At 57.5% G+C, this 45720-nt stretch carries 38 protein-coding genes and 1 riboswitch (1 of these 39 cut by a window edge); of the genes, 27 read left to right on the plus strand and 11 right to left on the minus strand.

Going from position 1 to position 45720, the window contains the following annotated elements; all coding sequences use genetic code 11:
* The 4 genes from E5Q11_RS12880 to E5Q11_RS12895 all read left to right on the plus strand — a co-directional run.
* Nucleotides 1–1168, plus strand: the 3' portion of a protein-coding gene (locus E5Q11_RS12880; RefSeq protein WP_135803815.1) for an MFS transporter. The gene continues 38 nt to the left of window position 1, outside the view; 1168 of the gene's 1206 nt are visible here — the last part of the coding sequence; its start codon lies off the left edge, out of view; it ends in the stop codon at nt 1166–1168.
* Between the two features lie 2 nt (nt 1169–1170).
* On the plus strand, nt 1171–1737 hold the full coding sequence (gene phnN, locus E5Q11_RS12885; protein WP_225315036.1) for a phosphonate metabolism protein/1,5-bisphosphokinase (PRPP-forming) PhnN: 567 nt from the start codon (nt 1171–1173) through the stop codon (nt 1735–1737).
* Nucleotides 1728–2483 carry a phosphonate metabolism protein PhnP gene (phnP, locus tag E5Q11_RS12890; protein WP_135803816.1) on the plus strand — a complete coding sequence of 252 codons (756 nt, stop codon included), beginning with the start codon at nt 1728–1730 and terminating at the stop codon, nt 2481–2483. Before phnN ends, phnP begins: the two co-directional genes overlap by 10 nt.
* A 146-nt stretch (nt 2484–2629) precedes the next feature.
* Nucleotides 2630–3733, plus strand: coding sequence for an ADP-ribosylglycohydrolase family protein (locus E5Q11_RS12895; protein ID WP_135803817.1), 1104 nt, complete (start codon nt 2630–2632; stop codon nt 3731–3733).
* On the opposite strand, the gene ovoA is transcribed toward E5Q11_RS12895, so the two are convergent.
* Both ovoA and E5Q11_RS12905 read right to left on the minus strand, forming a co-directional pair.
* Nucleotides 3708–5870, minus strand: coding sequence for a 5-histidylcysteine sulfoxide synthase (gene ovoA / locus E5Q11_RS12900; RefSeq protein ID WP_135803818.1), 2163 nt, complete (start codon nt 5868–5870; stop codon nt 3708–3710). The two genes, E5Q11_RS12895 and ovoA, sit on opposite strands and share 26 nt — an antisense overlap.
* 61 nt (nt 5871–5931) lie before the next feature.
* Entirely contained in the window at nt 5932–7119 is a 1188-nt protein-coding gene (locus E5Q11_RS12905) for a multidrug effflux MFS transporter (protein WP_135803819.1), read from the minus strand.
* 104 nt (nt 7120–7223) lie between these two features.
* Between E5Q11_RS12905 and E5Q11_RS12910 the strand changes: the two genes are divergently transcribed.
* Complete coding sequence (locus tag E5Q11_RS12910) at nt 7224–7607, plus strand: DUF2750 domain-containing protein (protein ID WP_135803820.1); 384 nt, start codon at nt 7224–7226, stop codon at nt 7605–7607.
* Here E5Q11_RS12910 and E5Q11_RS12915 read toward each other — a convergent pair.
* The 5 genes from E5Q11_RS12915 to E5Q11_RS12935 form a co-directional block, all read right to left on the minus strand.
* A complete protein-coding gene (locus E5Q11_RS12915) occupies nt 7604–8230 on the minus strand; it encodes a hypothetical protein (RefSeq protein WP_135803821.1) in 627 nt (208 codons plus the stop codon). The two genes, E5Q11_RS12910 and E5Q11_RS12915, sit on opposite strands and share 4 nt — an antisense overlap.
* Nucleotides 8231–8240: 10 nt before the next feature.
* Nucleotides 8241–9173 (minus strand): archaetidylserine decarboxylase, encoded by a 933-nt coding sequence (asd, locus tag E5Q11_RS12920; protein WP_168215654.1) that lies wholly within the window; start codon nt 9171–9173, stop codon nt 8241–8243.
* Nucleotides 9173–11881, minus strand: a complete 2709-nt coding sequence (locus E5Q11_RS12925; RefSeq protein WP_135803822.1) for a glycosyltransferase — start codon at nt 11879–11881, stop codon at nt 9173–9175. Before E5Q11_RS12925 ends, asd begins: the two co-directional genes overlap by 1 nt.
* A gap of 2 nt (nt 11882–11883) precedes the next feature.
* Nucleotides 11884–13635: an aminotransferase class III-fold pyridoxal phosphate-dependent enzyme gene (locus E5Q11_RS12930; RefSeq protein ID WP_135803823.1), complete on the minus strand. Its 1752-nt coding sequence runs from the start codon at nt 13633–13635 to the stop codon at nt 11884–11886.
* A gap of 123 nt (nt 13636–13758) precedes the next feature.
* Nucleotides 13759–14514, minus strand: coding sequence for a DUF3047 domain-containing protein (locus tag E5Q11_RS12935; protein ID WP_135803824.1), 756 nt, complete (start codon nt 14512–14514; stop codon nt 13759–13761).
* 234 nt (nt 14515–14748) lie between these two features.
* Between E5Q11_RS12935 and E5Q11_RS12940 the strand changes: the two genes are divergently transcribed.
* From E5Q11_RS12940 to ahpF, 6 genes are all read left to right on the plus strand, one after another.
* Complete coding sequence (locus E5Q11_RS12940; RefSeq protein ID WP_168215655.1) at nt 14749–15504, plus strand: TSUP family transporter; 756 nt, start codon at nt 14749–14751, stop codon at nt 15502–15504.
* Nucleotides 15505–15638: 134 nt separating this feature from the next.
* Nucleotides 15639–16556 carry a LysR family transcriptional regulator gene (locus E5Q11_RS12945; protein WP_135803826.1) on the plus strand — a complete coding sequence of 306 codons (918 nt, stop codon included), beginning with the start codon at nt 15639–15641 and terminating at the stop codon, nt 16554–16556.
* A gap of 76 nt (nt 16557–16632) precedes the next feature.
* Complete coding sequence (locus E5Q11_RS12950) at nt 16633–17034, plus strand: DUF7352 domain-containing protein (RefSeq protein ID WP_225315037.1); 402 nt, start codon at nt 16633–16635, stop codon at nt 17032–17034.
* Entirely contained in the window at nt 17027–18265 is a 1239-nt protein-coding gene (locus tag E5Q11_RS12955) for an ABC transporter substrate-binding protein (protein ID WP_168215656.1), read from the plus strand. The genes E5Q11_RS12950 and E5Q11_RS12955 overlap by 8 nt, the downstream gene beginning before the upstream one ends.
* 130 nt (nt 18266–18395) lie before the next feature.
* A complete protein-coding gene (ahpC, locus tag E5Q11_RS12960; protein ID WP_135803828.1) occupies nt 18396–18959 on the plus strand; it encodes an alkyl hydroperoxide reductase subunit C in 564 nt (187 codons plus the stop codon).
* A 10-nt stretch (nt 18960–18969) separates the two neighbouring features.
* A complete protein-coding gene (gene ahpF / locus E5Q11_RS12965; RefSeq protein WP_135803829.1) occupies nt 18970–20541 on the plus strand; it encodes an alkyl hydroperoxide reductase subunit F in 1572 nt (523 codons plus the stop codon).
* A gap of 4 nt (nt 20542–20545) precedes the next feature.
* Here ahpF and E5Q11_RS12970 read toward each other — a convergent pair whose 3' ends face one another.
* Nucleotides 20546–22120 (minus strand): sensor domain-containing diguanylate cyclase, encoded by a 1575-nt coding sequence (locus tag E5Q11_RS12970; protein ID WP_135803830.1) that lies wholly within the window; start codon nt 22118–22120, stop codon nt 20546–20548.
* A 254-nt stretch (nt 22121–22374) separates the two neighbouring features.
* Between E5Q11_RS12970 and E5Q11_RS12975 the strand changes: the two genes are divergently transcribed.
* From E5Q11_RS12975 to E5Q11_RS12985, 3 genes are all read left to right on the plus strand, one after another.
* On the plus strand, nt 22375–22935 hold the full coding sequence (locus tag E5Q11_RS12975) for an LOG family protein (RefSeq protein ID WP_135803831.1): 561 nt from the start codon (nt 22375–22377) through the stop codon (nt 22933–22935).
* Between the two features lie 61 nt (nt 22936–22996).
* On the plus strand, nt 22997–24652 hold the full coding sequence (locus E5Q11_RS12980) for a L,D-transpeptidase family protein (RefSeq protein ID WP_135803832.1): 1656 nt from the start codon (nt 22997–22999) through the stop codon (nt 24650–24652).
* 35 nt (nt 24653–24687) lie between these two features.
* Nucleotides 24688–25662 (plus strand): D-Ala-D-Ala carboxypeptidase family metallohydrolase, encoded by a 975-nt coding sequence (locus E5Q11_RS12985; RefSeq protein ID WP_191964479.1) that lies wholly within the window; start codon nt 24688–24690, stop codon nt 25660–25662.
* 1 nt (nt 25663) lies between these two features.
* Here the strand turns inward: E5Q11_RS12985 and E5Q11_RS12990 are convergent, their stop codons facing one another.
* Both E5Q11_RS12990 and E5Q11_RS12995 read right to left on the minus strand, forming a co-directional pair.
* Nucleotides 25664–26578 carry a response regulator transcription factor gene (locus tag E5Q11_RS12990; protein WP_135803834.1) on the minus strand — a complete coding sequence of 305 codons (915 nt, stop codon included), beginning with the start codon at nt 26576–26578 and terminating at the stop codon, nt 25664–25666.
* The gene (locus tag E5Q11_RS12995) at nt 26565–29942 is read right to left on the minus strand and encodes a hybrid sensor histidine kinase/response regulator (RefSeq protein ID WP_135803835.1); all 3378 of its coding nucleotides are present in this window, start codon (nt 29940–29942) and stop codon (nt 26565–26567) included. Before E5Q11_RS12995 ends, E5Q11_RS12990 begins: the two co-directional genes overlap by 14 nt.
* Nucleotides 29943–30255: 313 nt before the next feature.
* Here E5Q11_RS12995 and urtA point away from each other — a divergent pair, with 313 nt between their 5' ends.
* From urtA to E5Q11_RS13045, 10 genes are all read left to right on the plus strand, one after another.
* A complete protein-coding gene (gene urtA / locus E5Q11_RS13000) occupies nt 30256–31440 on the plus strand; it encodes an urea ABC transporter substrate-binding protein (protein ID WP_225315047.1) in 1185 nt (394 codons plus the stop codon).
* 101 nt (nt 31441–31541) lie between these two features.
* The gene (gene urtB, locus E5Q11_RS13005; RefSeq protein ID WP_135803836.1) at nt 31542–32468 is read left to right on the plus strand and encodes an urea ABC transporter permease subunit UrtB; all 927 of its coding nucleotides are present in this window, start codon (nt 31542–31544) and stop codon (nt 32466–32468) included.
* Between the two features lie 10 nt (nt 32469–32478).
* Entirely contained in the window at nt 32479–33636 is a 1158-nt protein-coding gene (gene urtC / locus E5Q11_RS13010) for an urea ABC transporter permease subunit UrtC (RefSeq protein ID WP_135803837.1), read from the plus strand.
* A gap of 29 nt (nt 33637–33665) precedes the next feature.
* On the plus strand, nt 33666–34430 hold the full coding sequence (urtD, locus tag E5Q11_RS13015; protein ID WP_135803838.1) for an urea ABC transporter ATP-binding protein UrtD: 765 nt from the start codon (nt 33666–33668) through the stop codon (nt 34428–34430).
* A gap of 24 nt (nt 34431–34454) precedes the next feature.
* Complete coding sequence (urtE, locus tag E5Q11_RS13020) at nt 34455–35144, plus strand: urea ABC transporter ATP-binding subunit UrtE (RefSeq protein WP_135803839.1); 690 nt, start codon at nt 34455–34457, stop codon at nt 35142–35144.
* Between the two features lie 143 nt (nt 35145–35287).
* On the plus strand, nt 35288–36520 hold the full coding sequence (gene fmdA, locus E5Q11_RS13025) for a formamidase (RefSeq protein ID WP_135803840.1): 1233 nt from the start codon (nt 35288–35290) through the stop codon (nt 36518–36520).
* Between the two features lie 5 nt (nt 36521–36525).
* Nucleotides 36526–36885: a zinc ribbon domain-containing protein gene (locus E5Q11_RS13030; protein ID WP_135803841.1), complete on the plus strand. Its 360-nt coding sequence runs from the start codon at nt 36526–36528 to the stop codon at nt 36883–36885.
* A gap of 89 nt (nt 36886–36974) precedes the next feature.
* Nucleotides 36975–37196: riboswitch (cobalamin riboswitch) on the plus strand.
* A gap of 213 nt (nt 37197–37409) precedes the next feature.
* Nucleotides 37410–40181 carry a ribonucleoside-diphosphate reductase subunit alpha gene (locus E5Q11_RS13035; protein ID WP_135803842.1) on the plus strand — a complete coding sequence of 924 codons (2772 nt, stop codon included), beginning with the start codon at nt 37410–37412 and terminating at the stop codon, nt 40179–40181.
* 282 nt (nt 40182–40463) lie between these two features.
* Nucleotides 40464–41522 (plus strand): ribonucleotide-diphosphate reductase subunit beta, encoded by a 1059-nt coding sequence (locus E5Q11_RS13040; protein WP_135803843.1) that lies wholly within the window; start codon nt 40464–40466, stop codon nt 41520–41522.
* 49 nt (nt 41523–41571) lie between these two features.
* The gene (locus E5Q11_RS13045; RefSeq protein ID WP_135803844.1) at nt 41572–42636 is read left to right on the plus strand and encodes a hypothetical protein; all 1065 of its coding nucleotides are present in this window, start codon (nt 41572–41574) and stop codon (nt 42634–42636) included.
* Between the two features lie 4 nt (nt 42637–42640).
* On the opposite strand, the gene E5Q11_RS13050 is transcribed toward E5Q11_RS13045, so the two are convergent.
* Nucleotides 42641–43600, minus strand: a complete 960-nt coding sequence (locus E5Q11_RS13050; RefSeq protein ID WP_135803845.1) for an integron integrase — start codon at nt 43598–43600, stop codon at nt 42641–42643.
* Between the two features lie 226 nt (nt 43601–43826).
* On the opposite strand from E5Q11_RS13050, the gene E5Q11_RS13055 reads away from it, so the two are divergent.
* From E5Q11_RS13055 to E5Q11_RS13065, 3 genes are all read left to right on the plus strand, one after another.
* Entirely contained in the window at nt 43827–44459 is a 633-nt protein-coding gene (locus E5Q11_RS13055; RefSeq protein WP_225315048.1) for an FMN-binding negative transcriptional regulator, read from the plus strand.
* Between the two features lie 34 nt (nt 44460–44493).
* Nucleotides 44494–44919: a DUF4304 domain-containing protein gene (locus E5Q11_RS13060; protein ID WP_135803847.1), complete on the plus strand. Its 426-nt coding sequence runs from the start codon at nt 44494–44496 to the stop codon at nt 44917–44919.
* Between the two features lie 92 nt (nt 44920–45011).
* Nucleotides 45012–45509, plus strand: a complete 498-nt coding sequence (locus E5Q11_RS13065) for a hypothetical protein (RefSeq protein WP_135803848.1) — start codon at nt 45012–45014, stop codon at nt 45507–45509.
* Nucleotides 45510–45720 lie beyond the last annotated feature (211 nt).

Here is a 45720-nt window from a genome sequence, read left to right on the forward strand (position 1 = left end):
CATTGCGCAAACGCTGACCTGGGCTTCGCTCTACTACAGTTTCCCGGCGCTGCTGCCGACCTGGCAGGGGGCGCTGGGCTGGTCGAAATCAGAGTTGTCCGGAGCGTTTACGCTGGCACTAGTGCTCTCGTCTGTCGCGGCGCCGCTGGCGGGCACACTGATTGATCGTGGCTATGGCCGGGTTGTTCTGGCGGGGGGCATGATCCTGGGGGCATTGCTGCTTATGGCATTGCCTGCGATCAGGGAGGTTTGGCAATTCTATCTGCTGTGGGCGGGTATCGGTCTGGCCATGTCCGCATGCCTGTATGAAGCCTGTTTCACGGTGATAACCCGGATCATTGGCGGCCAGGCGCGGGAGGCTATTACGGTAGTCACCCTGCTCGGCGGTTTTGCCGGCACCCTGGCCTTTCCGGCAGCACATCTGATGGCAGAGGCCTATGACTGGCAGACCGCCGTGCGACTATTTGCAGGGGTGGTGCTGTTTATCAGTGTGCCGTTCGTGATTTATGGGGTGACCTGCCTGGGTCCCTTCGCAGAGACGTCGGCAGCCAGCAAGTCCGGCACATCTGGCAGAATCATGGCCCAGCCAACCTTCTGGATGCTTGGCATGGCCTTCTGCGCCATCGGGTTGGCCCATGGCGCGATCCTGACGCACCTGTTATTCATCCTTCAGGAAAACGGCTTACCGGCATGGCTTGCGGTGCTAGTGGTGTCGATGATTGGCCCGATGCAGGTCGTCGGTCGGGTATTCATGATGTTAACAGCGGGCCGGGTCAGTACCTTTGGTGTGGCGGTTGCCTGCTACAGCCTGATGATTGTCGCCACGGCTGCTCTCTTGGCAACCCGATTGAACATCTGGATGGCCTTTGTTTTTGTGGCGCTACACGGCGCCGGATACGGTGTCGCCAGTATTGTCCGGCCGGTCATGACGGCGGAGTTGCTGGGTCGGCAGAGCTTCGGCACGGTTTTTGGAATGTTGGCCATTCCTTTCATGATGGGGTTTGCCATAGGCCCCACCGCAGCGGCACTGACCTCGGAGCTTGCCGGATATGAAACGGTGATTGTTGGCGCTGGCGTCATTCTCGCCTGCGGCCTGGTCGCCGTGTTTGCGGCCCGACGTATGGCGCCCGTAAGCATCAAGAACCACGCCATACAGGGAGCAGGGTAACCGTGGGAAGGTTGATCTACGTCATGGGGGCCTCCGGAAGTGGCAAGGACACCCTGATCAAGGCTGCGGCGGCTGCTCTTGTCGATAGGCCTGATATCCGGTTCGCACGGCGCTGTATAACCCGTCCGGCGGACCCTGATGGAGAGAATCATCGACCCATAACACCGCATGTCTTTAACGCTCTCGTACAACAGGGTCGTTTCGCCATGCACTGGTCAGGCAACGGGCATCACTATGGCATTGGCGTGGAGATCAACGACTGGTTAGGCACAGGACAAACGGTGGTGGTGAACGGTTCCAGAAAATGGTTTGCCGAAGCCCGTTTCCAGTATCCGGACCTGGTTCCGGTGATGATCGAGGTTTCTCCTCCGATACTGCGCGAACGCTTGCAGCGACGTGGGCGGGAATCGGCTGAAGAAATTGCGGCCCGGTTGCATCGCCACCAACAAATGCAACCACAAAACGAAGGCTGCATTGTGATTAATAATGATGGCCCTCTGGCCCAGGCATCACATGCATTGACCGATGCAATCTGTCACCCGGTCAGGTGCGAGGCACTATGCAGATAACCTTCACAGGAACGGGCGGCGCAGGTGGGGTCCCACGTTACGGTTGCGAGTGTGTGGCCTGCATTCGCGCCAGGCTGCAAACGCAATATCAGCGTCGGCCCTGTTCTGCATTGATCGAAACGGATCAGGTGCGGTTATTGCTGGATGCGGGCCTGATGGATATTCACGAACGGTTTCCCGCGGGTAGCCTGGATGCCATCATTCTGACCCATTTCCATGCAGACCATGTTCAGGGGCTTTTTCATTTGCGATGGGGCAAAGGTGCGCAGCTCCCCGTGCTCTGTCCGCCAGATCCCGACGGGTGTGCCGATCTGTATAAAAACTCCGGAATACTCGATTTTTGTCAGCTCGAGCCGTTCAAGCCTTTTGAAGTCGGTGATCTGACTCTGACGCCCCTGCCGTTGAACCACTCGAAAGTCACCCACGGCTACGCTATCGAAACCTCAACAGGGCAGCGGTTTGCCTATTTGACCGATACAGTCGGGCTGCCGGAAGCGACCACTCGGTTTCTTCAGTCCTGGGGGGCATTCAGCATGGCGCTTGATTGCAGTCACAGACCACAGGCCAGGCCTCCTGCAAATCACAATGACTTTAACCTGGCGCTGGAGATCATTAACCAGGTCTCCCCCAGTCAGGCCTGGTTTACCCACCTCAGCCATGAGGTGGATTGCTGGAGGCTGGAAGAAGGCTTTCGACTGCACGATAACCTTGCCTGGGCGTCAGACGACTTGATCATAAAAATCTGACGCTGATATTCGGGGGCTTACGTACAGTCACTCAAGCCTTGATAGTGAGGATTCGTTTTCTCTCTCTGGTCTGCCCATAATTTCCGGTCAGAAAAGCGTAGAGGAGTTTTACAAGTCCTCCGACACTCACTCCCGAGGCAGTCCCTATGTCCCAAAGCCCAGATCGCCAGCTCCGTGCCACCAGTGCTCTCAAAACACAGTTTATTGCCGACGCCCTGGCCATGCCGGTGCACTGGTACTACAACCCCATGGATATCGAGCGGGCGTTTCCCGGTGGGCTGCAGGGTTTTGAGGCGGCGCCGGAATTCCATCCCTCGTCGATCATGTCGCTGCACTCTACCAGCAGCGGTGGCCGTCGTAGCGCCAGCGCGCCGGCGCCAGAAGTCGTGGGCAATGTGATTCTCAAGGGCCGGGCCGGATACTGGAACCGGCCCAACGTGCATTACCACCAGGGCATGAAGGCCGGGGAGAATACCCTGAACGCCCAGTGTGCCCGGGTGCTGATGCGCACTCTGGCTGACAATCACGGCCACTATGATCCAAAGGCTTTCCTGGAGGCCTATATCGGTTTCATGACCGCCGATCCGCCCGCCCATGCCGACACCTATGCCGAGTCCTATCACCGGGGATTTTTTGCCAATTACCAACGAGGTTTGCCTCCAGAGCAATGCGCGATGGTTACCCACGATACGCCTTCGGTCGGCGGTCTGGTCACCGTGGCACCCTTGGCCCTGTCCCAGCGTTTGAAAGGAGAGACCGTGGCAGACATTCAAGCGGTGTGTCGCAATCACGTGGCCCTGACCCATCCGGATGAAACCCTGCTGAAGGTCTGCGACCGATATGTGGCGCTGCTGTGTGCCCTGATGGAAGGCCCTGACGACGATGAGGTCAGGTCGCTGCTGGCGGAAGCGGGCAGGGGCGTGCCCGGGCAGGACGTGGAAGCCTTGGTGAAAAGAAACCTGCCGGACCTGCAGGTGGTAGGGCGGGTCTATTCACCGGCCTGTTACATCTCGGATTCCTGGCCGGCCGTTCTTTATCTGGCTTACAAGTATCGGCAGGATCCCTGGATGGCGCTGCGGGTAAACACCGCTCTTGGCGGCGACAATGTCCATCGCGGTGCCGTCCTGGGGGCGATTCTGGGGTTGCTGGATGGCGGTGTGGCCACCCGCTGGTTCAACCAGCTGGTGGCCCACCGAGAGCTTGATCGGGAGATGACCGCGCTGGTCAGCGCGGCAGCCGCTCCCAGATAGTCACCTCGGACAGGGTATGCTGGAATTTGTGCTCGGTTTCGCGGATCACGAACGGCACTTTGGTGGGTTCGCCGACCAGCCGGAAGTGCTTTCCAAGATACTCTTTAAGGCCATCCAGGGTGGTGTGGTTCTCGCCATCCTTCTTGAAACCGCCGATCCATTCTTCCCTGGGGGTGTGTTCCTCAAGCCAGGTGTAGGGTGAAGCAATTACCAGTACCCCGCCATCATTGATGCGTTCGTGGATGATTTCCAGGAACAGTCTCGGTTTGTAGAGCCGATCGATCAGGTTGGCGGCCAGTACCAGGTCATAGCCGTCATACTGGGGTTTGAGATTACAGGCGTCACCCTGATGGAAGGAGACCCGGTCTGTCACCGTTTCCAGGGCCAGTTCCTTCAGGGACCGGTTGTGGTAGCTGACCAGTTCGGCCTCTTCGACCCGTTCATAGCGGACGGCGCCCTGTTCGGCCATTTCCACGCCCAGACGGATGAAGTTGGCGGAAAAGTCGACCCCTTCAACCCTGTCAAAGACACGCGCCAGTTCAAAACTCGAACGCCCACAGGCGCACCCGAGATCCAGGGCCTTGCCGGTGTTTCTACCTTCCATCGCTTTCAGTGAGATATCGGCGACGGCTTTCGGAAAGTTGTCCACGCCAAACCAGTTGTCGCCAAAGTGGAACTCGGCGTATTCGGCGAGCAATCGGTCGCTTTCGTAGTAGGCGTTGGGCTGGGCCGCTTCTGCGTCGGAGGCGATGTATCGGAAACCGGCGTGCTGGAAAAAGTGCCTGCGGAAGGCATAGCGCGCGGCCAGACGGGCCTCGTCACCGCAGGAAATCCAGGACCCGCCCTTGATCAGGTTATGCTGTCCGTCAAAGGTGGGTGTGGTGAAATCGTCATACAGTGGGTGAACCTTGAAATCGTCGAAGGGATAAGTGGGCGTTTCCATCCACTGCCAGACGTTACCCACTACATCAAACCACTGGCCGTGACGGAACCGGGTTACCGCGCAGGATGAAGCCCCGTGATCCAGGTGCAGGTTGGCGTTGGCGGGGTTTTCATCCACTTCCTTCACGCCGGCTTCATCACACAGCCGGTACCACTCATCTTCCGTGGGCAGGCGAATGGGCTGGCCGGTTTCTTCCCGTTTCCATTCACAGAACGCCTTGGCTTCGTGGTAATTGACTTCCACCGGCCAGTCCCAGGGCATTTCCACTTCTTCGGTCATTAACCGCAGGTGCCAGCTATTCTGCCAGCGCCAGAAGGTGGGATGCCGTGCCCCGGCGAATTCCCGCCATGACGCGCCTTCCTCACTCCAGTAGCGGTCGGTCTGATAGCCCCCGGCCTCAACAAAGGCCAGAAATTCCTGGTTGCTGACCAGAAACTGGCTGGCTTTGAATTCAGCGACGTCAGCCTGGTGGCTGCCGTACTCGTTGTCCCAGCCATAGTAGGCGTCGTCGTAATCCTTGCCGATACGAACCGTGCCGGCGGGAACGGTGATCAGCTCGTTTTCCGGGGCTTCACCGGTCTCCCGGATCGGCGCCCAGGCCGGCTGCGGTTTGACCCGGGCAAGCTCGTGTTGGCGAATGAGAACTGAGGAAGTTTCCAGATGAATGCGTTCATGCTCGATGCCCATCACGATAGGCCACCAGGAACTTTCCCAGTTGATGGGCAGGTTCAGCGGCAGTGATTCGATGAGTTCGAGAACTGCAGTTCGAACTTTGCGGCGATAGTCCATCACGGCGGAAACACTGGGCCACTCGTAGTGATCGTCATTAAGATCATCCCAGCTCATTTCATCCACACCCACGGCAAAGACCGATTCCATATGAGGATCGATTCGCTCTGGCAAAAGCTTCGCCAGTACCAGTTTGTTGACAAAAAATGTCGCCGTATGGCCCAGATAGAAAATCAGCGGATGCCTCAGGGGAATGGATTTCCTGAAATAACCCTCATCATCGGCCAGACAGTCAAACAGGCTGGTGTAAGTATCAAAGGTGTTGACGAAATACGAGGCGATCTCTTCGCGCTTTGAGTCAGTATCACCCCCGTCAAGCCTCGGCGTCCTGAGGAGCGCGGGTCGGGCGTGAGCGGACTCGGAGTTGATAGCGGAAACGGTGGCTTCAGGGCTCGATGATGTCATGACCAGGAACATTCCTTATTTATCGGTTGCCAGACAATACGATTGGCCTGACCTTAATGGTTCACAAACTCTTGGCGCGGTTGACGGCCCCCGGGGCGCCCAACGCCAGGGCAGCAGCGCCCAATGAGCAGGTAAGCATGCCTGCAGCGATTGTCATCAGGCTAAGATCACCGAATGAGGACGACAGGGTGCTGACGGCGCCAGCGATGGTGAACTGTGACGCCCCCAGCAGGGCCGAAGCGGTGCCACTGAGCCTGGGAAAGAACTCCATGGCGTTGGCCATGTTGTTGGGAACGATGCCACCCTGGCTGCCCACGGCCAGAATGATGCAGGTGGCAACCATCCAGAGAGCCCCGCCAAACCAGACGGCGGTCACCAACGCCACCAGTGCGATGCACTGTAAAATAACGTAGGCGCGCACAAGAACGGCAGACTGAAATCGTTTCAGCAAGGGACGATTACCGAGGTTGAGTACCGCCATCAGGCCGATGTTCGCGGCAAACAGAATAGAGAAATGGCTGTTGGATAGGCCGTACCATTCCTGATAAATGAACGACGAGTGGGTGATGAACAGCAGCATCATGCTGAAACACAGCACCTGGATACCGATAAAGCGCATGGTGGTTCCGTGCTTCAGTACGAGCAGGTAATTGGTCACCAGTGTTCGGACGGGCGTTTTTGCAAGTGACTGTGGCGCCAGTTTCGGGAACAGTGCCAGGTTGAGTGCCACCATCAGGCAACCGGCGTAGGCCGCCAGAACCAGGAATATCCAGTGCCAATCGCCAAGCGCAAGCATCAGCGTTCCCAGTGAAGGTGCAGCCGCCGGTGCGATGAACATGATCAGGCCAATCAGGCTGAAAAGCCTCGCGGCGTCCTGGCCGCTGACCTGATCCCGAACAATTGCCGGTACGGATACCGCGCAGAAGGCGCCACCAACCGCCTGGGACATCCGCCACAACACCATTTCTGAGAGTGTGTCCGCCAGTGATACCATGACGCCTCCGGCGGCAAACATTAAAAGCCCACCGAAAAGGATGGGTCGGCGACCATAGCGGTCAGACAGCGGCCCACCGATGAGTTGGCCCAGGCCAAGGGTCATTATGTAGGCGCTCAGGGTCAAACCGACCTGGCTATGGGAAATATCCAGATCGTTGGCAATACTGGGAAACGCTGGGAGATAGGCATCAATCGCCAGTGGCGCCAGGGCTACGGTCATACCCAGCAACAGCGCTAGTCGCAGATGAGACAAAAGTTTTTCCTTGGAAGATAGAATGCTAACGATACGTCCTTTCTTTCCAACGGACCACGTTTTGACCGGAAACGGACACCGACATTCACTGAGAGAATCACACCATGACCAACGAAGCCCTCGCCGAAGTCCTCGGCCTTGACGGTGAAGAACGCTACGACTTTTTCCTCAGCCAGGTAGCTGAGGAGCGGGAAGTCTGGATTCTGGTCAATGCCGACAACCGCTTCCTGAAAATTGCGTCAGAAGATGATGGCGTGGAGTATCTGCCGGTATGGCCCGCGTCTGACTATGCAGTGAACTACGCCAACGGCACCGATGGCCTGGTGCCGTTGAGCCTTTCGCTGCCGGATTTCTTCCGCAAATGGGTGCCGGGGCTGACCAAAGACGGCCTGGAAGTGGGGGTCTTCCCAGGTCTGGACAAAACCCTGTGGATCACCGAGCCGGAAGAGTTCAAGCGTGATCTGCAGGATGCCATGTCGGCCTTTTAGGCGCGTTGGTCGGCAGGCACTTCTTCGTACCAGTCGTCCATGGTGTCGTACATCTCGCCTTTGAGAATGTAGTAGGGGGATTTCTGGTAGATCTTGATGTCGTGGAAGGGGTCGGTGAGGATCTTGGTCATCCATACCAGCCCCGATTGCACGCCCATCAGCTTGAACAGGTGGACGGTTCTGAAGATCACGGCGCCAAAGCCAATAAACAGCCAGACCAGTGCCGTATTGCTGATGAACCCGGCCAGGCTTTGTGCCGGTGTCAGCAGGCCGAACAAGGTGGGCTCCAGATAGATCGCCACCGGGCTCAGGGCCCAGATCGACAGCAGCACCACTTTGCGGTTCAGGTTGTAGCCCACCTTCACGCTTTCCTTGTAGTCGTGGCTGGCCTTGTTCACCTCGTCGTAGGTTTTGGGCTCGAAGAAGAAATGCCCGGTCTGGCGCAGGGTCATGGCTAACAGCCAGGCGACCAGGGCCGCCGCTGCGGGGTGGAAAAACACCAGACCATAGCTGATCACGAAGCAGCTTGCGCTGAGCAGGTGCAGGAACTGGTTGATCCGGTTGTGGTGATAGTACCGGTGATCGTCCCATCGTTGTTTTTGTAATTCCTCAAGAAATGTCATCTTTGCTTCCTTAAATGTCGGGTGTTGGAGTGGTTTCTGTAGAGGTTTTGGTGCCGGTAACCGGATGGCCTGACAGTAGTGCTTCGCCCATTTTTATCGAGTGACCTTCGGCGATGCCGGGGCAGAGATGATACTGCTCCGAGGCAAAAGCGATGATGGTGGAACCGTGCTGGAAGTACCCCATCTCCTCGCCCTTTTGCAGCCTGGCGTCGCAGGGAATGCGATTGGCGCCCTGGTAGGTCAGGTCCAGCGGCTCTGGCAGAAAGTGGAACTTCATGCTGGCCACCAGAATGGCAGCGACCGGCACCAGCGTCAGGCAGTAATCCGGGTGGCCGCACTCCAGTTCCAGCACTGCCCGTTCGTTCTTGCAGAACAGTTTTTCCACTTTCTTCAGGGCAATCGGGTTCACGTTCCAGGTATCCCCGGAGATGTAGTTCACCTGCCTCACCCGGCAGTCCACCGGCGCATGAAACCGGTGATACATGCTGGATTTCAGCCGCAGGGTCACGAACTGGCCGTTGCGATAGCGCGCCGCGACTCGCTCATCCGGTATCAGGTCCTCCAGGGTGTAGGGAAAGCCCTTGGCCTGGAACAACTGGTTGCCCTGAATCCGGCCACAGGCGCCGATAAGGGCGTCGCAGGGGCTGCTGACGATCTCTGGCCGGGCATCCACCGGGCGCAGGCCGGGCTTGAGCTGGCGGGTGAAACATTCCTGCAGGCTGCGAAACTGCTGTGTTTGTGCATCCTGCAGCCGCAGATCGTCCGCAAACTGCTGCCAGACGGCGATGGAAAGCCGAGTCAGCGCCGGGCTTTCGATCCTGCTGAACCGACCCATGAAAAGGGTCAGCCAGCGCCGTGGCAGGCGGTTGGTCAGTAGGAAATTCAGCTGCTCACTGGCACTCAGGTGGGCCTTTGCAGCAGGCAGAGTATCGACAGAATCCACTAGGCCACCGTCACTTCAGCGCGAAGCTGTTCCGGGTAGTCCAGCCCCAGGTCAGCCAGGAACTGTCGCATGATGGGCTCGGCCTGGAAGCGCGCCGCCCGTTTGCGGGCATTGTCGGCCATGGTCTTGCGCGCCGCCGGATCCTGGAAGTGACGCACAATCGCTTCGGCCATGGTGTTTGTGTCTTCTACCAGATAACCGCTGACCTCGTGTTCGATGATGTCTTTTGGGCCCTTGCAGTTGTAAGCCAGTGCGGGCATGCCGTGGGTCAGTGCTTCCAGTAAAACATTGCCAAAGGTATCGAAGCGGGACGGGAACACGAACAGGTCCAGCCCCAGGTAGAGTGACGCCAACTGCTCCCGGGTCTGCCAGCCAACAAAGACGGCATCCGGCATGGCCCGTTGCAGGTCAGCGCTGGCGGGGCCTGACCCGGCGACCACAATTTTCAGGCCGGGAACGGAAAGCCGTGCTTCCCGGACGATCTCGGGCAGGTCGAAAATGCCTTTTTCCCGACTCAGCCGACAGGCGATGAACAGCACGGGCGTGTTTTCGTTGGCACCGGGAATCAGGTCAGCCTTGCGCACGGGCTGTACCCGAAGATCCCTGGGCGCGGTGTGGTGAGCGGTCAGGAAGATTTTTTCCTGTGGCAGCTGCATCTCATAGCCGGTGAGCCAGTCCCGGTGCTCGCGGTTGAGCACGAAGACCCCGTCAAACCGGCTGTAGAGCGCCCGCATCAGGCGGCGTACCCGGTCCCGCTCATGCTGGTTCAGGTTGGTGGTGTGGGTGATGAAGTCGATCCAGTCGGTGTGCATGAAGAAGTAGCTGGGCACGTTGAACATCTGCTGCAGGAACAGCGCCACCAGCGCCATGGGGCCTTCGGTGGAGCAGACAATCCGGTCATAGCCGCCTTCGTAGAAAATGCGGGCGATTTCCATCACATCCGGGACTTGCAGGGTCTGTTCGCCGAAGGGATGCAGATCGATATCGGCGATGGGTTTCACCACATGCAGGTGGGGTTCCGGCTCGGCCTCCGGGTGACAGATCAGGAAATCAATGGGCATATCCGTGCGCTTGATCTCTTTCAGCTTGCCGCTCAGGGAGGTGGATACGCCGTTCTTGTCCAGCAGGGTGTCGGTCAAATAGAGGGCGCGCTTTGAATGTTCATTCCTGCCCAGCTCCCGGGCGAAGCGGTTGAGCAGGTCACGGTTCTGATAGAGCACCCGGGTCGACGCCAGGGTGGACCCCGCCAGCACCGTGCTGATCAGCACCGGGAACGACAGGCTGTCCAGGGCTTCGGCCAGGTTGAGGTTGCTCATATTGTCCTGGCGCTTGCCGTCGCCCAGAAACAGCGCGGTCAGCTGGCTGGGAATTTCCAGCTTGCGAGTCAGTTCTTCCGTGGAGAAATCCTTCAGGCTGGCGCCTTCATGCTTTTCCAGTGCCTTACGGAATCGTTTGGCAATCAGCAGGTTCAGATGGTTGAACAGCTCGCCAATGCTGTCGTTCACCGTATCCACAAAGCGTTCAGGGTGATTGCGTCGGCTGTCGGCAATCTTCTCAAGCTGGGTGATGCAGAATTTGTAGTCTTTGCTTGCCTGCCATTTCAGGAAACGCTGGGGTTTCTTACCCTGGAGCGCGTCATGAATGAACGAGAAGAACTTCATGGTTTTCTTGTGTTTTTGCATCTCCAGAAACAGGTTGGCCAGCACGAAGCAGCCCATCTTGTCCCAGGCCGACCCGCGGTGCAGCAGAATGCGCAGCAGGCCCGGGTCCTTGAGTTTGGTCGCCACCTGGGAGAAGTAGTCCAGCAGGGCGATATTGAGCTTCTGGTTCTCGCCCACCGTGCCGAAAGGCGCAATGTTACCTTTGCGCAGCGCTTCCAACGCCAGCGTGGAGGCGGATTCGGTTTTCAGGCGTTCCTGCAGATCCGGCACGTAAAGTTGCGAGCCACAAAGCCCGGCAAAAATCCCGGTGTGGTCGTCGGAGCCGCCGGTCACAACCTTGGGCTGATCCGGGTCGACCCCGAATTCTGCCGGGTCCAGATTATGCTTTTTGGCGTAGGCGCGAATGCGTTCTGGGGTCAGGCTTTGCACCCAGTTCAGGGTCAGCACGCTTTGCCACAGGTCCCGCTGGCCGTTCAACACTTCGAAGCGCCAGAACATGACCGCCAGCTTTTCGAACAGGCACAGGTCGATCTTGTCATTGCGGCTGTAGAGGTAAAGCGGGTGCGGCTGGATAACCGGAATATCGTTCTGGGCGGCGTACCGCAGGAAGTCGTAGATGTTCTGACGCTTCTGGTTGAGGATGACCTCCTGTTCCCGGGTAAAGCCGTAGGTGAGCACGTGAAGGAACAGATCGTACTCGGGGAAGAAGCAGGTGAACTCGCAGCCCACCAGCACATCCTCGCCTTTTTCCTGCAGTTCCCAGCAGGATCGGGCGTTGTTGTGGTTGGTGACGGTGACCACTGAACTGCCGTTCTGCTTCAGCACCTTCACCAGCTTTTTGGTTTTCAGCCAGGTTTCTGGCAGGCGCAGGATCCGGCCCCAGAGTTCATCGGGTATGTCGCTGTTGTGGTCGTGGCAGTGAAAGTCGATCCGCAGGCAGTTTTCCGGGTCGAAACGCCGGCCCTGCTGGCTAAGGAAGTCATCAAATTCCGATCTCAGACCGCTACGGAAACGGGGTTCGCCGTTGCTTTGCCATTGCATCGTCATACCTAACCCACCTTTCTTGAGTATTGGTCCTGGTCCGCCATCGGGCCAGAACGGGTGTCGTGTCTGGTTGTTGCAAGCGGGCCAGACAGCCTGCCTTTCAGAATCGGGAAGCGGGCGGACACCATATCCACCAGAAACTGGCGTCTGATGGCCTTGTTGGTCAGCGCCGGGCTCTGCCACCACCAGCCGTCTGCGTCCATTTGGCGGGCGGCCTCAACAAACCGTTCAATTACGTGGTTGAAGTCCTCATCGGTGAAGCTGTAGCTCATGATCAGCCGACCGGTGCCGGTCCAGCTCAGCTCCAGCCCGGCCTGGCGCAGGTAGAACTGGAACATCCAGTTGTAACGGCTGGGCCGGGTGTAGAGCACCGACAGAATGGAATGGAGGTTGGTGATTCGCAGGGGCAGGCCTTCGCTTTCCAGGCGCTGGTTGAAGCGGGCGACACGCTGGTTCCACAGGGTTTCAGACGTCCGGTACTGCTGCTGGATATGCGCCTGCCGGATGCGGTTCAGGAACACGTTCATCGCCCCCATCACATAGGGGTGGGAATTAAAGGTGCCACGGGCGAAAGACACGTTCACCGGCTGATCGTCCTTGAAGCGCCGCATCAGCCGGTGGGTGCCGGCCAGCACGCCAATAGGCAGGCCGCCGCCCAGAGTTTTGCCATAGGTCACCAGATCCGCCTGAATGCCGTAGAATTCCTGGGCGCCGCGGTAAGCCAGCCGGAAGCCGGTAAACACCTCGTCGAAAATCAGCACAATGCCGCGTTCGGTGCAGACGTCCCGTACCTGGCTCAGCCAGTCGGTGTAGCTTTGCTTGTCGAAAACGTTGTTGCGGTCGCTGGCGACCAGCGCGGTATCGGAAGGTGCATCACTGTTAGGGTGAAACGCCTGCAGCGGGTTGATCAGCACGCAGGCTATGTCCTTGCGGGAGCGCAGAATGTGAAGGGTCTGTTGGCTCTGATCCGCCAGGGTGTAGACGTCCCGGGCCTTGCGGGTGTTGCCGATGCCCGGCTGAACCCCATCCCACCAGCCATGATAGGCGCCGCAGAATCGCACCAGGTGGGTCCTGCCGGTGTGGTAGCGGGCCAGGCGCACCGCCTGCATCACCGCCTCGGTGCCGGACATGTGGAAGGACACCTCATCCAGCCCGGACACTTCGCAGATCATCTCCACGTTTTCCGCAATCAGCGGATGGTAGGCGCCGAGCACCGGCCCCAGGCCCCTGGTATGGGCAATGCCTTCATCCATGCACTGCTTGTAGAAGTCGTAGCCAAATACGTTGACGCCGTAAGAACCGGACAGGTCGTAGCGCCAGTTGCCATCCAGGTCCCGCACCTGGGAGCCCTTGCTTTCATCGGCCATAGAGCCCAGCCGGAAACATTCAGGCAACTGGTCGCTGTAAGGAAAAGGCACCCGGTAGCGGCTGGTAAAACGCACATCGGAAACACTGTCCCGGATGGCCCGCAAGTAGGCCAGTGTCCTGTGGCAATGCTGCTCGGCGTTGTTCTGCAGGGTGCGGATTGCCTTGCGGCGCTGCTGCTGCACCGGTTCCGGCGCGCCATCGCTGGCGAAGAATGCGTTGTCGTCGTAGCTGAAGAAAGGCACCAGACGTGCAACGCGGCGGGACCAGTTGCTGTGACCCCGCAGCGAGGGATGCTTGGCCCTGGAAAGCTGCAGCCTGACTGCAAGCCTGTAGATGCAGTAAAGACCGGCAACCGCGGTGAGGGCGTAAATACTAAAGGTAGACGTCATGGACCCTGTTCCTGCTGGTTTGGTTAAAAACTAGCAAGACAAGGTGAAGTCTTTGTGTCAGTTCAGAGGCAGTTGGATGACAGCGCTCAATGGCACATCCGCCAGTGGGAGACCCTCGGCCCGTTAAGGAGCCTTCAGTAGTTCTACGTCGCCATACCAGGCTTTGGCGCTTTCGCCAGTGTTGTCAGAGTCTGACATGATCGCAACGCCCACCAGTGCTGGCGGTTCGGCACCAAATGCCTTGCGGTAATCCGCCACTATATTCCTCTCTGCGGTCAGCCACTGGCCGGCTTTTTCATTGCTGGATTCCACGGCCAGCATCATGGTGGTGTCGGTGTAGGGGTTCGGAACGATTTCGCCTTTCTCAAGCCGGTTGGCCCAGATGTAATTCAAGGCATTGCCCGGTAGCTCTTCCCCAAACAAAGCCTCGGCGGCTTTTCGTTTTGCCCGCTCGAAAAAACCGGCCTTGTCGGCCTCGAATTCGAAGGCCACATAGATACGGGCCGGGTAGTCATCGCCGTCTTTTGAACGGGCGTCGCCATCCTCGTAAACGGATGACACCTTCCAGCGCCATCGAAGCATCAACTGGTCCCCCGGCTCCACCCGGATTCGTGCGATCAGCCCCGAAGCGCCGCCGTCAGTAGAAGCCATCACCACCTGTTCGCCGTTGTCCTGAACCAGTTGGTATTCGCTGGTGCGATCGATATTGGGAAATTCCAGCGGCTGCCATTCAGGCTCAAGAGTCGATGCCGTGGAGAAAGGTTGGAGGAGCGGTTTTTCATGCTCCTGTGACAACGTTGCCTGCCAGAACAGCGACGACACCAGAAAGGCGACCAGCGCCGATAATCGCAGGCGAACTGTTCTATTGATTAACGTCATACCCGTGTACCTCTGAAAGTTCATTAGAACAGGTTAGCGGGCCTGAGAGCGTCTTGCGATAAAAGCTGCACTCAAAGAGTGCTGACCGTTGATGTCTGAGTCACCGCAGAGCATGTCGGTATTCTGAACGGTCGCGGTTTTTCAGGTAACCGATTCATAAATCGCAATAAATGAACCGTGGCACAGCCTGTGCAACTTTGACATCACTCGTTATAACAAGTGATGCAGGGTTGGATGGAATCTTTAATACTGGTTGTCTGTTTTCTCGGTGCTCTGGTTCAGATCACAACCGGACTGGGCTTCGGCCTGATCGTTGCGCCGCTTTTGCTCGCGTTCTATGAGCCGGTGGATGCCATTCAGATAACCGGTGCGTTGACACTGTTAATCGTGGCGGGTATCGCACCTTTCGTCAGGCGTCGGATCATGCCTTACGAGTTGACTCGCCTGGCCATCGGCACCCTGGGTGGCCTTGTTGTGGGTAGCGCACTGTTGTTGGTGGCATCTATCGATGCCATACGGGTTGCGGCACTGATGGCACTGGCTTATTGCCTGGTCCGCTATGTGACGGTGTTGATACAGGGGGCCAACCCGGCGGAACTTGAGCCGGTGGCCCCCAGGGATGAAAAGGCCAGCCTGTTCTATGGCATGGCATCCGGTGTCATGAGCGCTACCTTGGCCATGCCCGGCCCCCTGGCGCTGGTGTTTCTGCGATCCCGGGGGCTTAATCCTGCCCGGGTCCGCGCCACTGTTTTTGCCCTGATGGTGGGCTCCTACAGTGGCATGCTGGTTATCTCCATCGCCATCAGCGGCCTTTCCGATGCCGTGCTGGCGGGTATCACTCTTTATCTGTTGCCGACGTTGGCGGGTGTGGTGATTGGCCAGCTGGTTTCCGATCGGCTGCCTGATCTTCTCTTCGATGCGATGACAACCCTGCTGATGGTTTCGACCCTGCTTGTGCTGGCAACGAAGATTCTGGAAAGCCATTTATAGGGTGATGAGGATTCGGGATCCCCAGGGAAATAATCAATAGTTTCGAAAAATCCGATCCTTCGCTAACCTTGGGCCTCTCGAGTTGAATGATTCAACGTCACAAGCCGCCCGGAAGGGACATAAGTGAGCCCGGCATGGACAACCTGAACCTTCGCCACCTTTTCTACTTCTGGACTATTGCCCGGGAGGGTTCCATTGTTCGCGCGGCGGAGCATCTGGATCTGACACCCCAGACCTTGAGTGGGCAGCTGGCAACCTTTGAAACCGCCGTGGGCGGTGCGTTGTTTCGTCGGGCCAACCGATCGCTGCAGTTGACGGATTTTGGCCACACGGTGCTAGGTTATGCGGACGAGATGTTCCAGACCGCCCAGGCGCTGTCGGATGTGATCAGCCAGCCGCCGGAAGAGCGCCCGCTCAGTCTGTCCATTGGCATTGCGGCATCCATTCACAAGCTGATTGCCTATCACCTGACCGAGCCGGTGCTGACGCTCAAACGGGAGGTGCGGCTGAGCTGCCGTACCGGTGACCCGGACGAACTTCTGAAACGCCTGGCCCAGAGGGAGCTGGATCTGGTGCTGACCGACCGGCAGCCGGATTCGGCAGAAGCAGGGCGGTTCCGGACTTACCGGTTGGCATCTTCGTCCATGTCGTTGTTTGCGATACCACAGCTGGCCGAGCCCCTGCGGGAAAACTTCCCCCGCAGCCTCAACGGTCAGCCGTTTCTGGCTACATCCCTGAAGGCGCCCTATGTCACCGCGCTGATGAACTGGTTCGCCAGCCAGAATCTGCGGGTGAAGGTTGTGGCAGAGGTGGATGACAGCGCTCTGATCAAGGTGTTCGGGCGCCAGGGAGTGGGCTATTTTGCGGCGCCGACAGCGATACGGGAGGAAGTGTGCCGTCAGTACCAGGTGGAGCATATCGCCCGCATATCGGAGGTGCGCGACACCCTGTATGCCGTCACCCGCTCGGGTAAAAGCCATAACGCGGCTGTGCAAGAGCTGATCAAGGAACGACCCGAGCTGGGGGATAGGCTCGAAAAAACCGATCCATAATTACGAAAAAAATCGATTCTTTATGATATCCGGGTTGGCAAGAATGGTCTCGTGCTTACAAACAGGAGATCGGACCATGAAAACCATCCTCAAATTCAGGCTTGAAAGCGGAAAGGAACCGAATGTCCTGAAGCTGCGAACCGGCTACCGCGTGGTCAGGTGCGAATATGTCGTGCCACAGAAAGCGGTTTTTCTCTGGGTAGAGCAGCCGCTCAAAGTCGATTTGCCAGAGCTTGAGCGTCGTTTCCTGGTGACTTTTTCCGGTGAACCGGTGCCATCAGCCTATCGGTATCTGGACACCGCGCTGGATCCATTCGGGCCTGAGGCTTATCACGTCTACGAAGTTGTTGACGAGCCACGGGAAAAGCCTGGGCAGGCACGGCTCGCCCCTGTGCTAAGCTTATCGGAAAAGAACTCCGATAACTCCGAGACTGTTCATGTTCCGATGTCTGAGCCTGTTCGCCGTTGGCTTGAGTAGAGCTTTATTTGTTTTTCTGGCGCTGTCGCTATCAGCGGCTGCCAGCCAGTTGGGAGAGTCAGCCGGAGTTCTCAATCTCAGGCTGATGGTGTCCGGTGGTGAACAGCGACAGGTCTATCAGGAGCTGATCGACCGTTTCCGAAAAGAGCATCCGGGAATTGCCGTTCGCCACCGGGAGTTTGAGCAGGAAGATTACAAGGCCAATATCGAGGCCTGGTTAAGCCAGCCCGACGGCGCGCCGGACGTCATGTTCTATTTTGCCGGCCATCTGATGGCCGACTTCTATCGCAAAGGACTGGTACGGCCGATTGGCGACCTTTGGCAGTCACAGCAGTGGAACCAGGCGTTTCCGCCTGCCATCAGCGAGATAGTCAGGTACCGGGGCAAGCCCATGGGGCTGCCGATCGCTTATTATCACTGGGGCATCTATTACCGGAAAAGCCTGTTTCAGCGTCTGGGTATAGACCCGCCCGAAACCTGGGATGAACTGCTGGCGGTGGGCGAGGCGCTAAAGGCCGAGGGCATCACGCCATTTGCGCTGGGGTCCGAAGCCAGGTGGCCAGCTGCGGCCTGGTTTGATTACCTGAATCTGCGCACCAATGGCCTCGAGTTTCATCGTGACCTGCTGGCGGGAAAGGCGGCGTTTGATGACGAGCGGGTCCGCCGGGTGTTAAGCCTCTGGGGGGATCTTGTTGACCGGGAGTTTTTCCTGCCCGGGCACAGCCAGATGAGTTGGCGAAGTGCTTTACCCTATCTGTATCAGAATCATGCGGGGATGATGCTGATGGGTGGTTTCGTGGTACCGCAATTCCCGCAGCAGCTGATAGACGATATCGGACTTTTCCCTTTCCCTGTGATCGACCCTGAACGCAGGCTTGCTGAAGAGGCACCCACAGACCTGTTGTTCATTCCCAGCCGGGCCCGCAATGTGACAGAGGCTGAGGCATTTCTGAGATTTGTTGCCCGGCCGGACATACAGGGCTGGTTTAACCGCCGGATGGGAACCATTGCCCCCAACCGCCAGTCGCCGGACCCGGAAGACAGGCTGGTGGCCGAAGGCCAGACCATTCTGAAACGTGCCAGTGGGTACTCCCAGTTCTTTGACCGGGAAATGGTGCGCTCAGTATCCAGCCCTGCCATGGATGCCTTTGTTGATTTTCTCGAACGCGAACTATCGGTTGAAGCCCTGCTTGCCACACTTGCAACCATTCGCCAGAACCCAGAGCAATAGCCTCCTCCTATCCTGACCCTAATAACAATCTATTGGCATTAGGGACTTGAAATCAATAGCTTACGCACCCATTGATACTTTGGTCGTAGAATTTACGCCGTTAATCCAGCCAATAAGGGAGCTAAATCCGATGGGAATCATCAACAGCGAAATCCAGCCGTTCAACGCCACTGCTTTTAAAAATGGCGAATTCGTAGAAATCTCCGAGGCAGACGTCAAAGGCAAGTGGGCCGTTTTCTTTTTCTATCCCGCCGACTTCACATTCGTTTGTCCGACCGAACTGGGCGATGTCGCTGATAAATATGAAGAGCTGCAAAAACTGGGCGTTGAAGTGTTCTCCGTGTCCACCGACACTCATTTCACGCACAAGGCATGGCACAGCAGCTCTGACACGATCGGCAAGATCAACTACTACATGGTCGGCGATCAGACTGGCACCATTACCAACAACTTTGGCGTGATGCGCGAAGGCCAGGGCCTGGCAGACCGGGCAACCTTTTTGATCGATCCGGATGGCGTGATCCAGGCCATGGAAATCACCGCCGAAGGCATTGGCCGTGACGCCGACGACCTGATGCGAAAGGTTAGAGCTGCACAATACGTGCGCAAGCACCCGGGCGAAGTCTGCCCCGCCAAGTGGAAAGAAGGCGAGGCCACACTAACGCCGTCGCTGGACCTTGTCGGCAAGATCTGAGGAGCTTGTCATGTTGGATGCCAGCGTAAAGGAGCAGCTGAAAGCCTACATGGGCAAGCTGCAACAACCGATTGAACTGGTTGCGGCCTATGACGACAGCGACAAGTCCCAGGAGCTGAGACAGCTGCTGGATGAGCTGGAGCCGATGTCGGAAAAAATCAGTCTGCGCACGGAAGAATCGAATGACGTTCGCAGGCCGTCCTTCGCCATCAACCGCGTTGGAAGTGATGAAGCCGGTGTGCGGTTTGCGGGCATTCCCATGGGCCATGAGTTCACGTCGCTGGTGTTGGCGCTGCTTCAGGTAGGTGGCCATCCATCCAAGGAAAGCGAGGAGCTGCAGCAGCAGGTCCGCGATCTGGATGGCGACTTTGAGTTTGAGACCTATTACTCGCTGTCATGCCAGAACTGCCCGGACGTGGTTCAGGCGCTGAACCTAATGAGCGTGCTGAACCCACGCATCAAGCATACCTCCATTGACGGCGCGCTGTTCCAGGACGAAGTGGAACAGCGCGAAGTGATGGCTGTGCCCAGCGTGTACCTGAACGGCGAGCTTTTCGGCCAGGGCCGCATGAGCCTCGGTGAGATCGTCGCGAAAGTGGATACCGGTGCCGAAGCCCGCGAGGCTGAAAAACTCAAGCACAAGGATCCGTTCGAAGTTCTGGTCGTCGGCGGTGGCCCGGCAGGTTCATCGGCTGCGATCTATGCGGCCCGTAAAGGTATTTCCACCGGTATTGTGGCCGAGCGTTTTGGCGGCCAGGTTGCAGACACCATGGGCATCGAGAACCTGATTTCCGTGCCCTACACCGAAGGCCCCAAGCTGGTTGCAGCCATGGAACAGCACGTCAAGGAATACGACGTGGACATCATGAACCTGCAGCGGGCGGAAAAGCTGATTCCTTCCGCAAGTCGCGGTGGTCTGCATGAAGTGCATCTGGCCAACGGTGCCTCGCTGAAATCCCGTACCCTGGTGCTGTCTACTGGTGCCCGCTGGCGCCATATCGGTGTACCCGGTGAAGAGGAATACCGGAACAAAGGTGTGGCCTATTGTCCCCATTGCGACGGCCCGCTGTTCAAAGGCAAGCGTGTAGCGGTCATTGGCGGTGGTAACTCCGGCGTGGAAGCCGCGATTGATCTGGCCGGTATTGTCGGCCACGTCACCCTGCTGGAGTTCGCCGACGAACTGAAGGCGGATGACGTGCTTCAGAAAAAGCTGCGCAGCCTGAAGAACGTGGAAATTCTGACCTCAGCCCAGACCACGGAAATCTTCGGTGAGAACGGTAAAGTCAGCGGCCTGAAATACAGGGACCGCCAGAGTGACGAGGTGCACGATGTCTCCCTGGAAGGTGTGTTCATCCAGATCGGCCTGATCCCGAATACCGAATGGCTGAAAGGCTCCATCGAGCTGAGCCAGCACGGCGAGATCATTGTTGATGACCGTGGTGAAACGTCTATTCCGGGTGTGTTTGCTGCCGGGGATGCCACCACCGTGCCTTACAAGCAGATCGTGATCTCCATGGGTGACGGCTCGAAAGCCGCCCTGAGCGCGTTCGACTTCCTGATCCGTAACCCGGAAGCTTTTTAATCCGTTACTGGATCGCGGAATAGAGACAAACACGGTTTCGGCCTGCGGCTTTCGCTGCGTAGAGCGCTTTGTCGGCACGGCCCAGCAGAGTATCAAGGTCGTCTGAACTTTCTGGAATCAGGGTTGAGACGCCGACACTGACGCTGAGCCCGAGGCTCCCCCGTTCCAGGGGCAGGGGCGATTCATGAATGCCTGTGCGCAGTCGCTCCGCCACTTCGGCGGCCTCTTCTTCCGTGGTGTTTTCCAGGAGTATGGCGAACTCTTCACCACCGAGGCGGGCAAGAATATCGATGTCTCTGATGGCCTGCCGGGCAAGTGCACTCAGGTGCACCAGAGCCTTGTCGCCCACGGCGTGGCCATAGGTGTCGTTTACCTTTTTGAACAGGTCGACGTCGAACATGATGGTGGTAACGGGTCTGCCTGAACGCACCGCTTTTTTCAGTGCGGTTTTTCCCAGCTCAAACAGGTATCGCCGGTTATCGAGGCCTGTCAGGACGTCTGTGCGCGCGGTTTCCTCAAGTTTCCGGTTGGCCTTCTCAAGGGCCAGGGTGCGATCGGCCACCCGTCTTTCCAGATTCATATTCAGTTCGTTCGTTTCGCGCGTTTTATCTGCCAGGCGTTGAATCAGATCCCGCAGAACCGTGGAAAGGACCTTTACCTCCTCATAATCGTCCCGCATTCTGATGAGCGTGTCGGGATTGTTGGGGTCGAGATTACGGGCCTCACGGGCCATCTGAAGCAGGGGCTGGGTCGTGCGTCTTGCGGTCGAAGACGCAAGCAGTATCAGCAGCATTGCCATCAATGCGCCGACACCCAGTATGGTGTTGCGAAGATCCTGTGCGGGCATGAAGGCCTCGTCGGCCTGTTTTCTGACCAATACCTGCCAGTTGAAACCTGCGTATTCTGCGCGGTCCCGAAGCTGGCTGTAACCGACCAGATACTCTTCGGTGGCACCGCTACCCTCGAATGCCATGGATGTCGTGAGGTGGCCGGACTGGTTCGACCGGGTCGCTTCCAGCAACTGGTCGTTGAGCGGTTTACCCACGCTGCCCTCAGGGCCGATGAGAACTTTGCCATCCTCGTTTGCCACAATCAGTTCCGATTTCAGTCGTTCCTGAAGCGGCGCCAGCAGAGATTCGCCGATATTTTCAACCCAGTGCAGATACAGGTGCGCGCCCAGAACACCCATAAGTTCGCCGTCTGCTGACTTCAGCGGAACGGCTATATCCACAAACCGGAGGGGTAGCGGCGAGTCGTTTTCCAGCTTGTCCGCCAGCAATGCGGCTTCGTGGGCGTCCCCAAGGAAAGGGCCTTCCCTGGCGGACTGAAACCAGGGTCGGTGGCCGACATTCATGCCCTGTAGCAGGCCCCCGGTACTGGCGATGACAGTACCATCTGGCTGTACCAGGCCAATCCAGGCATAACTCGGAAAATTCCTGGCCAGTGTGTCAAGCAGTGCCGAAATGTCCGGGGTCTGTTGCCGTTCCAGACGCTGCTTTGAAATAGCGGCGGCAACCATCAGATCGCTGTAGCGTTCATGAAGATCCAGTTCGACCTTGTCCCTGAGCTGGATAGCCACTTCCTCGAGGTTCTGGCCAGTGGATTTGCGTACAGCGTTGACCGCCAGGTCGCTGGCCAGCCAGGTGCCTATGCTGGTTGCAACCAGAATAATGATCCCGAAAAACAGGATCAGGCGGACTTTTAACGTGTTGAGCGTTCTGATAGTGAGAGTCCAGATACAGGTTGGTATATTGAGCGGCTACCATTCTATCAATGGAAATCCCTGGTCGATAATCGTCAGTATAGAAATAAAATTCACAACAAGGACTCACTATGAAAATTGCCGTGTTCTGTGGCTCCAGCCCGGGCAACAAGCCGTATTTCATCGAGGCAGCCGAGCACTTTGGCCAGACCATGACCCGCCTGGGTCACGATCTCGTTTTCGGGGGTGGCAATGTGGGATTGATGGGTTGTGTAGCCGATGCCGTGCTGGCCAGTGGTGGAAAGGCTTATGGTGTAATTCCGGAATCCCTGCGGGATAGGGAGCTGGCGCACCAGGGGCTGACCCGGCTGGACGTGGTTAAATCCATGCATGAGCGTAAGGCGCGAATGGCCGACCTGGCAGACGCCTTCGTAGCCCTGCCCGGCGGCCCCGGCACCATGGACGAAATATTCGAGGCCTGGACCTGGGGCCAGCTCGGCTATCACCATAAACCCTGTGCGCTTTATAACGTCAACGGCTATTACGACGAGTTGTTGTCCCTTATCGGCAAGATGTTCTCTTCCGGCTTCCTGAAGCAGGAATACGCCGATATGGTGATTGTGGAACAGGAGCCGGAAGCGCTGATAGCCCGCCTTGAAAACTATCAGCCGCCGATACAGAAATGGCATTGAACTTCGAAAACCAGCTCCAATAGAATGTAGCCTTGCCATCCAGACACGTAAGGCCCTCCCAATGCGCTCCCCCCGATTCTCGCTGGTCACCGTTTTTCTGGTAGTCCAGCTGTCCCTGACGGCGTCCTTCTCTCACGGCGATGAAGTGCTCCGATCCCGCTTTGAGGCCGCCCATCAGGGTTTCTCCATCGAATTCGGGGAAACCCCATTGCTGATGCTGGAACAGCTGACCGGTTTTTATGGCGCACGCAACTTCGAATTAATCTGGGTCACCCGGGATGGCCGGGTACGCCCGGCCGCACAGACATTACTGGATGCCATTGAAGATGCTGAGAATCACGGCCTGACCCCGGATGATTACCATCTGACCGCAATCAGAAAGCACCTGGAAAACCTGCCTGAAAACGATGCCGATGCTCTGGTGCTGCGGGATCTGGACATGTTGCTCTCTGACGCACTGCTGCTTCTGGCCACTCATCTGCAGCGGGGAAGAACCGACCCGCGGGTTATTGATCCGCAATGGAATGGCACACCCCTGCAACCTGAATGGTTACTGCAGAGCACCGCGGGTCTGGCCAGTCCGCTAACTCCGGAAAGTCTTTCCGGCTTTCTGGCAGATCGATTACCCCGGGATACCGGGTATACCCGGCTGCAGGCTGCCCGCCAGAAACTGGTGAATCTTGAACAGACCGGAAACTGGACCACCATTGAAAATGGCCCACTGCTGCGCCCCGGTGGCCAGGATAAACGCTTGCCGGCGGTTCGTCAGCGCCTGATCCAATTGGGCGACCTGGCGGAAAACGACGACGCGCTTGCTGGCGACGCTTATAACCCTGATGTGTCGGCGGCTGTGATGGCGTTTCAGAAGCGTCATGGTCTGGCGGCAGACGGCGTCATCGGACCTCAGACCGTCACCGCACTTAATACGTCTCCCGAGGAACGTATTGATCGGATCGACGTGAACCTCGAGCGTTGGCGCTGGTTGCCAAGGGACCTGGGGCAACGTTACGTAATGGTCAACATCGCTGGGTTTGAACTGCGGCTGGTGGACCAGGGACAGCCCGCCCTGATCAAAGCTGTCGTCGTGGGCCGCGATTACCGGCGTACCCCGGTATTCAGTGACCGTATACGATATCTGGTGATTAACCCGGATTGGGTTGTGCCCCCCAAGCTGGCGGTTGAGGACAAGCTGCCGGAAATCCGCCGTGACCCCAACTATCTGCAACGCCTGGGTTATCGCATATACGATGGCTGGGGAGCCAACCGACAGGTCATCGATCCCGCCAGCGTGGACTGGCAAAAGGTTTCACCGCAAAACTTTCCCTATCGCCTGGTGCAGGAACCCGGCCCGCTGAACGCGTTGGGGCAGGTGAAATTCATGTTTCCCAATCAATACAATGTTTACCTGCATGACACCCCCAGTCGGGACCTGTTTCGCCAGCCGGAGCGTGCCTTCAGCTCCGGCTGCGTCAGGGTACAGGACCCGATGGAACTGGCGGCGCTGCTGCTGGAGCAGGAAGGCTGGACGCCCCAGCAACTGGATGACAGCCTTGCAGCTGGCGGCACCCGGACCGTCAACCTGAAACAACCGGTACCTGTGCACATCCAATATTGGACCGCCTGGGTGGATGACAATAACCTGGCGCAGTTCCGCAAAGACATCTATCAGCGGGATGAACCTATTCGTCGGGCTCTGCGGGAGTCACAACCGTTATGACGCGGGGCTGTCAGATTTACCCTGTAAGACTTACTTTGCTGAGTCTGACGTTGGTATGGGTTCTGATTCTGGTGGGCCTGGGTACGCCACCAGCTGCATGGGCCGATAGTGTGTTTGATCCCGGCCGGCTGAGTTTTTCCGTGACCGTGAACGACCGGCTAACGCCCTATCACACCATGCTTGCGAGTGTGATGCCAGGCAAAACCCTGGACATTCAGCTGACCGGAACGCATTTGCGGGAGGCGTTCAGCGTTAGTGCCCCTGGGGGCCAGTTTAGCGAGAAGGGGCGCGGGGGCTGGCGCTGGCATGCTCCAGACAACCCTGGCTACTATCCACTCCAGATCACCCGCAGGGAAAGTAATGAAACCTTATCGTTACGGGTGTTTGTACTGGTACCCGCCACGCAGGTTCGTGACGGTCGACTGAATGGTTACCGCATCGGCCACTATCCGGAAAAACCGTTTCGGGGTCTGGCCGCCTATGCTGCGCCGACAGGGTTTATAGAGGTTACTGAGGAAAACGTAAGAACCCAGGTTTCGCCCCATTTTCGCCTTGGGCAGTTCCTGAGCAAACAGCAGTCTGGCTACCCCAAGTACCTGTTGCTGAGTCCGCGGCTGCTGACCAAGCTTGAGCTATTGCTGGAAGATGTCAATGCTGCAGGCATACGGACCAACGGGTTCGTCATCATGAGTGGCTTTCGCACACCCTTCTATAATCGCCTGATCGGCAGTTCTACGAACAGCCGCCACATGTTTGGTGGAGCCGCCGATATTTATATTGATGACGGCCAACCGCGAGGCATGATGGATGATTTGAACAACGATGGTGCCAGCGATCGCAAAGATGCCGCCATTTTGTATGATCTTGCAGAAGATCTACCGCTTCGTCACGGCCTGCCAGAACTGATCGGGGGGCTGGGTGAATACGACGCCCGCCTGCCAGTGAGGGGGCCATTCATTCATGTCGATGTCCGGAGGCTGCGTGCCCGCTGGGGGCGTTCTCCCGACTGAATCAGGCTTTCGCGAGGTATTTTATGGCGGCAGCGGCGGCGCAAGTGCGGTTTTCCACATTCATTTTCCGGAACACCTGCTCCAGATGCTTGTTCACCGTGCGCGGACTCATGTCCAGAATCTGGCCGATTTCCCGGTTGGTTTTACCGTTGGCGATCCATAGCAACACGTCGGATTCGCGCCCGGTCAGGCTGAATCGATCCCGAAGGGCGGCCGTGGCGGTGCCCGACTGCTGAACTTCGTGAAGCCTCAGCAGGTATTCCCGGTTATCCACCAGGGTTAGAAATTCCACAGAGTGGGGCCCGGCCAGAAAGTCGAGGGTCAAGCTGTGGCCGTTTTCCGGATTGTGTGCCAGCCATTCCTTCAGGCTCCTGCCTAGTTGCTGCTGGTGACTGGTGTCGCCGTCGGTGAGACGGTGATGCACCTGGGGCGTGGCCCAGAGAATGTCGCCATTGCGGTCCACCGCAAACAGATTCTGCCCGGCGGTGTCCAGGGCCTGGCGAGCGCTGCGGGCCATGCGGGCGTTGGTCAGGTGGACCTGCATACGTGCCAGAACTTCGGCGGTATTGATGGGTTTGGTGACGTAATCCACGCCGCCGGAATTCAGGCCCATCACCACGTGTTCCGTGTCGCTCAGGCCGGTCATGAAGATGATGGGTGTGTCGATAAATTCCGGGTTCTGCTTCAGTTGCCGACAGGTCTCGAAGCCGTCCATGTTGGGCATGATGGCATCCATCAGCACGATGTCCGGAGTGATATTCCTGCTTATGGTCAGGGCCTGGTTGCCTTCCAGCGCTACCAGTACCGTCATACCGGCGGTTTCCAGGGCGTCGCTGATCATGCGGATGGAGTCGATGGCGTCGTCCACCACCATCACCACGGTTTTCTGGGGTTTAAGGGAGTCAGGTGCGTTCATAGTCGGTCACCTTGAGTGCATCTATAATTTTCTCGAATTGGAAATCGTTGGTCAGTCGAATCATTTCCCTCACGAACAGGGGTTCGGCGTCGCCCCGGTGTTCCATCCCGTGCAGTGCTTCCAGCAGTCCCTTGCGGTGGCCAATCGTAGCCAGTCCGACCAGCGCGGCCCGATGCTGTTCGGTGGGCATCACCATGGAATCAGCGGCAGGGCCGGGAACGCTCGCCAGCGGCTCTGCGCTTTTTTCGAAACGCCAGTCCAGGGAAATCAGGCGGGCGATGTGGTCCAGCAACTGGTTTTGACGCACGGGTTTAATCACATAACCGTTGTGCTGCGCCGGGTCAGGACGGTCCCGGCCCTCGCTGGCGTCGGCAGAGACCATCACCACCGGCACCAGGTGATTGTTGTTGCGCAGCTGCTCCAGAATTTCCCAGCCGCTGTAGCCGGGCATGGATACGTCCAGCAGAATCAGGTCAGGCCGTTCCTTTGCCACAGCTTCCACTACCGCCAGCGAGTTACCGATATCGATGATTTCAAACCCCAGGGGCGCAAGCATGGCGCGGATCAGCTGGCGGTGGGCGGCCTCATCGTCGACAACCAGAATTTTCTGCCGTGGGCCTTTGTAGCCATAAATCCGGCGGGCCGGTGAGGTCATGGACTCGGGCCGTGGGGTATGCAGGCTGGATAGCATCAGGCTGACCTTGAAGGTGCTGCCTTTGCCGGTTTCGCTTTCAACGGACAGGTCGCCGCCCATGATTTCCGTTAGCAGGTGAGTGATGGTCAGGCCCAGGCCCGTGCCGGCCTGGCTCTGCCCCGGGGTACGGATTCGCTCGAAGGGGCGGAATATGCGTTCGATGTTTTCTTCAGCAATGCCTTCGCCGGTATCGCTGACGATGAATTCTGCGACCTGGCTGCGGTATTTCAGGGTCAGTGAAACGCCGCCGGTGTCGGTGTACTTGATGGCGTTAGACAGCAGGTTGATCAGAATCTGGCGCAGGCGTTTTTCGTCTGTGGTCACCATTTCCGGCAGCCTGCCAACGCAGTGGTACTCGAAAGCCAGTCCTTTTTCCTCGGCCTGCAGCCGGAACATGTGAACCAGCTGTTCCATCAGCAGGTCGATGCGTACCGCGTCCCGGTGCAGGTCCAGGCGGCCAGCTTCGATTTTGGAAATATCCAGCAGCCCCTCAATCAGGTCCGCCAGGTATTCGCCGCTGCGGCGGATGACGCCCAGCGCTTCCTTGCGATTGGCCGGGATTGAGGCATCGTTCTCCATCAGCTGGGCATAACCCAGGATGGCATTCAGCGGTGAGCGGAGTTCGTGACTGATTCCGGTCAGATAGCGGCTTTTCGCGCCATTTGCGGCTTCTGCGTGCTCTTTTGCCTTCTGCAGGGCCTGGTCAGTGCGCTCGTGGGCGACGATTTCTTCGGTCAGCAATCGGGTCTGCCGCTGGGATTCCTCTTCCGCCACCATGCGGCTCTCGTGGGCCAGCACGAACAGCCAGCAGATGATGCCGGTGACGATGATCAGCACGAAGAATACTTTCCACAGGGTAATGGACAGCACCGCAGCTTCAGCGTCTGAGGCCACCAGTGTCTGTTCGTGGACCAGCCAAAGCAGCAACCCGGATACCCCGATGATCAGCAGTAACAGCACCAGGAAATGCCCTATTCGCGAGTGCAGATAGCCGAAGGCCGCCTCCGGGATAAACAGTCCGAAGAACTTGCGCATCTGTTCCTTGTAGCCTGCGCCGGGTTTGCAGAAATCCCCGCAGCGGGCGTCCAGGGAACAGCACAGGGAGCAGATATTACCCGCGTAGGCCGGGCAACCGGTCACGTCCTCCGGCTCGAACTCGTGTTCGCAGATGCAGCAGGCGACTAGTTGATGATCGGTGGCAATGGGCACGAAAGGCCGGGCCATGTAATAGCGGCCACCGGTCTCCCAGGCAATCAGCGGGGCGATGATCAGTGCAGCGCCCAGGGTGATGAAATGGGACAGGGCTGCCGCCACTTCCCCCAGCACGCCGCCATGGCTGACCATGCCGATAATGGAGGCCAGAATCATGGCGCCGACGCCCACCGGGTTGATGTCGTAAAGGTGGGCACGTTTGAACTCGATATGCTTGGGGCTAAAACCCAAAGGCTTGTTGATAACAAGATCCGCCACCAGAGCGCCTACCCAGGCAACCGCGACAATCCCGTAAAAACTCAGGGTTTCTTCGAGGGCGTGATACACCCCCAGTTCCATCACCAGCAGCGCAATGGCTACGTTGAACACCAGCCAGACCACCCGGCCCGGGTGGCTATGGGTCAGGCGTGAGAAAAAGTTCGACCAGGCAATGGAACCGGCGTAGGCGTTGGTGACGTTAATCTTTACCTGGCAAAGAATGACGAAAATGCCGGCGATGGCCAATGCCGCTTCCGGCGAGCTGGTCATGTAGCCAAAGGCCACCATGTACATTCGCGTAGGGTCTGAGGCATCCACCGCAGAGATACCCTGATTCAGCGCCAGTACCGCCAGGAAGGAGCCAGCCAGAATCTTGATGGCGCCGATCACAATCCAGCCCGGCCCGCCGGCCATCACCGCTGTCCACCATCGCAATTTCTGGCCTTTTTGGGGCTCTGGAATAAATCTTAGAAAGTCGGCCTGTTCACCAATCTGCGCCATCAGCGAAAACAGTACTGCTGCCGCTGCCCCGAAAAATAGCAGATTGAATTCTCCGCCCTGATTTGGGGCAGTGCCTTCGAACTGGGTCCAGTCGGAGACGGCGCTGGCGTCCTGATAAAGAATGAACACGAAAGGCAGCAGCTGCAGCAGTATCCAGGCGGGTTGGGTCCACAGCTGGAACCTACTGATCGCGGTAATGCCGTGGGTCACCAGCGGAATTATCACCACCGAACAGATCAGGTAGCCGATCACCAGGGGTATGCCAAACAGCAGTTCCAGCGCCATGGCCATGATGGCGGCTTCAATGGCGAAAAAAATAAAGGTGAAGGAGGCGTAGATCAGCGAGGTGATGGTAGAGCCTATATACCCGAAGCCTGCGCCTCGGGTTAACAGATCAATATCAACGCCATAGCGGGCGGCGTAGTAACTGATCGGAATGGCGGTGAGGAAGATGATCAGTGCCACGGCGCATATGGCCGTGACCGCGTTGTTGAACCCGTAATGAATGGTGATGGCCCCGCCGATGGCTTCCAGCGCCAGAAATGAAATCGCACCCAGGGCAGTATTGGTGACACGGCCCGCGGACCAGCGCCGGGCGCTCTTGGCGGTAAAGCGCAGGGCATAGTCTTCCAGGGTCTGGTTGGCGACCCATTGGTTGTAGTTCCGCCGGACGCGGAAAATGCTTTGCCGGGCACTCATGCTGTGGCCTTTACATGGGGGAGTTACCTGGAGGTATCAAAAGCTGTGCCATCGCGCACATCTGAGTTTTATCGCGACGGTTCATTTCAGGCCATGCGTTAAATGACGTAGGCCGCTGGTGCGTTTGCCGAATGGGCGAATGCCGGCCCCGCGCAGAGAATGTTTATCGACGGCGCTTCCCGACATGGGTCGGCAATGCGTCTGGCAGATACATCCTGAGCGAGGACATACCATGACAATGCACAAGCAATCGACGACAGGAGGCGCCACCGGACGGTGGGGGCTCGGAAAGCTCAAGCTGCTGGCGGCTTCAATGGTACTGGCGGCGACCGCCAATGCTGCTGCGCCCCCAACGGCGGAAGTGAACACCACCGGCCTGGCGGTCACTGATGACACGGTGAACGTGGGCATTCTGCACTCGGTCACCGGCACTATGGCGATCAGTGAGGAAGGGTCGGTTCAGGCGGAAATCCTCGCCATTGAGCAGATCAACGCAATGGGCGGCGTGCTTGGCCGCCAGATTGAGTACATTCAGGAAGACGGCGCCAGTGACTGGCCGACCTTTGCCGACCGTTCCCGTAAGCTGCTGCGCCAGGACAACGTCGCTGCCGTCTTCGGTTGCTGGACCTCGGCGTCCCGAAAAGCCGTGCTGCCGATCTTCGAGCAGTACAACGGCATGCTCTATTACCCGACCTTCTATGAGGGGCTCGAGCAGTCACCCAACGTGATCTACACCGGCCAGGAAGCCACACAGCAGATTCTCGCGGGCCTGAACTGGGTCAAGGAAGAGAAGGGTGCTGAAACCTTCTACCTGCTGGGTTCTGACTACATCTGGCCACGGACATCCAACAAGATCGCCCGCAAGCACATAGAAGACGTGCTGGGCCTGGAAGTGGTGGGTGAAGACTATTTCCCTCTGGGTCACACCCAGTTCAACTCCGCCATTAATCGTATCCGCCTGAAGAAGCCGGACGTCATCTACGCAATCATCGTGGGTGGTTCCAACGTGGCCTTCTACAAGCAGCTGGAAGCTGCCGGTATCGACCTGACTGACGGCAAGACCACCTTGCTGACCATCTCCGTCACCGAGGATGAGATTCTGGGTATTGGCGGCCGCAACATCGAGGGCGCCTACGCCGCGATGAAATACTTCCAGAGCCTGGACAACCCGAACAACGAAGCCTTTGTGAAAGCGTTCAAAGAGCGCTGGGGCGAAGATTCCGTGATCGGTGACGTCACGCAGGCTGCCTACCTTGGCCCCTGGCTGTGGAAAGCTGCCGTCGAGAAGGCCGGTTCATTTGACATCGACAAGGTTCGTGAAGCGTCCCCCGGCATCGAGCTGACCACGGCACCTGAAGGCTACGTGCGCATCCACGAGAACCATCACCTCTGGTCCAAAACCCGCGTTGGCCGCGCCATGGCCAATGGCCAATACGAAGTGGTTTTTGAGACCGACGAGCTGATGGAGCCGGACCCTTTCCCCGAAGGTTACCAGTAAGCACCCTCGCAGAATCGACGCATTCTGAGAGCCTCGTCCCCGGGATTCCCGGGGGCGGACACTGGACGGATTCAAGCGCCTGAAAGGCCGGAGGTACGACCATGTTTTCTGACTATACCGCCACGGAGTTGGGCTCGATCTTTGCGATGCAAGGTTTCGCCGGCCTGATTCTCTTCGCAGTTTTCCTTCTGATGGCACTCGGTCTGGCGATTATTTTCGGTCAGATGGGTGTGATCAACATGGCGCACGGGGAGTTCATGATCCTGGGGGCTTACATGACTTACCTGACATCGAATCTGTTCGCGGAATATCTGCCCGGACTGTTCGATGCCTACTTCTTTGTGGCGATTGTGGTTGCCTTCCTTGCCTCGGCTGCCCTCGGGGCATTCGTGGAATGGGCCATGATCCGCCGTCTTTACCATCGCCCGCTGGACACCCTGCTGGCGACCTGGGGCCTGAGCCTGCTGATGCAGCAGAGCTATCGTTCCATCTTTGGCGCCCGCGAAGTGGGCGTGCGTATTCCCGACTGGATGGCGGGATCCTTCCCGGTGACCGACATCGTCGAGCTGCCCATCAACGGTCTGATCGTCATGATTATTGCCATCAGCGTGACCTTCGGTGTCTACCTGCTGATGTTCAAATCAAGCTGGGGCCGCCGCGTACGCGCCGTGGTACAGAACCGGCCGATGGCCGGAGCCGTGGGCATCAATACCGTCAAGGTAGACCGCATGACCTTTGCCCTGGGTTGCGGCATCGCCGGCATCGCCGGTAGCGCTTTCACCATGATCGGCTCCACCGGCCCTTCGGCGGGGCAACAGTACATCGTGGACACCTTCCTTGTGGTGGTCTTCGGCGGCGCCGCCAGCTTGCTGGGCACTGTGGCCTCGGCCTTCAGTATCTCCCAGGCGCAGTCGACCATGGAGTTCTTCCTCGGCGGTTCCATGGCCAAGGTCCTGACCCTGATGACGGTGGTGATCATTCTGATGGTCCGCCCGCAGGGACTCTTCACCCTGAAAGTGCGCAAGTAGGAGGCCTGTCATGAGCAACTTCAGTCTTAAAAACATGATGACCCGGCAGGACGTACTGGGCTTTCTGGTGCTGGCGATACTGCTGCTGGTGATCATGCCACTGTCGATGGACATTATTCGCCTGACCCAGTTTGGCAAGTACCTGAGTTTCGCCTTTGTGGCGGTAGGTCTGGTGCTGTGCTGGGGCTACGGCGGCATCCTGAGCCTTGGCCAGGGAGTGTTCTATGGTCTGGGGGGCTACGCCCTGGCCATGTTCCTGAAGCTGGAAGCCTCGTCACCCGAGAACACGGCCATCCAGAGTACACCGGGTATTCCGGATTTCATGGACTGGAACCGTATTACCGAACTGCCCTGGTTCTGGGAACCGTTCAACAGCTTCACTTTCAGTGTGCTGGCCATTCTGATCGTGCCGACCATCTTCGCCTATTTCATCGGTTTTGCGATGTTCAAGCGAAGAGTGGGAGGCGTCTACTTTGCCATCATCACCCAGGCTATCTCCGCCATTCTGACCATCCTGATTATTGGTCAGCAGGGCTACACCGGTGGCGTTAACGGTATCACCGACCTGCGCACGCTGTTGGGCTGGAACATCCGCTCCGACTACGCCAGCTACGTGTTCTATTTCGTCTGCGTGGCGCTGCTCTTCGTGTGTCTGTTCATTGCCCAGTTCATCACCAAGAGCAAGCTCGGCCGCATCCTGGTGGCCATGCGTGGCCAGGAAGACCGGGTGCGGTTCAGCGGCTATGACGTGGCGAACTTCAAGATCTTTGTATTCTGCGTGGGTGCGGCATTTGCCGCTGTCGGTGGCGCCATGTTCACCCTGCAGGAGAAGTTCATGTCCCCAAGCTTCGTCGGCATCGTGCCTTCCATCGAGATGGTGATCTTCTGCGCCGTGGGTGGCCGGTTGTCGATTCTGGGTGCGGTCTATGGCGCCATCGTGGTGAACGTTGCCAAGACCTATTTCGGCGAAAGCTTTCCGGAGCTGTGGCTGTTCGCCATGGGTGCGCTGTTCATCGGCGTCGTGCTGGCGTTCCCGGACGGCCTGGCGGGTGTATACCAGAAATACTGCGCGCCCACGGTGGACCGTTTCCTCGACAAGGCCCCGGTGTTCAAACGGTATTCCGGCGATTCCAGTTATTCGCCGTCTGAACCCGCTAAGGCGTCCTGAGCGAGATCAAGCCAAATAAGGAGAGCTTCATGAACGCAGTCGCTGCAAAAGCAACCAACACGGATTTTGTACTGGCGGTGGAAGGTCTGACGGTCTCGTTCGACGGCTTCAAAGCGGTGGACGACCTGAGCTTCTACGTCGATGAAAAGGAAATCCGGGTCATTATCGGCCCCAACGGCGCCGGCAAAACCACGGTGCTGGACCTGATCTGCGGCCGCACCAAGGCCACCTCCGGGTCGGTGAAGTTCCGCAACAAAGAGCTGACCACCCTTAAGGAACACGAGATTGTGAAAGCGGGGGTGGGGCGCAAGTTCCAGAACCCTTCTATTTACGAAGACCTGACCGTGTTCGAGAACCTGGAGCTTTGCTATCCGAGAGGCCGCAACGTGTTCGGCGCCCTGTTCTTCAAGCGGGACGCCAAGGTGATCAGCAAGGTCCGCGAGGTGGCGGAAATGATCAACCTTAAAGACGAACTGGAATCCCAGGCCGATCTGCTGTCCCACGGCCAGAAACAGTGGCTGGAGATCGGCATGCTGCTGATTCAGGACCCTGATCTGTTGATGCTGGACGAGCCGGTCGCGGGCATGTCCGTGACCGAGCGCAAACAGACAGCAGAACTGCTGCGGCGCATCACCAATGACCGGTCGGTAATCGTGATCGAGCACGACATGCAGTTTGTGGCGGAAATCGCCGACCACGTCACGGTGATGCACCAGGGCAAGATCCTGGCCGAGGGCAGCGCCGAGAAGGTCAAACAGGACCCGAAAGTCATCGAAGTCTACCTGGGCCACTGACGGGCAAAAGACGAGGAAGTCATCATGTTGAATGTGTCCGATTATCACGTGAAATATGGCCAGAGCGAAATTCTGCGAGGCCTGAACTTTAACGTACAGCCGAATGAAATCGTCGCCATTGTCGGACGGAACGGCATGGGTAAAACCACCCTGATGAAATCGCTGATGGGGGTAATTCCCAGTGCCTCCGGCAAGGTTACCCTTGAAGGTAAAGAGCTGGCCGAACTCAAGAGTTACCAGCGGGTGGAGAACGGCTTCGGGTTTGTGCCCCAGGGACGAATGATCTTTCCCACCATGACGGTGAAGGAAAACATTGAAACCGGACTGACCACCACCAAACGCACTGAAGTGCCACGGGACCTGTACGACATGTTCCCGGTGTTGCTGGAAATGCGTCACCGCCGCGGTGGCAACCTGTCTGGCGGCCAGCAACAGCAGCTGGCGATCGCGAGGGCCCTGGCCAGTGATCCAAAGGTGCTGCTTCTGGACGAACCTACCGAGGGCATCCAGCCCTCCATCATCAAAGAAATTGCCACAACCCTGAAAGAGATACGCGACCAGCGCGGGCTGTCGATTGTTGTGTCGGAACAGGTGTTGAGTTTCGCCCTGGACATCGCCGATCGGATTCTGGTGATCGAAAAGGGCGAGATTGTGCACGAAGAACGTCGAGAAGACGTGGACGAAGCCAAGGTGGCGTCTTACCTGGCGGTCTGAGGCATTGCCCTGCGCTGAAGACCTACGTCATTTGACGCAGACAGGCGGGGCGATTGCCGTATTCATGGCCTGAGGGCCGAAACGGATACTGAAGCGACAAAAACACAGCAGCATCAAACTACGTAAAGACAAGGAGAGGCCCCATGGCTGAAACCATCATCAAGATCGACCTGAACAAGTCCGCTTACGAAAACGCGTCTATTCATAACCGCTGGCATCCGGATATCCCGATGGTGGCCATGGTCAAGCCGGGCGACGATTTTATTGTGGAGTGCTACGACTGGACCGGCGGTCAGATCAAGAACGACGACAATGCCGATGACGTCCGCGACGTAGACCTGAGCCAGGTGCATTTCCTGTCTGGCCCGATTGGTGTTGAGGGCGCCGAGCCCGGCGACCTGCTGGAGGTGGACATTCTGGACATCGGTGCGTTCGAGGAAAGCCAGTGGGGCTTCAACGGCTTCTTCTCAAAGAAGAACGGCGGCGGCTTCCTGACCGAGCATTTCCCGGAAGCGCAGAAGAGTATCTGGGACTTCAACGGTATGTTCACCAAATCCCGTCACATACCGAACGTTGAATTTGCGGGTCTGATTCACCCGGGACTGATCGGCTGCCTGCCGTCCAAAGACCTGCTGGAAACCTGGAACAAGCGGGAAGCCGGCCTGGTGGCCACCGACCCGGAGCGGGTGCCGGAGCTGGCCACGCTGCCCAACGGTGACACGGCCCACATGGGCAAGATGACCGGCGATGCGGCCAAGGCAGCCGGCGCTGAAGCAGCCCGTACCGTGCCCCCTCGGGAGCACGGTGGTAACTGCGACATCAAGGACCTTTCGCGCGGCTCCAAGGTGTACTTCCCGGTTTACGTGGACGGCGCAGGACTTTCAGTGGGCGACCTTCACTTCAGCCAGGGCGACGGCGAAATCACTTTCTGTGGTGCCATCGAAATGGCTGGGTGGATTCACCTGCGTGTGAACCTAGTGAAAGACGGAATGAAGAAGTACGGCATCAAGAACCCGATCTTCAAGCCCAGCCCGATCAAACCACGTTACGACGACTACGTGATTTTCGAGGGCATTTCGGTAGACGAGCAGGGTGGCCAGCATTATCTGGACGTTCACGTTGCCTACCGTCAGGCCTGCCTTAACGCCATCGAATACATGACCAAATTCGGCTACACCAAAGCCCAGGCCTACGCCATACTCGGCTGCGCGCCGGTGGAAGGCCACATCAGTGGTGTGGTGGATATTCCGAATGCCTGCGCCACCCTCTGGCTGCCGACGGACATCTTCGACTTCGACATTAACCCATCCGCCGATGGCCCGAAGAAGATGACCAGTGGTGGAATGGACGTACCCCTGTCGAAAGATAAGGAGTAAGCATCATGCCCGTGTATGACTACAAATGCCGTGAACACGGCCTGTTCAATACGCTGGCCACCATGGCAGACAGCGCCAAGCCTGCACCGTGCCCGACCTGTAAGGCGCTGGCGCCGAGGGTGGTCGTGCTGCCCCCGGAAATTGCCGCCATGGACCCGGCAAAGCGATTGGCCCAGGATCGCAACGAGAAATCCCGGCATGAACCGGTGTTTTCAACGGCGGATCAGCGCGCCAACGACAAGGAACACAACCGCGCGTGTGGCTGCGGTTCGGTAAAGCACGGCAACGGCAAAGCCATGCTGTTCTACACCGCCGACGGCAAGAAAATGTTTCCCTCCATGCGGCCCTGGATGATCAGCCATTAACGGCTGAACGAGCCCGCACTGTCACGTGTTTGCCCCCGCTTTGGGGGCTTTTTTCTTTCCTGCCTTGTCCCTTAATAAAATCACGGATATAGTGTTTTTATCCTTGGCAAGATACCAGATGTAGTGATTATTCAATAATCAATGATGCTGGTATCGGGAATCCGGTGAGACTCCGGAACTGACGCGCAGCGGTATTGGGGAACGAGCGTGGCATCAAGACACTGGTGAAAACCGGGAAGTCGCCACGTAAGGCCGAACTGGAAAAGTTCACGCCCCTGAGTCCGAAGACAGGCCATGGATACAACTGCACCTTCGCGTTTAAAAGGTGAGCAGGATTGAGGACTCCAGAACCGTAGGTCGGACTAGGCGAAGCGTAATCCGACAACCGGGTGAACCCTGACTTCGCTGTCGGATTACGCTTCGCTAATCCGACCTACGGTGTCGCGTGAACCCACGGCAAGGCCTCCAATTCTCTCTGCGTATGCGAAGGTGAAAGGAATCAACGCGTATTCAGGAGAACAACCATGTCTACCTCTGCCCTGGCTGAAGCCCAGCCTGCCTCACAATCTCAGTTCCAGACCGATGCCCTGCAAGTCATCAAACGTAATGGCTCCCTGGTAGGTTTTGATCCGTCCAAAATCAGCGTGGCTCTCACCAAGGCGTTTCTGGCCGTGGAAGGCGATGCCGCCGCCGGTTCCGCCCGCATTCATGACTCGGTGGAGCGGGCGACCAACCAGGTGGTTCAGGCCATCAGCCGCCGCCTGAAAGCCGGCGGCAAGGTGCATATCGAGGACATTCAGGATCAGGTGGAACTGGCGCTGATGCGGGCGGAAGAGCAGAAAGTCGCCCGCGCCTACGTGCTCTACCGGGAAGAGCACGCCCGGGAACGAGCCTTGCACACGCCGGTGGAAGCCCACCCAACCCTGACCATCAAAAAGGCCAATGGCGAAGTGGCCCCGCTGGATCTGGGTCTGATGAAAGTCCAGGTGGAAAACGCCAGCCAGGGCTTGAACGGTATCGACGGCGAATCCCTGGTAGAGGGCGCACTGCGCAATCTTTACGACGGTATTGCCGAAGAGGAAGTGCTGACCGCCCTGATCATGACGGCCCGGGGGCGCATCGAACAGGAGCCGGACTACAGCGCTGTCACCGCCCGCCTGCTGCTGGAACAGCTGCGGCTCGAAACCGTCACCGCCCTGGAACTGCCGCTGCATCTGCCGTTGGCGGAAGTGTATCCACAGGCCCTGACGGCCTTCATTCATCAGGGCATTCGCCATGATCTTCTAGATGAAGCCATGGCGGCTTTTGATCTTGAACGCTTGGGCGCCGAGCTGAAGCCGGAACGGGATTACCAGTTTGGTTTCCTGGGCCTGCAGACCCTGTACGACCGCTATTTCATCAACCTGAAAGGCGACCGCCTGGAACTGCCCCAGGTGTTTTTCATGCGGGTATCCATGGGCCTGGCTCTGAAAGAAGGCGACCCCAACGCCCGGGCCATCGAGTTCTACAATCTGTTGTCCTCCTTCGACTACATGGCATCCACGCCCACCCTGTTTAACAGCGGCACCCAGCATTCCCAGCTGTCGTCCTGCTACCTCACCACCGTGGGCGACGACCTGGAAGACATCTATGGCGCCATCCGGGACAACGCCATGTTGTCGAAATGGGCCGGCGGACTGGGCAATGACTGGACGCCCGTGCGGGCCATGGGCGCGCACATCAAAGGCACCAACGGCAGCAGCCAGGGCGTGGTGCCCTTCCTGAAAGTGGTGAACGACACCGCCGTGGCCGTGAATCAGGGCGGCAAACGGAAGGGCGCGGTCTGCGCCTACCTGGAAAGCTGGCACCTGGACATTGAGGAATTCCTGGAGCTGCGCAAGAACACCGGCGACGAGCGTCGCCGCACCCACGACATGAACACCGCCAACTGGGTGCCGGACCTGTTGATTGAGCGTATGCGTGAGGACAAAGACTGGACCCTGTTCTCCCCCAGTGATGCACCGGACCTGCACGATTTATACGGCAACGCCTTCCGCGAACGCTACGAGCATTACGAGGCGTTGGCGGAGCAGGGCGAGATTACCCTGTTCAAGAAAATCCCCGCCAAACAGCTCTGGCGCAAGATGCTGACCGTGCTGTTTGAAACCGGCCATCCGTGGATCACCTTCAAGGACCCCTGCAACCTGCGCTCGCCCCAGCAGCACCGGGGCGTGGTACACAGCTCCAACCTGTGTACCGAGATCACCCTGAACACCAGCGCCGACGAAATTGCCGTGTGCAACCTGGGCTCCATCAACCTGGCGGCTCATATCCGTGACGGCGAGCTGGATGTTCAGCGCCTGGAGGGCACCGTGAACACCGCCGTGCGCATGCTGGATAACGTCATCAACATCAACTACTACGCCGTGCCCCAGGCGAAGAACTCCAACTTCAAACATCGCCCGGTCGGCCTGGGCCTGATGGGTTTTCAGGATGCGCTGTACAAGCTCAACCTGCCCTACACCAGCCCGGAAGCGGTGGAATTCGCCGACCTGTCGATGGAGCAGATCAGCTACTTCGCCATCCGCGCTTCCGCCACTCTGGCCGGTGAACGCGGTGCCTATGAAAGCTACGAAGGTTCCCTGTGGCATCAGGGCATTCTGCCCATTGATTCCCTCAAGCTGCTGAAAGAAAACCGAAGGGAAGGGCAGTTGTCGGTGAACACCAGCAGCCGTCTGGACTGGGCGCCGGTGCGCGAACTGATCGCCAGGAATGGCATGCGCAACAGCAACGTGATGGCCATTGCCCCCACGGCGACCATTTCCAACATCATCGGCGTGGCCCAGTCCATCGAGCCCGCGTACCAGAACCTGTTTGTGAAATCGAACCTGTCTGGTGAATTCACCGTGGTGAATCCGTCACTGGTGCGGGACCTGAAAGCCGAAGGGCTTTGGGACAACGTGATGGTCAACGACTTGAAATACTTCGACGGCAGCGTTCAGCAGATCGACCGCATCCCGAAGGAACTGAAAGCCCGCTACGCCACCGCCTTTGAAATCGACGCCCGCTGGCTGGTGGAAGCCGCCGCCCGACGCCAGAAATGGCTGGACCAGGCCCAGAGCCTGAACCTGTACATGGCCGAACCCAGTGGTAAGAAACTGGACGACCTGTACCAACTGGCCTGGGAGCGCGGCCTGAAAACCACCTATTACCTGCGTTCCCTGGGCGCCACCGGCGCCGAAAAATCCGCCCCGGTCGCCGCGCCCCAGCCCCAGGTTTGCAGCATTGATGAGCCGGACTGCGAAGCCTGCCAGTAGCCCGGCACCCGTAGGTCGGATTAGCAAAGCGTAATCCGACAACAAAGCTTATTTTCGCCACGGAATCCACGGAAGAACACGGAAAAAAGCAAAAGACAAAGATATTACTAGCCACGAAAACCACGAAAGAACACGAACAAAGACAACCGATTAACAACCAGAGGATCTTGATCTTTAATTTCGTGTTCTTTCGTGGATTTAGTGGCCTAAAAAAATCTTTCCATCTTTTTCCGTGTTCTTCCGTGGATTCCGTGGCCAACAATCTTTCAAGAGGATACCACTATGCTCAACTGGGAAGACGAAACCCAAACAGCCCCGAAAGCCCAGAATCCCGAGGGCCCCGCGCCGGTTAACGTCGACGACAAACGCGTGATCAACGGCGAGACCGACATCAACCAGCTGGCACCGTTCAAGTATCCCTGGGCCTGGGAGTACTTCATGAACGCCAACAAGAACCACTGGACCCCGCTGGATGTGAACATGGCCCAGGACGTTCACGACTACCACCACCGCCTGAACCCGGCGGAGAAACACGTTTATGAAAACGTGCTGGCCTATCTGACCACCTCCGACATTTTGGCCATGCGCAACATCGGCCTGGCGGTGATGGAGAAAATGAGCGCCCCGGAGCTGCAGATTTACCAAGCACGCCAGGTGTACGAAGAAGCCATGCACACCTGGGCCTACCAGCACTGCATCGAAACCCTGAACCTGGACCAGAGCGAGATCTACAACCGCTACCGCGTGGTGCCTGCCATCAACGGCAAGATCCAGATGGCCAACCGCCGCCTGGATGCGGCCATGCGTTCCGACATGAACCTTCGCAACAAGGACGACCTGCAGGAATTCATCATGTCCTACCTGTTTTTCGCCGCCGTGTTCGAAGGCACCTGGTTTTACAACGGCTTCAGCCCCATCTTCGCCCTGCAGCGCCGGGGCCTGATGCGCGGCACCGGCGAACAGCTGCAGTACATCCTGCGGGATGAGGCCATGCACTTTTCCTTCGGCCTGAAAGTGGTCAACCAGATCGTGGAAGAAGAAAACATCAGCTTCGACCCCAAAGCCGTGCGCGACATGTGGGACGAGTCCGAAGCCGCTGAAATCGCCTACGCCAACTACATTCTGCGCGACCCGATCCTGGGTTATTCCGCCGAATACCACAGCGAACAGTTCCGCTTCGTGGCCAACCGCCGTGCGCGAACCGTAGGCCTGGAAGAGCCGTTCCCGGGGGCCAAAAACGTCTCACCCTGGCTGGACGAACAGGCCACCATGCGCAAAGAGAAGAACTTCTTTGAAACCCGGGTGATCGAATACCAGACCGGGGCGCAGCTGGAGTGGTAAGGATTTGCTAGGCTTGTGGGACTGAGATGCACCGTGACCGGAGCCTCGAATGACCCCGAGCCTTTCGCGCGATAGCCGAGCCGCCGCTAACCGGGCCCTGATGGCAGGCAGCCCGGATTACTTCAGCTGGACTGAAACCGAACAGGAAAGATTCCGCGCCGCACCGGGCAGGGAAGCCCGCGCCCGCATGGAACAGGTGCTGCTGAAACAGGTTCTGGACATTGAATGCGCTGCGGCACAGGCGCAAGACGTGTGGAACGACCTGTCCCTGGAGCAACTGAACCGGATCAACCCCGCCGATCTGCTGACCCGCGGTATCGGCGACGACTTCGTTTACCTCAACGAAAGCCTGGCCGATAACCAGTGCCTGCTGGATTTCGACACGCTTTATGATTACGACCACGACGACTTCCTGTTCCAGGAAAAGTGGCGCCACAAAGACCTGAAAAACTACGTCAGCCCCGGTTATTTTCCCCTTTACCAGTCTCGCTGGGTGCGCTTTCTGATGGGTGAAGAACTGGTCTACGGCAACCTGTTTTCCCTAGCCGGTTACGTGATGTCCCGGGCGGAAGAGGCCGGCGACAAGCGGCTGAACCGACTGATTCCATCTTCCTATGAGGAGGGCCCGAACCATGGTAAAGAAGAGGGCGACGGCGTGGTGTGGGATTACCGGCTGGACGCCGGCGGCCTGGAACCGCAGCTGGAAGAACTGCAGCGGCGTTGGTGGCAGTACCAGCAGGGCGCAGAACTGGAACTTCAGCGCGATCTGGCCGCGCTGCCCCCGCAAGCCTACATCCTGCATGATCAATCGCCGGTACCCGGTGAAACCATGGTGAACCTGGTGATCCGCAACGAAGCCGCCATCCGCCAGATCCACTGGAGAACACTGCTGGCGGACATAAACGCCTGCCAAGGCAGCCGTGATGAAGTTGAGCGCATAATCGAGCAGGAAACAGAAAAAGCCCTCAGTCATATCGAAGACCAATACCGGGCGGTGATTGACCACTATGTTCCGCCTGACATCACCACGGCCAAAGAGCGCAAGCTGATCATGTCCAACGGGGCGCTGCGGGATCTTCAACGACTTCGTAGCGAAGAAGACGAACAGGACTGACCGCTCAGCCCAGCGGGCTGCGAACCCCGGCAAACCCCTGGCCCAGCACATGGGTATAAATCTGGGTGGTGCGTAAGTCCGCGTGGCCCAACAAATCCTGAACGGTGCGGATATCGTTGCCCCGTTTCAGAAGCTCGGTGGCGAAGGTATGGCGGAAAGTATGGCAGCCGGCGCGTTTGCCGATGCCGGCCTGGTTGACGGCATTTCTGACCGACTTCTGGACGGAAGATACGTGGCGGTGATGGCGAACCGCCTCGCCAAACTGATCCGCGCAGAGGCCAGGCGAGGAAAACAGCCATTGCCACTCCAGCGAGCGGCTTGCCCCCGGGTACTTTCGAGAAAGCGCATAAGGCATGCTGACGGGGTGTGCGTAGCCATCGGATTTTGCGCGGAATTGCTGACGAACTTCTGAAGTGCGAGCTTGCAGAGGCTCCACCAGAGAGGCCGGTAACAGCGTGGTTCTGTCTTTGGCGCCCTTACCATCCCGGACGTTGATCAACTGAAGACTGAAATCAATGTCTTTCACGCGAAGGCGACAGGCTTCTGTAACCCGTAATCCTGCCCCGTACATCAAAGAGGCAATCAACTTATCGGGCTCGCCAAGGTGATTGATAATCGATATCGCCTCATCGTGGGTCAGGACAACTGGGAGTTTGCGGGGTTTTTTCGAGCGGACAATCCCTTCAATGTCCCCTAGAGGCTGATCCAGCACACTGGTGTAAAGAAACACCAGCGCGTTCAACGCCTGGGCCTGGGTGGCCATCGCAACATTCCGTTCGACCGCTAGCCAGGTCAGAAACTCTTTCACATCTCCTGGCCCCATGTCTCTGGGGTGTTTCATCTGGTGATACCGGATAAAAAAACGAATCCAGTACCAATAGGCTTTTTCTGTACGGATGCTGTAGTGATTGACCCGACAAACCGCGCGCACCTGATCTCTGAGTTTGGGCTCGTTTCCATCCATGGGTTCTCTCCAACCAAGATACTGTATTTTTATACAGTATTATTGAGGGAGTGTTTCACAGAAGTCAAACGATTCCATGGCGATCCCCGGATAGGTAGGCTAGGGTATTGGTTTTAAACGGATCGACCGAAACTCCGTTCTGCATTTTGGCGTAATATTGAAGAAGTCGCGTTTTTGCAATATTGGGGAATTCGGTCTAGTTGCTGTTAGATGAATTGGAGGAATGATGTACCCACCTGCACATCATGTTGAGACGGACATGGAAAAGTCCTACCGGGTGATAGAAGAATTCAAATTCGCAACGATTGTAAATCGTACAGAGGACGATGTTGTTGTTACCCAGTTACCGCTAATTTTGGATAGGCATCGTGGTAAAAAAGGCGTTTTGACTGGCCATTTAGATCGGAGTAATCCACACGCATCGTACCTTACTGAGGGACGGATTTTTGCGGTCTTTCATGGCCCGGACGCGTACATCTCACCAAACGTCTATTCGTCATCACAGCTCCCAACTTGGAACTCCATTTCGGTCCATGTCAGAGGGAAAGTGCGATTAGTCGAGTCTCCTGATGCAATTCGTGATTCCCTCATAAAAATGACTGAAATCCTTGAGGATCGAGAGCTACCATTTGTGCTTGACTACAAAGATCCAAGAATGACCTCTTGGCTGCACTTGATCCTTGGCTTTGAAATAGAAATTGAAGAGATTGTTGGGCGCTTCAAACTGTCACAGGACAAAACAGAGAAGGATATGCTGTTAGCACGGGATCATCTCGTAGAGCAAAACTACCAAAACCACGACGACCTTTTATCGGCATTGCTTAATACATCTAACAAGTCACGGAAGGCGGACGCGTGAGACGCGCCGCTTCGTTTTCGCGTTAGGAGGCACTATGGCCCAACATCCGGCTCGAAGCGCCATGGAAGCTTCCTTGAAAGCAATAGTTGTCCCCGAACTGCGCAGTCGAGGTTTTAAGGGTTCTTATCCTCATTTCCGCCGAATCATGGAAAATCGAATCGATCTGCTGACCTTTCAGTTCTATTCCGCCGGCGGCAGTTTCGTTGTGGAAATCGGAAACTGTGGGCCAGAAGGGACTCGATTTAGCGGTCCCAATAAAGCTAAGGTGAGTGAAATCGGAAATCGCCTCAGATTGGGGGCCGAGAGGCCTGGACGCGATCATTGGTTTGAATTCGGCTTGCCCAACTATCAGCCGGGAAATGAGGTGGTTCATCCGAAATCACACTACGACACTATCTCGGCGGAGGTCGCCAATCTCATCGAGACGCAGGGTGAGGCATTTTGGTCAGGTGCCGCCTAACCAGTCGCTCAAATTCGTTCCCGGCCTGGCGGCCGTCCACCGGACGCCCTTGTCAGGGCGCCGCTTAGCTATTCGTTAGGACAATGGAATCCATGATCGGACTCTTGGGCACTTTGATTGGTGCAACCATAGCTGGAATTTTTGTCGTGTTGTCGAATAGGCAAAGGCAGTCTTTTGAACGTGCTAAGGAAAAACGGGAATTGCTACTGGCTAAATTCGAGGCAATTCATAAGGGGTTAGTTGCCTATCAAAAGCTCGCTAATGAGCTTTCGATGCAAATGCTCTCCGAGGCTGGTTACGGAGGAAAGCTTGACCCCAACAAGCTTTCAAAAGACGCGATCTTGAGCGATTTGAAGATGAACGTCCTATTTTACGCACCGGAACTAAAGGACATCGTCTCCCAGATTGAGCAAAAACATAAACTGATTGGCTCGCATGCTGCCAAATTCGTGCTTGGAAGTAACGATGCGGATAATAGTAAAGAACGGATGGCAGGTAATGCAGCGATTGAGGCTGCAGAGTCGCAGAAACTCACGGAAGAAGCTGAGAAAATGCTCGCTGACTTGGTTTCGGCGTACATCAATGCCTAACCAATAGTTCCAGTTCGTTCCGGGCCTTAAGGCCCTCCACCGGACGCCCTTTTCTTCGCTTCGCTGCAAAAAGGTCGCCGCTGAACAATGGCGTTAGGCACTTATGAAGACGAGACTGGGAGTTAAATCGTCAAAGGCGCTCGGGGCGTCATGCATGGCTTTATTCGCGTTCATGCTTTTATTCCGGGCTGCAATCTATCCAAGAATGTAT

This window comes from Marinobacter confluentis (assembly GCF_004785685.1).
Classification (GTDB): domain Bacteria; phylum Pseudomonadota; class Gammaproteobacteria; order Pseudomonadales; family Oleiphilaceae; genus Marinobacter; species Marinobacter confluentis.

Coding starts and splice junctions, on each gene's coding strand:
- E5Q11_RS13030 (WP_135803841.1), top strand. CDS start 36,526: ATGCCCGTGTATGACTACAAATGCCGTGAACACGGCCTGTTCAATACG.
- E5Q11_RS13050 (WP_135803845.1), bottom strand. CDS start 43,600: ATGGATGGAAACGAGCCCAAACTCAGAGATCAGGTGCGCGCGGTTTGT.
- E5Q11_RS13065 (WP_135803848.1), top strand. CDS start 45,012: ATGATCGGACTCTTGGGCACTTTGATTGGTGCAACCATAGCTGGAATT.
- ahpF (WP_135803829.1), top strand. CDS start 18,970: ATGTTGGATGCCAGCGTAAAGGAGCAGCTGAAAGCCTACATGGGCAAG.
- E5Q11_RS13035 (WP_135803842.1), top strand. CDS start 37,410: ATGTCTACCTCTGCCCTGGCTGAAGCCCAGCCTGCCTCACAATCTCAG.
- E5Q11_RS13045 (WP_135803844.1), top strand. CDS start 41,572: ATGACCCCGAGCCTTTCGCGCGATAGCCGAGCCGCCGCTAACCGGGCC.
- E5Q11_RS12925 (WP_135803822.1), bottom strand. CDS start 11,881: ATGACGATGCAATGGCAAAGCAACGGCGAACCCCGTTTCCGTAGCGGT.
- urtE (WP_135803839.1), top strand. CDS start 34,455: ATGTTGAATGTGTCCGATTATCACGTGAAATATGGCCAGAGCGAAATT.
- E5Q11_RS12975 (WP_135803831.1), top strand. CDS start 22,375: ATGAAAATTGCCGTGTTCTGTGGCTCCAGCCCGGGCAACAAGCCGTAT.
- urtB (WP_135803836.1), top strand. CDS start 31,542: ATGTTTTCTGACTATACCGCCACGGAGTTGGGCTCGATCTTTGCGATG.
- E5Q11_RS12935 (WP_135803824.1), bottom strand. CDS start 14,514: ATGACGTTAATCAATAGAACAGTTCGCCTGCGATTATCGGCGCTGGTC.
- urtD (WP_135803838.1), top strand. CDS start 33,666: ATGAACGCAGTCGCTGCAAAAGCAACCAACACGGATTTTGTACTGGCG.
- E5Q11_RS12945 (WP_135803826.1), top strand. CDS start 15,639: ATGGACAACCTGAACCTTCGCCACCTTTTCTACTTCTGGACTATTGCC.
- E5Q11_RS12990 (WP_135803834.1), bottom strand. CDS start 26,578: ATGAACGCACCTGACTCCCTTAAACCCCAGAAAACCGTGGTGATGGTG.
- E5Q11_RS12915 (WP_135803821.1), bottom strand. CDS start 8,230: ATGACATTTCTTGAGGAATTACAAAAACAACGATGGGACGATCACCGG.
- E5Q11_RS13060 (WP_135803847.1), top strand. CDS start 44,494: ATGGCCCAACATCCGGCTCGAAGCGCCATGGAAGCTTCCTTGAAAGCA.
- E5Q11_RS12950 (WP_225315037.1), top strand. CDS start 16,633: ATGAAAACCATCCTCAAATTCAGGCTTGAAAGCGGAAAGGAACCGAAT.
- E5Q11_RS12980 (WP_135803832.1), top strand. CDS start 22,997: ATGCGCTCCCCCCGATTCTCGCTGGTCACCGTTTTTCTGGTAGTCCAG.
- E5Q11_RS12910 (WP_135803820.1), top strand. CDS start 7,224: ATGACCAACGAAGCCCTCGCCGAAGTCCTCGGCCTTGACGGTGAAGAA.
- fmdA (WP_135803840.1), top strand. CDS start 35,288: ATGGCTGAAACCATCATCAAGATCGACCTGAACAAGTCCGCTTACGAA.
- ovoA (WP_135803818.1), bottom strand. CDS start 5,870: ATGACATCATCGAGCCCTGAAGCCACCGTTTCCGCTATCAACTCCGAG.
- E5Q11_RS12995 (WP_135803835.1), bottom strand. CDS start 29,942: ATGAGTGCCCGGCAAAGCATTTTCCGCGTCCGGCGGAACTACAACCAA.
- E5Q11_RS12940 (WP_168215655.1), top strand. CDS start 14,749: ATGGAATCTTTAATACTGGTTGTCTGTTTTCTCGGTGCTCTGGTTCAG.
- urtC (WP_135803837.1), top strand. CDS start 32,479: ATGAGCAACTTCAGTCTTAAAAACATGATGACCCGGCAGGACGTACTG.
- ahpC (WP_135803828.1), top strand. CDS start 18,396: ATGGGAATCATCAACAGCGAAATCCAGCCGTTCAACGCCACTGCTTTT.
- E5Q11_RS13040 (WP_135803843.1), top strand. CDS start 40,464: ATGCTCAACTGGGAAGACGAAACCCAAACAGCCCCGAAAGCCCAGAAT.
- E5Q11_RS12895 (WP_135803817.1), top strand. CDS start 2,630: ATGTCCCAAAGCCCAGATCGCCAGCTCCGTGCCACCAGTGCTCTCAAA.
- E5Q11_RS12930 (WP_135803823.1), bottom strand. CDS start 13,635: ATGACGTCTACCTTTAGTATTTACGCCCTCACCGCGGTTGCCGGTCTT.
- E5Q11_RS13055 (WP_225315048.1), top strand. CDS start 43,827: ATGTACCCACCTGCACATCATGTTGAGACGGACATGGAAAAGTCCTAC.
- urtA (WP_225315047.1), top strand. CDS start 30,256: ATGGTACTGGCGGCGACCGCCAATGCTGCTGCGCCCCCAACGGCGGAA.
- phnP (WP_135803816.1), top strand. CDS start 1,728: ATGCAGATAACCTTCACAGGAACGGGCGGCGCAGGTGGGGTCCCACGT.